This window comes from Microbacterium sp. NPDC058389 (genome assembly GCF_042722305.1).
Taxonomy (GTDB): domain Bacteria; phylum Actinomycetota; class Actinomycetes; order Actinomycetales; family Microbacteriaceae; genus Microbacterium.
In genome coordinates, this window is sequence record NZ_JBHXJQ010000001.1 from 1 (window position 1) to 56,498 (window position 56,498).

The window sequence follows — 56,498 nt, forward strand, 5'->3', positions numbered from 1 at the left end:
TACTGCAGGGGGGACCCTGTGGGAGAGTAGGACACCGCCGGACACCCATTCACGGAATGGCCACCCACACCCTGGGTGGCCATTCCGCGTTAACAACCCACCTCGGACAAGAGCGCTCCACGTCGCTCGGTAGAATCGAACAATGGCGTCGCTCGATCTCACCGTGTCCTCCGTCGAACTCACCCGGAACATCTGCGACATCCCGAGCGTGTCGGGCGACGAGCGCGTGCTGGCAGACGCCATCCATGACGCGATCTCGGCGCTGCCGCACCTCGAGGTCTACCGCGACGGCGACACGATCGTTGCGCGCACGAATCTCGGACGCGCTCAGCGCGTCGTCATCGCCGGCCACATCGACACGGTGCCGATCAACGAGAACCTTCCCACGCGCGACCTCGTGGTCGACGGCGTCCCCGTCATCTGGGGCCGCGGCACGGTCGACATGAAGGGTGGTACCGCGGTGCAGCTGAAGCTCGCGGCCGAGCTCGTCGCCCCCCGCGTCGACATCACGTGGATGTGGTACGACCATGAAGAGGTCGACGCCGACTTGAACGGGCTCACGCGCCTGGCTCGGACCCGCCCCGATCTCTTCCAGGGCGACTTCGCCATCCTGGGCGAACCGTCCAACGGCGCGGTCGAGGGCGGCTGCAACGGCAACCTTCGCGCGATCGTGCGCACGCACGGCGTCCGCGCGCACAGCGCACGCGCATGGGTGGGCGAGAACGCCATCCACAAGGCAGCACCGGTGCTGACGCGGCTGGCCGAGTACGAACCGCGCGAGGTGCCGGTCGAGGGACTCGTGTACCGCGAAGGCCTGAACGCCGTGCGGATCCGCGGCGGTGTCGCGGGCAACGTCATCCCCGACCTGTGCGAGGTCGAGGTCAACTACCGATTCGCGCCGAGCCGCAGCCTCGAGGAGGCCGAGCAGCACGTCCGCGACGTCTTCGCCGGCTTCGATGTGGAGGTCGTCGACGGCGCTGCGGGCGCGCGGCCGGGCCTCGATGCTCCACTTGCGCAGGAGTTCCTCGCCGCGGTCCAGGCCGAGCCGCGGCCGAAGTACGGGTGGACCGATGTCGCGCGGTTCAGCGCGTTGGGCGTCCCCGCCGTGAACTACGGCCCTGGTGACCCGAGCCTGGCTCACCACGACGAGGAGCGGGTGCCGATCGCCCAGATCGAGGCGGTCGAGCAGGGCCTGCGGGCCTGGCTCGCGGGCAGCTGAACGCTCGTGGCTGACGCGTCTCCGGTCGCGCCCGCCCCCGCGGCGCCGGCGCACCCCGCGCGGGCAGCGGTCCGCATCGCCGTCATCTACATCGCCGCGCGGCTGGTGACGACGCTGTTCCTGTTCCTCGCCGCTGAGCTTTCGGGGTTCGGCACCCGCATGGGGCCGGACGCGAATCTCGGCTCGACGGTCGTGGCCTGGGACGGCACCTGGTACTGGCTGATCGGCTACTCCGGGTACCCGTCGACGCTTCCGCTCACCGAGAGCGGGCAGATCGCCGAGAACGCGTGGGCGTTCCTGCCGATCTATCCCTACCTGGCGCAATGGGTGTCGCTCCCGTTCGGGCAATGGGCGGCCGGCGCGCTGATCGTCTCGCTCGTGGCGGGGTATGCGGCATCCCTCGTCCTGTACCGGATGCTGCGTCTGCGACTGGACGAGTCCGCGTCGCTGTGGGCCGTCCTGTTCTTCGCGTGCGGGCCGTTGGCCGCGATGTTCCAGGTGGGCTATGCCGAGACGCTGAACCTCCTGTGGCTGTTCTGCGCCATCTGGTGCGTCATGCGGCGCCGCTACGGTTGGCTCTACCTGCTGATCCCGCTCATGGCGTTCACGCGCCCGGGTGTGCTGGCGTTCTCGCTGTTCCTCGCCCTCTTCGGCATCTGGCGGTGGTGGAACCGCCGCCGCGAGCCGCTGGGCGGTCGCGAGATCGCGCACATCGTCGTACTGGGTCTGCTCGCCGCGGTCGCCGGATTCGCCTGGCAGCTGATCGCGGGGTGGGTGACCGGCGATCCCGGAGCGTATCTGTCCACGGAGCTCGCGTGGCGCCGCAACTGGATCCTGGGGGACGCGAGCTTCGCGCCGTTCGACGGCTTCGCCGCCGGCATCCAGTTCTGGTTCGGCACCATGTGGCAGCTGCCGGCCGTGTGGGGGTACCTCGCCGTGGGGGCGGGGATCGTGGCGATCGCGTGCGCGCTGCTGTGCCTGCCGCAGATCAAGCGGCTCGGCATCGAGATCCGACTGTGGAGCGCCAGCTACCTGTTCTATCTGCTGCTCGTGTTCTTCCCGCAGTCGAGTCTCTTCCGGCTTCTCGTGCCGCTGTCGCCGCTGTGGGGAGCGTTCGCGGTGCCGCGGTCGCGCATGTGGCGGATCGGCGTCCTCGTGGTCTGCCTCGTCGGGCAGTGGTGGTGGATCTACAACATGTACGCGCTCGGGAACACCGTCTGGCAGGTGCCGTGATGTCGAAAACGGATGCCGCTTTCCACAGGCGTGCCCCGGTGTCTGTGCCCTCACGATAAACTTGTCTGGCAGACCATCGATGTAAAGGAGCCGCAATGGCAGCCATGAAGCCGAGAACCGGAGACGGGCCGATGGAGGCCGTGAAGGAGGGCCGACTCATCATCGTGCGCGTGCCGCTCGAGGGTGGGGGCCGTCTGGTCGTCTCCGTGAACGACGCTGAGGCTAAAGAGCTCTACGACGTTCTGGGTGGCGTCGTCAACGCCGCGTAAGTCGCATCGTCCGAAAGGCCGGTCTTCGGACCGGCCTTTCGCGCACCCGCCGGGCACCGCCGGGGCGTGGGCTCGGTCAGGCCGAGGGGACCGTGGTCAGCTGCAACAGCCCCTCGCCGGTGATCGACAGTGCGCCGATGACCGCGGGGGAGGCCTGTGTCTCCTGGATCAGCGAACGGTACGAGGTCGTCACCGCGTCGCGGCGGACGGGGTCGGCTACGGCGCCTCCGGCGAGCACTCGGGGCACCAGGACCGTGCCACCGGCGCGCACGAGGCGCAGCCCGTGCTCCACGTACTCGATGACGCCCTCGGGGTCGGCGTCGACGAGCACGATGTCGTACGACGCCTCGTTCATGCGGGGGAGCACTTCGGATGCCCGCCCGGTGATGAACCGTGCGCGGGCGGCGGGGATCCGGGCGTCCGCGAATGCCTGACGCGCTGCGCCGAGGTGCTCGGGCTCCTTGTCGATCGTCGTGAGCGTCGCGCGCGGCGAGCCGTGCAGCAGCCACAGCCCCGACACTCCTGCGCCGGTGCCGATCTCGACGATGCTGAGCGCCTGCGACGCCGCGGCGATGACGGCGCACTGCGCACCGATCGCCGGGCTCACCGGGGCCGCGCCGAGCTCGAGCGCGTGTGCGCGTGCCGCCGCGATGTGATCGGGCTCACTCGTGGCTTCGTCGACGAACCGCTGGTTCGCGTTCTGCTCTCCCATGCGAATCCTCCGCCCGCCAGCCTACGCGGCTCCGCGGCGCTGGCGGAGCAGGCACGGCGGTAACCTGATGTCATGATCTTCGGCCTCACCATCGAGAAGCTGCTGCTGATCGGTGTCGTCGCGGCGCTCATCCTGGGGCCCGAGCGCCTTCCCCGCTACGCCGAGTCACTGGCGGCGCTCACCAAGCGCGCGCGGGAGTGGGTGTCGACCGCCCGCACGCGGGTCCGCGACGAGATGGGCGAGGACTTCGACGACGTCGACTGGCGCACGCTCGACCCGCGTCAGTACGATCCGCGGCGCATCATCCGCGAGGCGCTGCTGGACGACGCCCCGGTCACCCCGCGCGCCGGGGCCGCCACGACCGCGGCGGCGACGGCGGTCGCGACCGACCCCGGGGCCGCCCCGCGCGACACGTTCCGCGGACCCCTCGACGGCCCGCCGCCGTACGACACCGAGGCCACCTGAACCGCGTCCTCGACGGTCTCCCTCCGCGTCAGCTCGGCCGGAACGGGAGACTGCGTCCGGCCAGGCCCCGCGGGACGCGGGCCAGCGCGTCGGCGACCTGGACGATGGCGCGCGCCGCCGGATCCTCGGGGTGGGCGAGCACGGCCGGGATGCCGGCATCCGCGTCCGTCCTCAACACGGGGCTGAGCGGCACCGACGCGAGCAGGGGCACCTCGTCGCCGGAGCCGGTGAGCGCGGCGGCGACCGCGGCACCGCCGCCGGCGCCGAACAGGTCGAGCGTCGTGCCGTCGGGAAGAGTCATCGCAGCCATGTTCTCGACGACGCCGATGACCTTCTGACCGGTCTGCCGGGCGACCAGTCCGCTGCGCACGGCGACGTCGGAGGCGGCGGTCTGCGGTGTCGTGACGACGAGCACCTCCGCGTTGGGCAGGAGCTGCCCCACCGAGATCGCGACGTCGCCGGTACCCGGCGGCATGTCGAGCAGCAGCACGTCGAGGTCGCCGAAGTAGACGTCGGTGAGGAACTGCTGCACCGTCCGGTGCAGCATCGGGCCGCGCCAGGCGACCGCTCCGAGCGGCGCCGCATCGCCGTCCGCGCGGCGCAGGAACATCCCGATCGAGATGACCTTCACGCCATGGGCGACGGGCGGGAGCATGAGGTCGTCGACCCGGGTCGGCTGGGGCACGCTGCCGTCCGGGCCGACGAGGCCGAGCTGGCCGGGGATCGAGAAGCCGTGCACGTCGGCGTCGACGAGTCCCACGGCGAGGCCGCGTGCCGCCAACGCCGTGGCGAGGTTCGCGGTGACGGTGGACTTGCCGACACCGCCCTTGCCGCTGGTGACGGCGATGACACGGGTGAGGCTGCCGGGGCCGAACGGCATCTCGCGCGCGCGCCCGCCGCGCAGGCGGTCGGTGAGCGCATGCCGCTCCGCGGGCGTCATGACGCCGACGTCGAGCACGACCTCGTCGATGTCCGTGACGGATGCCGCGGCCGCCGTCACGTCGGCGGCGATGCGGTCGGCGGCCGGGCAGCCGACGATCGTGAGCGCGATGGCGACATGTGCGACCGAGCCGTCGACGGAGATGTCGCGCACCATGTCGAGTTCGCTGAGGGGTCGCCGCAGCTCCGGATCGGAGACCGCGCCGACCGCCGCGCGGACGGCGTCCGCACGCGTGCCGCCCGTCATCGTGCGGCGCCGCCCTCGACCTCGGCGGCGTTGTCGAGCTTCTCCAGCAGCGCCCGCAGCTCCGCGCGCAGCACATCCCGCGTCAGCACCTGCTCGGAGAACTCGCTGACCGCCATGCGCAGCGCGACGACCTCCCGGGCCAGGTACTCGGTGTCGGCGAGGTTGCGCTCGGCCCGCTGCCGGTCCTGCTCGATCTGCACGCGGTCGCGGTCGTCCTGCCGGTTCTGCGCCAACAGGATGAGAGGTGCCGCGTACGACGCCTGCAGCGACAGGATCAGGGTCAGCAGCGTGAAGTTGGTCGCCGCGGGGTCGAACTGCAGCTGCGGGGGCATGAAGATGTTCCAGCACAGCCACACCGCGACGAAGATCGTCATCCCGATGAGGAAGCCCGAGGTCCCCATCGCCCGGGCGAACGCCTCGGAGAACCGCCCGAACCGGTCGCTGGACTGCTGCTGGGGTCCGCGCTGCAGCATGCCGGAGCGGCCGCGGGGCGCGTCCAGCGCCGGCTGGCGAGTCGTACGTGCCATCAGCGCCTCCTCGGGATGCTCGCGGTGGTCGTGGGAACGGGGTCGGACGCCGGGCCGTCATCGGCGACATCGTGAGATCGCCAGTCCTCGGGGAGCAGGTAGTCGAGCACGTCGTCGACGCTGACAGCGCCCACGAGCCGGTGCGCGGGATCGACGACGGGCAGCGACACGAGGTTGTACGACGCCAGCAGACGCGCCACCTCGGCGGCCGAGGCCGTCGCCGGCACCGGGTCGAGCGTGTCGTCGATGATCGCCCCGAGGCGTTCGTGCGGCGGATAGCGCAGCATGCGCTGGAAGTGCACCGTTCCGAGCAGGCGGCCCGTCGGCGTCTCGTACGGCGGGAGGGTCACGAACACCGCGGCCGCGAGTGCCGGGTGCAGCTCGTGACGGCGGATGAGCGCGAGCGCCTCGGCGATCGTCGCGTCTGCGGAAAGCACGATCGGCTCGCTCGTCATGAGACCGCCGGCGGTGTCGGGGCCGTACTTCAGGAGGGCGCGGACGTCCTCCGCCTCTTCGGGCTCCATCAGCTCGAGCAGCTCTTCGCGCTGATCCTCGGGGAGCTGCCCGAGGACGTCGGCGGCGTCGTCGGGCTCCATCGCGTCGAGGATGTCGGCGGCGCGCTCGTCGTCGAGCGCCTCGAGGATGTGGACCTGCTCCTCTTCGGGCATCTCTTCGAGGGCGTCCGCGAGCCGGTCATCGGGCAGCTCCTCGACGACCTCGAGCAGGCGCTCCTCGGGCAGGTCGAGCAGGGTGTTCGCGAGGTCGGCGGGACGCAGCTCCGAGTACGTGGCCACGAGCTGCTCGGCGGACTGGGCCTCGCCGGGCACCTGGCGTTCGCGCACGTCGTCCCACGCCGCGAACGTGGTGGGTCCCTTCGCGAACGGCGACGCGCTCGTCTTGGGCTTGCGCAGGAACAGCTGGCCGACGTCCCATTCGCCGAGCCGGTTGCGCTCGATCGCGACGTCCTCGATGACCGCGGTGCCCGAGCCGTCGGCGAGGAAGACCTTGCGACCGACCATCTCGGCCATGACGCGCACCTCGCCGCCGCGCTGCTGGAAGCGGCGCACATTGATCAGGCCGGTCGTGATGACCTGGCCGGTGGCGATCGAGGTGACACGCCCGATGGAGACGAACACGTTGCGCCGGCCGGGGATCTCGACGACCAGGCCGATGACGCGCGGCGGATCGTCTTTTCGATAGATGACGACGACGTCGCGGACCTTGCCGAGACGATCGCCGGCGGGGTCGAAGACCGAGCACCCGGAAAGGCGCGCGACGAAAACCCTCTGCGTGCTCACACGTCCCAGCGTAGTCCGCGTGCCGTGGGAGGATGGGGAGATGACCATGATGGGAGGGCGCTTGCCGCAGGGTTCGGATGCCGTCGGTCAGACGGTGGCGAACTTCCCGACGTACGAGGCCGCGCAGAAGGCGGTGTCGTCGCTCATCGCAGCCGACATCCCGGCGCGCGACATCGCGATCGTCGGTCAGGGGCTCCGCTCGATCGAACGCATCACCGGCCGTCTCGGCTACGCCTCGGCCGCCCGCTCCGGCGCGGTCAACGGCGTCCTGCTCGGCCTGCTGTTCTCGGCGATCCTCGTGATCGGCTCGCCCTCGGTGCCGATCCAGGCATTCGTCGGCGTGCTGTTCGTCGGCATCGCCATCGGCATGCTCATGAGCATCGTGGCGTACTCGTTCGTGCGCCGGCGTCGCGACTACGCGTCGGTCATGCAGGTGCTCGCGGACCACTACGAGGTCACCGTCGCGCAGAACAGCGTGCAGCGCGCGCGTCAGGTGCTCGGCCCGCTGTCGGCGGCGCCGACAGCGGCCCAGCCGACCTCGCCGACCACTCCGGGCCCCGCCCCGGCGGCGCCCCGGCCCGCGGAGCCGCCGAAGTACGGCGAGCGGGTGGCGGCGCCGGCGGCTTCTGCCGCCGACTCCGCCTCGTCGTCCACGGCCGAGACGTCGGACGCGCCCGACGCCGCCGACGTGGACGCCCCTGCCCCCGACGCGGCTCCGGCCCCCGACGCGGCTGCGGCCGACGAGCCTGCGAAGGACGACGGTCCCCGATGACCTGAGCCGTCGCGACGGTCGTCGAGCGCGACGAGTGGCGGTGCGATCCGCCGGAGGGTGACACATGACGCACGAGGCCACGATCGCCGTCGAGCTGCCGTCCGGTGCGGTGGCGGTGTCGGCCGAGTACGAGTCGCCCCCGGAGCCCTGGGCGTTCGCGGCGGTGGCGCACGGCGCCGGCGCGGGGTACCGGCATCCCTTCCTCCTGGGGTTCGCCGGCGGACTCGCGCGCGAGGGGATCGCGACCGTGCGGTTCAACTTCCCGTACGTGGAGCAGGGGCGACGGATGCCGGGGCCCGCGGCGCATGCCGTCGCGACGTGGGCGGCGGTCGAGGCGGACGTGCGCGGTCACGCGGACGGCCTGCCCGTGTTCGCGATGGGCAAGTCTTACGGCGGACGCATGGCGTCGATGGCGGCGGCGGAGGGCGCGATCGCACCGGCGGGGCTCGTGTACCTCGGCTACCCGCTGCACCCGCCGGGACGCCCGGACAGGCCGCGTGTCGATCACCTGCCCGACGTGCCCCAGCCGCAGCTGTTCGTGGAGGGGACGAACGACCCGTTCATCGACCCGCACGAGCAGCTCGTGGCCGCCGTCGCCTCCTGTCGGGCGGCCGAGATCTCGTGGATCGAGGGCGGAGGGCACTCGTTCGAGGTGAAGGGGCGCAAGCGCGCAGCGGCCGACATCGGCGCCGAGCTCGCCGCGGGAGTGGCCGCGTGGATGCGGGGCGTCACCGGCTGACAGGTCAGTCCGCGGCCGCAGGACCCACGTAGCGCCCGCGCGGGCGCAGACGCATCGGCTTCTGGTCGTACTCGTCCCTCGCGTGCGCGATCCATCCGGCGAGACGCCCGATCGCGAACACGACCGCCCCGGCGTCCTCGCCCATGTCGCCCCACAGGGCGAAGGCGGCCAGCGCAAGGTCCAGGTTCGGCCGCGTGTCGGCGTGCCGTGCGACCTCTGCCGCGACGGCGTCGACCAGGTCGACGACCTCGTCGCCACCCGGCGCGGCGTGCAGGAGCTCCCGCAGCACGACGGCGCGCATGTCGCCACCGGCATACAGCGGCTGCCCGAAGCCCGGGATGCCGCGCCCGCTGTCGCGCACCGCGCGGGCGATCGCCGCTGCGGGGCTCTCACCGCCCTGCACGGCACGCAGCATGCGTACGGCATCCCGGCTCGCGTGGCCGTGGAGGGGAGCGTCGAATGCGCCCAGCGCGGCCGTCACGATCGCGTAGGCGGACCCGCGAGCGGATGCCGCCACCCGGGCCGCCAGCGTCGACACCGCGAGATCGTGGTCGACGACGAGCACGAGCGCGGCGTCGATCAGTCGCGCCCCGCCTGCGCGCGGCCGGCCGGCGAGAGCGGTCCACAGCGTCTCGGCGATCGGGGACTCGGCCGGCACAGCCTCCGTGAGCGCGGCGGGCAGGCCGACGAGCAGCCGCGCGCCGATGCGTGCGAGGGCCTCGACCGAGGGGTCGTCGCGCAGCGGATCCGTGCTCGCGAAGGCCGTGACCGCGACGAGCAGCCGGTCCAGGGGAGTAGCGGCTGCGCCGAGCGCGGCCACCGTGCGGCGCGCCAGGGCGAGATCGGCCTCGTCCGGGCCTCGCAGCACCGGAACGTCCCAGAGCCAGCGGACGACCTCGTCGAACGTCGACTCCCGCGCAAGCCGGGCGGCCGAACGCTCGCGGTAGAAGAGCTCGTCGTCCTCCAGGTGCGCGAGTGCAGTGTCCAGCACCATGAGCGGCATGCCCCCGCCCGTGGGTTCCACGGCGCGCGGCGCGACGCGACGTCGGCGGAGGGCGAAGGCCTCGACCTCCAGCGGATCGAAGGAGGAGCCGGAGGCGTCCCGCTCTCGGGAGAGCAGCCCGCGAGAGACGTACGCGTACAACGACTCGGGCTTCACGCCGAGACGCGCGGCCGCCTGTGCCGCGGTGAGACGGGGAAGTTCGCTCATGAGGTTGATCCGATCAAGATTGACGAATTGAGGATCAAGTTCCGACACTGACTGTAGCGCGGCAGACGCGGCGCAGGACGGAGACGGAGATGAACGCGATGATGTCGACGGTCGACGTGCCGTGCGGGCTCGCGGGCGTCGTCGTGGCGGAGACGACGATCGGCGACGTGCGGGGCGACGAGGGCTTCTATCAGTACCGCGACCGTTCGGCCGTCGAGCTCGCAGAGACCGCCACTTTCGAGGCAGCGTGGCAGCTGCTGGTCACGGGCGAGGCGCCGAGCTCCGCCTCGACGGCCGCGTTCCGCGCGCGGGTCGAGGCTGCGCGGACGGGCGCGCGGGCCGACCTCGAAGAGGTCCTCGACGCGGTGGGACCAGTGACGCCCGGCGTCCTCGCCGGGCTTGCGGCGTCCTGGCCGCTGCTGGGCGCGCGGCGCGGCATCCACCCGCTCTACGACCTCGACGCCGACGCGCGGCGGACGGACGCGCTCACCATGGCCGCCGTCACCGCACCGCTCGTCGCGGGACTGTGGCGGCGGTCACGCGGGGAGGACCCGCTGCCGCCTCTCGCCGGCCGGGGAGTCGTGGCGGACTATCTGCACCAGGTGACCGGTGTCGTGCCCGCGGCGGCCGTGGAGCGGGCGCTCACGGCGTATCTCGTGTCGGTGATGGACCACGGGTTCAACGCGTCGACGTTCACCGCCAGGGTCATCGCGTCGACCGGCGCCGACGTCGCGGCGTGCCTGACGGGGGCGCTCGGCGCGCTCACCGGGCCGCTGCACGGCGGTGCGCCGGCCCGAGCGCTCGACGGCCTCGACACCGTCGGCACCTCGGAGCGGATCGAGCAGTGGATCCGCGGGGAGCTGGCGGCCGGGCGCCGGCTCATGGGCTTCGGGCATGCGGTGTACCGCACCGCCGATCCGCGTGCCCAGCTGATGAAGCAGGTCGCGCAGGACCTCGGCGGTGCGCGCGTCGCACTCGCCCTGGAGTTCGAGCAGACGGCCGAGCGCCTGCTCGCGGAGGCCAAGCCCGGCCGCGAGCTTCACGCCAACGTCGAGTTCTGGGCGGCGATCGTGATGGAGGAGTGCGGGCTCCCGCGTGAGATGTTCACGCCCACCTTCGCGATCGCCCGCACGATCGGCTGGACCGCCCACATCCTCGAACAGGCGGACGACCCGAAGATCATCCGCCCATCCGCGCGCTACGTCGGACCGCCGGTGCAGCGGCCCGCGGCCTAGGCGCTGCTCACCGGCCGGCGGCGTAGCCCTGCATGCCGCGGGGGTTGGCGGCGGCCCAGAGCACTCCTTCGGCGCTCCTTCCGGCGGCCGAGACGCGGCCGAGAGCCCAGTCGCCCGCACGCGTGACGACGTGGCCGCGGCGTTCGAGCCCCGTGATCACGTCCTCGCCGAGCCGGTTCTCGACCACCGCGCCGGCGGGGGTCCACGTGCGCGGCCAGAACGACTCGGGCAGCGCGCTGGTGTGCAGCGCCGGCGCGTCGATCGCCTGCTGCGGGGTGTAGCCGCCGACGATGATGCGCAGCAGGGCGAGCAGCTGCCACTGGTCCTGCTGGTCGCCGCCCGGCGAGCCGATGGCGAACGCGGGAACGCCGCCCTGCAGGACGAGCGTCGGAGTGAGGGTCGTGCGCGGCCGCCGGCCCGGCACGAGTGACGAGGCGTGGCCGGGCTCGAGCCACGTCATCTGCAGGCGCGTGCCGAGGCAGAACCCGAGGGCAGGGATCGTGGGCGAGGATTGCAGCCAGCCGCCGGACGGCGTGGCCGACACGATGTTGCCCCACCGGTCGATGACGTCCAGGTGGCACGTGTCGCCGCGCGTCTCTCCGGTCTTCGCGACCGTCGGTTCGCCCGTTCCCACGGCCGGTGCGTCGTACGACGTGCGCAGGGGCGGCCGGAACGGGGTGCGCCCTGCGAGGGACCCCGGCCGGAACTCGGCCGAAGCGATCTCGCCGATGAGCGCACGCCTTTCGGCGAGGTAGCCGTCGTCGAGCAGGGCGTCGAGGTCGACGTCGGCGTCGCCGAACCAGGCGTCGCGATCGGCGTACGCGAGCTTCTGCGCCTCGAGGATCGTGTGCGCGCCTGCTTCCTGCGAGGGGTCGAGCAGATGGTCGTCGAGAGGCTCGAGCATTCCGAGGGTCTGCAGCAGCGCCGGGCCCTGCGTCCACGCGCCCGCCTTGGCGATGGTGTGCCCGCGGAACTCACGCATGACGGGCGCCTCATAGCCCGCCTCGAACGTCGCGAAGTCATCAGGCGTGATGACGGCGGCATGCATCCCGCCCCCGGAATGCCGGTGCGGCCGGGCGAGGAACGTGGATGCCTCGTGCGCGACGATCCCCGTCCGCCACTGCGTGCGCGCGGCGTCGATGCGGGCGGCGCGTCCGACGGGACCGTCGTCGCGGACGGCGCAGGACGCGTGGACGAGCGAGTCCAGCACGTCGGCATACGCGGGGTTGCGCACGATCCGGCCGGCCGTGGGCACCTCGCCATCCGGCATCCACAGCGCCGCCGAGGTCGTCCAGTCGTCGCGGAACAGCTCGGCGACGCGGGCGATCGTGGCCGCGGCGCCGGCCACCAGCGGATGACCGTCGCGGGCGTAGCCGATCGCGTACGCGAGCACATCCGCGAGCTCCCACGTGCCGTGGTCGCGCAGCAGCAGCAGCCACGCGTCGACCGCGCCGGGCACCGCGGCCGCCAGCCCTCCGGCGCCGGGCACGAGCTCGAGGCCCTCGGCGAGGTAGTGCTCGATCGTCGCGCCGGCGGGCGCCGGCCCCTGACCCATGAGGACCGTCGGCGTGGCGGCATCCACCGGCTGGAAGATGCCGACCAGATCCCCGCCGGGCCCGTTGAGGTGAGGTTCGACAACGTGAAGGACGAAGGCCGCCGCGACCGACGCGTCGAACGCGTTGCCGCCGCGCTCGAGCACGGCCTGTGCAGTCGCGGTGGCCAGCCAGTGGGTCGAGGCCGACATGCCGAACGTGCCCGTCAGCGTCGGGCGCGTCGTGAACGACGAGGGCGGCGTGTACGTCACGACCGGGCGCGGGCGATCCAGGCCTCGACCTCATCGGCCGTGCGCGGGATGCCGGCGGACAGGTTGACGGGACCGTCGGCGGTCATCAGGATGTCGTCCTCGATGCGCACGCCGATCCCGCGGTACTCCTCGGGCACGGTCACGTCGTCGATCTGGAAGTACAGGCCGGGCTCGATCGTGAACACCATGCCCGGCTCGAGCGGGCCGTCGTAGTACATGTCGCGGCGCGCCTGTGCGCAGTCGTGCACGTCGATGCCGAGGTGATGGCTCGTGCCGTGCACCATGTAGCGGCGGTGCTGGCCGCCACGGTCCGCGTCGAGGGCCTCTTCGGCCGTGACGGGAAGCAGCCCCCACTCCGCGACGCGCGCCGCGATGACCTGCATGGCGGCCTCGTGCACCGAGCGGAATCTGACGCCCGGCCGGGCGGCGGCGAACGCGGCGTCCGCCGCCTCGCGCACCGTCTCGTAGACCTTGCGCTGGACGTCGCTGAAACGGCCGTTCACGGGGAAGGTGCGCGTGATGTCGGCGGTGTAGAGGCTGTCGACCTCGACGCCGGCGTCGATGAGGATCAGGTCGCCCGGCACCACCGCGCCGTCGTTCCGGGTCCAGTGCAGGTAGCACGCGTGGGGCCCGGAGGCGGCGATCGTGTCGTAGCCGACCGTGTTGCCGTCGCTGCGCGCGCGCTGGTGGAAGACGCCCTCGACGACGCGCTCGCCGCGGGGATGCTCGATGATCGCCGGCAGGTTCGCGACGATGTCGTCGAACCCGCTCGCCGTCACCTGCACCGCCAGCTCCATCTGCGCGATCTCGTAGGAGTCCTTCACGAGGCGCAGTTCCGACACGAAGCGCGTGAGGTCGTCGTCCTCGTCGACGACGACGTCGCCGTCGCGGGACTCGAAGTCGTCGACGTGCGCCGTGGCCACGCCGAGGTCCGCGGCCACACCGGCGAGCGCCGGGCGCGGGCCGATCCAGAACTCGCCGATCGAGGCATCCGAGTAGAACTCGCTCGTGGTGCGGTCGGCGCGCTCACGGAAGTACAGGGTGACCTCGTGGCCGCCCGCGGCGAGCGGCTCGAACACGAGCACGGAGCCGGGCTCGGCATCGGAGGCCCAGCCGGTCAGGTGGGCGAAGGCCGAGTGCGCGCGGAACGGATAGTCGGTGTCGTTGCTGCGCTGCTTGAGCTCGCCCGCCGGCACCACGACGCGCTTGCCGGGGAACGCGGCCGACACGGCTTCGCGTCGCGCGGCGGCGAACGGCGCCTGATCGCGCGCCGGCGGCGCCTGATCGGGGCGCTCGGCCCAGCCGGTCGAGATGGTGTCGAGGAATCCCTGGCCGAACGGCTGACGGCGGTTCGTGCTGGTCGAGGTGTGCGTCTGTGCGGTGCTCGTGGCCCCCGCGGACGTCTCGCTGGCTGCGGTGCTCATGCGTCCAGTCTCGCACGCGCGCCGGACACGCGCGCGGGCCGCCGGGGCGTCAGCCGGCGGGCTCGTACTGGACGATCAGCGGACGGTGGTCCGACCCGGATCCATCGAGCGAGCGGAGCACGATCGAACCCGTCGCGCGCCACTGCTTCGAGGCCATGACGTGGTCGATCGGCGCGCCCAGGATGGCCGGCACGTCGGTGGCCCACGTGCCCAGCGCGCCGTTTCCGGTCTCGACCGCGGCGTCGGTGCAGTGGCCGAGCGTCGCGCCGTCGATCCCGAGACCCGACATGTGGTCGACCGTCGCGTTGAAGTCGCCCGCCATGATGACGTTGCCGTCGCCGCACTGGTCGGCGAGCCACTGCAGGTCGTCGCGCCAGTCGTCCATGTACTCCTCGCGCGGGGCGACGGCGTGCGCGGCGACGACGATCGGACCGTTTCCCGACACGGGCATCGCCACGGCGCTCGGCACGGTCGACGTGTTGCTCGTGCCGTCGCTGGAGGACTCGATGACCGAGTAGTCGCCGAGCTCGGGCGAGATCAGCAGCGTCGTCGAACCCGCATCCCATTCGGTGGAGGGGTCCTCGGCGTGGTGCGCCCACATGCGGTGACCGAGCTCGCGCATGGCGACCGCGACCGCGGCCCCCGTCTCGATCGTCGTCTCGGGGAGGGCGACGATGTCGGCATCCATCGCCACGGCGATCTTCGCGATCGTCTCGGGCGAGGTCGCCGGGCCTGCGGTGTTCCAGGTCATGACGCGGACGCTGGTCTCGGTCTTCGCCGGCAGCGGGTCGGTGCCCAGTCCGCCGCGCGACGCGACGATGGCCCCGTTCGCCACCATGGCCAGGCCGGCCACGATCGAGAGGGCGAACGCCAGCGGGCGGATCGGGCGCACGATCGCGAGGAGCAGTGCGACGACGGCGACGGCCGCGAACGCGAGCACCATGACGCCGCGGAACGACACCAGCTGGGCGAACGGATACATGCGTTCGACGTGGAAGAAGCCCGGCCAGGTCAGCACGGCCGCGGCGACGGCGCACAGCACCGTGACGAGGATCCCGAGCACGCGCAGCACGCCCGCGACTCTATGCGGCCAGGCTGGGAGATCGGTCAGCGCCGCCCCGCGTGGAGCGTGCTATCGCCGCGCTACGCTCGGAGGATGCCGACGACGCAGCGCTTCGAGGGACCGAGCGATCTGCACCTGCACTCGGCCCACTCCGACGGCACCCAGCCTCCCGCCGAGGTCATGGCCTCCGCCCACCGTCACGGGGTGCGCACGGCCGCCCTCACCGACCACGACACGACCTCCGGCTGGGCCGAGGCGGCCGAGGCGGCGGCATCCCTTGCGATGACGTTCCTCCCCGGCATGGAGCTGTCGGCCCGCCACGAATGGCGCAGTGTCCACGTGCTCGCGTACCTCCCGGATCCGGACGACCCGGATCTGCGTGCCGAGACGGCCCGCATCCGGTCGGCACGACTGGATCGCGCACGGATCATGGCCGACCGCATCGCCCGCGACTACGACCTCGTGTGGGACGACATCCTCGCCCAGACCACCGATGGCGCCACCGTGGGCCGCCCGCACATCGCCGACGCCCTCGTCGCGCGCGGATTCGTGCGCGACCGCGCCGAGGCGTTCGCCGGCATCCTGAGCCCTCGCGGTGACTACTACGTGGCGCTCTACGCTCCCGACCCGGTGACGGCCGTCGCCCTCGTGGCCGGTGCCGGGGGAGTGCCCGTCATCGCGCACCCCGCAGGACGCGCGGGCCTGCTGCCGGCCCCGCTGCTGGCGCGGATGCTCGACGCCGGGCTCGCCGGCTTCGAACTCGGCCACCGCGAGAACCGCGAGCCCGGCCTGCAGACGCTGCGGGACCTGTGCCGCGAGCGGGATCTGATCGTGACCGGCTCCAGCGACTACCACGGCCTCGGCAAGCCGAACCAGCCGGGCGAGCACACCACGAGCGACGACATGGTCGCGCGCATCATCGACCGTGCAACCGGAAGCGCCCCCGTCTACCCGTGAGGGCGGACGAGGGCGCTTGCGCGAACGCGGATGCCGCGATTCAGGCGATCAGCGTGATCAGCCGAGCGCCTTGGTCTTGAGCGCGTCGTACTCGGCCTGCGTGATCGTGCCGGCGTCGAGGAGGGCCTTGGCCTTCGCGATCTCGTCAGCGGGGCTGGACGCACTGCCGGCGACCGACTTGATGTAGGCGTCCTGCGCGGTCTGAATCTCGGAGGCCTCCTTCGCGCTGCGCTTGGCCATGCCGTTGCCGCGCGCGATGAGGTAGACGAGCAGGGTCAGGAACGGCACGAAGATCAGGAAGATGATCCACACGGCCTTCCACCAGCCGTTCAGCTTGTGGTCGCGGAACAGGTCGGCGATCACGGCGAACAGCGCGAACAGGTACGCCATGAAGAAGAAGATCCAGAGGAACCACCAGATGATGTCCCAGAACGAGCCCCAGAAGCCCTGGTACTCGTAACTGATGGGCACGGCGTTTTCGATGAATCGCACGTTATGCCTTTCTTAGATGCGAGGTCGCGGCATCCCGCCGCGTGGCCTCACCCTAGCGCTGAAAGAACGCTGAGTGCGGGCGCCGCGACCAGGCATGCCGCACTCAGGCGCCGGCGGGCGCCGGTGCGGCACCCGAGCCGCCGCGGCGACGACGGCGCCGACGCGGCGCCGGTCGGCCGTCGTGGTGCTCCTTGCCGCCGCCGTCGTGCGTCCCGCCGCCGTCGGCGTCACGGTCGCCCTCCGCGGCGGGCGCCTGCTCCCCGGCCGGCTTCGCCGCGCCCTCGGCAGGTTCGAAGCTCGATCCGACGCGCTCGGCCGAGCTGCCCGAACGGCGGCGACGACGACGACGGCTGGGGGCCTGACCATCGGTCTCCGCCTCCGCTGCAGCATCCGCCGCCTTCGCGGGCTGTACGCGGACGGCCTGCGTCTTGGGGGTCGTCGCGATGCGGCCCTTCGTCCCGGCGGGGATGTCGAGGTCCTCATACAGGTGCGGGCTGGACGAGTAGGTCTCGACGGGGTCGGGCTGGCCGAACTCGAGTGCGCGGTTGATGAGGGCCCACTTGTGCAGGTCCTCCCAGTCGACGAAGGTGACCGCGATGCCGGTCTTGCCCGCGCGGCCGGTGCGGCCGGCGCGGTGCAGGTAGGTCTTCTCGTCGTCCGGGATCGTGTGGTTGATGACGTGCGTCACGTCGTCGACGTCGATGCCGCGCGCGGCGACGTCGGTGGCGATGAGCACGTCCTTCTTGCCGGCCTTGAACCCGGCCATCGAGCGCTCGCGCGCCTCCTGGCTCATGTCGCCGTGCACGGCGCCCGCGTTGAAGCCGCGGTCGCTCAGCTCGTCGACCAGTCGCTGCGCGGCGCGCTTGGTGCGCGTGAAGATCACGGTCTTGCCGCGGCCCTCGGCCTGCAGGATGCGGGCGATGACCTCGTCCTTGTCGAGCGAGTGCGCGCGGTAGACGAGGTGGCGGATGTTCGCCTGCGTGAGGCCCTCGTCGGGGTCGGTGGCGCGGATGTGGATCGGGTTCGACATGAACCGGCGCGCGAGGGCGACGATCGGGCCGGGCATGGTCGCCGAGAACAGCTGCGTGTGACGCACGGCGGGAACCTTCGAGAAGATCTTCTCGATGTCGGCGAGGAAGCCCAGGTCGAGCATCTTGTCGGCCTCGTCGAGCACCACCTCGGTCGCGTTCGACAGGTCGAGCAGGCGCTGGTTGTTGAGGTCGATGAGGCGGCCGGGGGTTCCGACCACGATCTGGGCGCCGGCCTTGAGCTGGTCGATCTGGCCTTCGTACGCCTTGCCGCCGTAGATGGCGACGACGCTCGTGGAGCGGTTCGAGGTCAGCATGTCCATGTCCTCGTACACCTGCACCGCGAGCTCGCGGGTCGGGACCACGATGAGCGCCTTGACGCCCGGCGCGGGGTCGAGGCCCAGTCGCTGGACGACGGGGATGCCGAAGCCGAAGGTCTTTCCGGTGCCGGTCTTGGCCTGGCCGATGATGTCCTGGCCCGGGAGGCCGAGCGGGATCGTCTGCTCCTGGATGGGGAACGCGTCGACGATGCCCTTTGCAGCGAGGGCTTCGACGATGTCCTGGTCGACGCCGAGTTCGGCGAAGGTCGTCACGATGTGTGCCTGTCCGGCAGTGGGATGCTGCCTGGGTTCGTGCCCGGGCGCTGGAACCGGCCTGTGAGAGGCCGTCCGCGCGGGCGGAAGTGCGATCCACGCCCTTCTTTCCCACAGGCGCGGGCGCCCCGATCCGACGCCGGGGCCGAGACAACGATACCGGAGGTCGCCCGGACGAGCACTTAGGCTTCGTACATGGTCAAGTGGTTCTGGCAGCGCCGTGGCGCGGAGCGCAAGCTCCAGCTGCGCTCGCGCGACGACCTCGGCGGTGCCGACCGCGTCGACTTCGAGGAGCTCGCGCCCGACATCGACACGTTCCTGGGCCAGGTCGCGTACCTGCAGCTGGGATACTTCGAGACCCTCACCGAGCTCATCCAGTCGCTCCCCGAACTCGCAGAGAAGGAGGCCGTCGCCCGCGCAGCGGGCGCCGCCCTCACCAAGCACGAGGCGCTCGTCGCGCTGATCCGCGAGCGCGGCGACGATCCGACAGAGGTCATGCGCCCGTTCCGCGAGCCGCTGGACGCGTTCCGGGTCGCGACCCACGGGGTGCGGCCGCAGGAGACGATGCTCTCGGTGCACATCACCGCCGGCATGCTCGACGACTTCTACCTCGCGCTCTCGGCCAGCTACGGTGAGACCGGCGACCGCGTGGCGCGCATCCTGCAGGCGGACTCCGACCGGCAGGCGATCGTCGAGATCCTCGCCGACACCATCGCGAGCGACCCGGAATGGAAGTCGCTGCTGGCGATGTGGGGCCGTCGACTTGTGGGGGACACCCTGCTCATCGCGCGCGCAGCGCTGCGGCCCATGAGCCGCGGCTCCGCCGACGAGGAGAAGGTCGAGCCGGTGTTCACCGAGCTGATGGCCGCGCACTCCCGCCGTATGGATGCGATGGGACTCGCCGCCTGAGACGAGAGATCCGGGATGCCTCGTGGCGAGGCATCCCGGATCTCTGTCGTATGCGGGCGAATCAGCCGATGCCGAGGCGCGCCTTCTCGCGGGCGTCGTGGGCCACGCGCGCGCGGGACGTGATGAGGATGACCGGGTAGGTGACCACGGCCGGGACGATGAGCGCCGCGAGCCACGGCCAGGGGGTGTCGATGCCGACGCCGAGCCAGGTGAGCAGCGTCCACGCGGCACCCGCCGAGACGGCGCCGATCATGGGGGCCAGGGCGACGCCGCGCGTCAGCCGCTGGTGCAGCTGGAAGTGGATGCCGATGCCGACGACCGCGCCGACGATGAACGCGATGAGGATCTGCATGTCTGCGGTCTCGGGCTCAGGCGACAAAGCCGACGCGGCGCGACTCTTCGGAGCCGAGCTCGACGTAGGCCAGGCCCGCGGTCGGGACGATGTACGAGTTGCCCTTGGCGTCGGCGAACGTCACGTGCGTGGCGCCGGCATCCAGGGCGGCGGCGATGGACTTCTTGACGTCGGCAGCGGGCTCGTTCGTCTCGAAGTTGAGCTCGCGGCCGGTGTTCGCGATGCCGATGCGGATCTCCACGTGACTGACCTCCTGCGCGGGGCGATGGTTGCTCGGTGCGAGGCTGAGGCTCCCCGGACGCATGGCCACTCTACGACACCCGGAAGGGGCGTCCGCCCGTCGCCCGAACGCTCTGGGCGAACGGCCGATGTCGTCCGCTCGCGCTAGCTTCGAAGGGTGACACCAGGGAGTCCTACCACCGCGCCGTTCGCGCCCGACCTGCAGCAGCGCGCGGTGATCGGACTGCCGGCCGATGCGTCCGGCGTCGTCGTCGGCGCACCGGGGACGGGCAAGACGGCGACCCTCGTCGCACGCGTCGCCGCGCTCGTGGAGGCGGGCGCCGATCCCGACTCCGTGCTCGTGCTGACGCCCTCGCGCCAGACGGCGACGGTGCTGCGCGACCGTCTGGGCCTTGCGGTGCGCGTCGCGACCGCCGGACCCCTCGCGCGGTCGGTGGCGTCCTACGCGTTCCAGCTGGTCCGCGCGCACGCCGTGGCCGCGGACGCCGATCCGCCGCAGCTGCTCACCGGCGGCGACGAGGACCAGATCATCCGCGACCTGCTCGACGGCGATGCGGAGGACGAGGCGGAGGCGCCGTCGCGCTGGCCGGAGTGGCTCGGCCCCGCGATCCGCGCGACCGCGGGCTTCCGCACCGAGGTGCGGACGTTCCTCGCCGAGTGCACGACGCTGGGCATCGAGCCGCAGCGGCTGCGCGAGCTCGGCGAACGTCACAGCCTGCCGGCATGGACGTCGCTCGCCTCGTTCTCGACCGAGTACCTGCAGGTGCGCTCCGCCATGCGCGGCGCGCACCGGGATGCTGCGGGACTGGTGCGCGAGGCGGTCGGTCTGCTGCGCACCGGGCCGGCCGCCGGCATCCCCGCGATCGATCGCGTGCGGTTCGTGCTCGTCGACGACGCGCAGGAGCTGACGCTGGGCGGGGTGGAACTGATCGAGGCGGTCCGCGGCCGCGGAGCCGCGGTGCTCGCGTTCGGCGACCCCGATGTCGGGTCGGGATCGTTCCGCGGCGCGACGCCCGAGAACTTCGCACGGCTGGCCGGGGCGCTCGGCGCGGTGCACGTGCTCGCCGACGGTCATCGGGGCAGCGCGTGGCAGCGGGAGCTGGTCGGCCGGGTCACCCAGCGGATCGGCGCCGTCGGGGTCGTCGCGCACCGTGCCGCGACCACGGGCGCCGAACCCGACGGATCGGTGCGCGTGCTGACGCTGCGCTCGCCGGCCGAAGAGTACGACGCCGTCGCCCGGGTGCTCCGCGAGCGCCACGTGCACGACGGTGTGCCGTGGCACGCATGCGCCGTCATCGCCCACGACACACGGCAGGTCGCGGCGCTGGAGGCGGAGCTGTCGGCGCGCGAGGTGCCCGCGCGGTCGAGCGGCCCGGGGCGCGCCCTCGGCGCACTGCGGCCGGTCGCCGATCTCCTGCGGCTCGTCGAGCTGGCCGCCCGGGAGGACTGGACCTTCGAGGACGTGCAGTCGGCGCTCGTCGGCACGTACGGGAGGCTGGACGTCATCGAGCTGCGCCGGCTGCGCTCCGCGCTGCGCCACGCCGAGCTCCGTCAGGTGCTCGGCGACGGCGCAGACGATGACGCGACGGACGCCGAGGGCGCCGGCGCCCCGGGGCCACACGCGCCGGGCGTCGAGCGCTCCGGTCGCGATCTCGTGCTGTCGGCCATGGCGCAGCCCCTGGAGTTCGACCTCGTCGACACGCGCGAGGCCCGCCGGGCCGCCGCCCTCGCCCGCACCCTCGCGGTGCTGCGCGACGACCTGGGGCGCGGTGCGACGGCGCACGAGCTGCTGTGGACCGCGTGGGATCGCAGCGGGCTCGAACGGGCCTGGTCGGAGCTCGCCCGCGGCAACGGACCCCTCGCCGAGCAGGCGAACCGCGACCTCGATGCCCTCGTGGCGCTCTTCCAGGCAGCGAAGAGGTTCGTCGAGCGCTCCCTCGACGCCGACCCGCGCGTGTTCGTGCGCTCGATCCTCGACAGCGGGGTCGCTGAGGACCGCCTCGACGCCCCCGCACGCGACGACAGCGTGCGGGTCCTCACCCCCGCCGGTGCGCTCGGGCTCGAGTTCGACACCGTGGTGGTCGCCGGCATGCAGGACGCCGTGTGGCCCAACACGCGCCTGCGCGGCAGTCTGCTCGAGACCTGGCGGCTCGCGGATGCCGCCACCCGTGCCGACGGCGAGTCCACGGGTGCCTTCGATCGCCGCCGCGCGGCGATGCACGACGAGCTCCGCCTGCTCGCGCGGGCGCTGTCGCGGGCCACGGTCCGGGTCGTCGTGACCGCTGTGGACGACGACGACACCGGTCCGAGCGTGTTCTTCGAGATGCTGCCCGACCCCGAGCCGTTCGAGCTCGACCACCCGGTCTCGCTGCGCGGTCTGGTGGCGCGCCACCGTCGCACCCTGACCACGACGGCACCGCGGGACGGCGCGCCGGAGCGCACGTCGACGACCGCTGCGCGCGCCGCGGCGCAGCAGCTCGTGCTGCTCGCCGAGGCAGGCGTGCCCGGAGCCGCGCCCGCAGAGTGGTTCGGTGTCGCCGAACCCACCTCGACCGGACCGCTGCGCGATCTCTCCCGAGAGGACGTGCGCGTGTCGCCCTCGCGGCTGCACGCACTGGAGGAGTGCGAGCTCAACTGGGTCATCGGCGACCTGGGCGGCGACCCCGGTGGCACGACCGCCGGCCTCGGGACCATCATCCACGCCGCGCTCGAGCACGCCGCCGGTCATGACGAGGCCGCGCTGTGGGCCGAGGTGGAGTCGCGCTGGGGCGAGCTCACGTTCGAGGCCGAATGGCGCGACCGCGCCGAGCAGACGCGGGCACGGGACCTCGTGCGCCGGCTGCACCTGTATCTGCGGCGCTTCGACGACGCCGGCGGCACGCTCATCGGCGCCGAGCCGCACTTCGAGGTCGGCATCCCCTTGGACGGCCCGTTCGACGGCCCCGAACCCGCGCCTGCGGAGCCCGGGGCATCACCAGACGAGCACCGCGTGATCCTGTCCGGCTACATCGACCGCGTCGAGCTGGCCGCAGACGGCACCGTCGTGATCCTTGACCTGAAGACCGGCAAGCGCGAGCCCCAGACCGACGCGAAGGTGCTCGACAATCCGCAGCTCGCCGCGTACCAGCTCGCGTTCGAGTCGGGTGCGATCCCTGAGGCCGCGGGGCACGCGCCGGGGGGCGCGAAGCTCCTGGTGCTGCGGCCGACCGCCGCGCGGGCGGACTACGCCACGCCGTGGCAGCCGCCGTTCGACGACGAGCGCCGAGACGCCTTCGTCGGCCGCATCCGCACCGCCGTGGCCGTCATGCGCGGCACATCCTTCACCGCACCGTATGAGGAGCACTGCCGTGACGAGCATTCCTACGGCCTCTGCCGCATCCACACGATCGGCGCGGTGAGCGCCTCGTGACGATGCTGCAGAACCTCGCCGGGCCGGTCGCGCTCCCGACGCCCCCGTCGCTGCCGGCGCGGGTCATCGCCGCCGCCCTCGGACAGTTCCCGCCGACGGCCGAGCAGACCGAGGTCATCGAGGCGCCGCTGTCACCCGCGCTCGTCGTCGCCGGCGCGGGCAGCGGGAAGACCGAGACCATGTCGGCGCGGGTCGTGTGGCTCGTCGCGAACGGCATCGTGCGCCGTGACGAGGTGCTCGGCCTCACGTTCACGCGCAAGGCCGCGGGCGAGCTGACCGAACGCATCCAGAAGCGCCTCTCGCGCCTGGCCGAATTCGAGCGACGCGGGCTTCTCCCGGCGCTGCCCGCGCTCGCCGAGGCCGGACGCCTCGACGTCTTCGGCGAGCTGGAGCGATCCGGAGCCGACGGTGCGCGGGCCACCGCCGAACGCCAGCGGCTGCTCGACGCGCTCGCCGCCGAGGTCCGCGCGATCGCGCAGGAATCCTCCGACGACGCCCTGCTGCACCGGCCCACCGTGTCGACGTACAACAGCTTCGCCGACCAGATCGTGCGCGAGCACGCGCTGCGGATCGGGAGGGATGCCGAAGCCGCCGTGCTCTCCGAATCGGCAGCGTGGCTGCTCATGCGCCGGGTCGTGTTCGCCTCCGACGATCCCCGCCTCGAGGTGCGCGGAGAAGCGGTGCGCAGCATCGTGGACGCGGCGCTGCGGATCGCGCGCGACGGCGTCGACAACCTCGTCGACTTCGACGCGCTCGCGGCGTTCCCGGAACGATTCCGCACGGTGCGCGACCTGCCGTCGACGAACCGTCGCACGACGGTCTACGCGGACGTCGCCGACGCGGCCGACAAGGTCGACGCGCTCGCGATGCTCGCGGACCTCGCCCGCGAGTACGACGCCGAGAAGCGCCGGCTCGGCGTCATCGACTTCTCGGACCAGGTGGCGGGGGCGTTCGAGGTCGTGAACGGGCACCGCGCCGTCGCCGAGGAGCTGCGCGACCGCTACCGCGTCGTGCTGCTGGATGAGTACCAGGACACGTCGGTCGTGCAGACCGACCTGCTGGCGACCCTGTTCGCGGGCACCGGCGTCATGGCGGTGGGCGATCCGCACCAGGCGATCTACGGATGGCGCGGTGCGAGCGCAGGCAACCTCGGAGGGTTCGCGGCCGCGTTCTCACCCGAGGGCGATTGCGCGCGTTTCGCGCTGCTCACCAGCTGGCGCAACAGCGCCACGGTCCTGACGGCGGCGAATGCCGTGCTCGCGCCGCTTGCGGCGTCGGCGTCCGTCGCCGTGCAGGAGCTCCGCGCGCGTCCGGGCGCCCCCGAGGGGCTCGTCGAGCTCGGCTTCGACGCCGACCTCGACACCGAGGCCGATCGGGTGGCGGAGTGGTTCGCCCGCGTGCGCACCGATCGCCGCCTCGAGGGGCGCAGCACGACCGGGGCGATCCTGTTCCGCAGCAAGAAGCACATGGTGCGGTTCGGCGATGCGCTCGGACGGCGCGGCATCCCGCACCGCATCCTCGGGCTCGGCGGGCTGCTCTCCACGCCCGAGGTGGTGGACGTGGTGTGCGCGCTGCGGGTGATCAGCGACCCGTCCGCGGGCTCTGCGCTCATCCGCCTGCTGGCGGGTCCGCGCTGGGGAATCGGCCTGCCCGACCTGCGCGAGCTCGCCGCGCTGTCGCGCCGGCTCGCGCGGCACGACTCCTCGCTCCAGCCGCTGGCTCCCGAGGTGGTCGAACGCATCCGCGGCAGCGCGGGCGACGACGACGGCTCGCTCGTCGACGCCCTCGACTTCGTGCTGCGGCAGAAGGTCGACCACGGCTGGCTGGAGGGGTTCACTCCCGCCGCACGCGAGCGCCTCCGTGAGGCGGGCTCCGTGTTCGCGGGGCTGCGTCAGGCGAGCGGGATGCCGATCCCCGAGCTCGTGCGGCTGATCGAGCTGGAGCTGCGACTGGATGTCGAGCTCGCGGCGAACGAGTCCCGCGGCCCGGCGCGAGTGGCCTCGGCGCAGCTGCGCGCGTTCGTGGACGAGGTGCACGCGTTCCTCGCCGCCGACGAGACGGGCTCGCTTTCGAGCCTGCTGGCGTGGCTCGACCACGCCGAGCAGCTCGACGAGTTCGCGCCGCGCACCGAGCCCCCCGAGGACGACGTCGTGCAGCTGCTCACGATCCACGGTTCGAAGGGCCTCGAATGGGATGCCGTCGCGGTGGTCCGTCTCGTCAAGGACGAGCTGCCCAGCGCGCCGCGCGACACGAAGGCGTGGCTCGGCTTCGGAGTGCTGCCGTACGCGTTCCGAGGCGACTCTGCGTGGCTGCCGTTGCTCGCGTGGCAGTCCGCTCAGACGCAGCAGGAGCTGAAGGAGGCGCTCGACGCGTTCGTCGAGGCCAACCGCGCACGGCAGCTCGAAGAGGATCGCCGGCTGGCGTACGTGGCCGTCACGCGCGCCCGTGACCACCTGCTGCTGACTGGCTCGACCTGGTCCGGCACGAAGCGTCCGCGCAGCCGGAGCGTGTTCTACGCCGAGATCGCCGAGGCGCTCGGCGTGCCCGTTCCCGACGACGAGCCGGGCGACGATCCGTACCAGGGCGAGCGACGCGTCCTGCAGTGGCCGATCGACCCGCTGGGATCGCGGCGCGCCGCGGTGGTCCACTCGGCCGGCACGGTCACAGCGGCCTTCGCCGAGCCCCGCGCCGAGCTCGATCCGCAGACCGCGCTGCTGCTCGCAGAGCGCGACGCCCGCCGGGCCCGACCGGCGCACACGGCGCCGACGCGCATCCCGGCGTCGCGGTACAAGGAGTATGCGGCCGACTTGGAGGGCACGCTCGCCCGCATCGCGCGGCCGCTGCCCGAGAAGCCGTTCCGGCAGACACGGCTGGGCACCTTGTTCCACGCATGGGTGGAGCAGCGCTCGGGCCAGGCGGGGCTGGGAGGGTCGCTCGACGACTCGCTGTGGGAGCTCGATGACGACGCCGCCGGCACCGATGCGTCCGTCGAGGATGCCGCGGCACTGGCGGCGCTGCGCGACCGATTCCTGGCCTCGGAGTGGGCGCACCTGCAGCCGATCGAGGTAGAGACCGAGATCGACTTCACGACGACCGGCCCCGACGGCCTGCCGCACATCGTCATCTGCAAGCTCGACGCCGTCTATCGCCGCGAAGACCGCGCAGGGCGCATCGAGATCGTGGACTGGAAGACCGGCGCCGCACCGCGCACGCCCGCAGAGAAGGACGAGCGGATGCTGCAGCTGGAGCTCTACCGGCAGGCGTACCACGCGAAGCACGGGATCCCGCTCGAAGAGATCGACGTCGCGCTGTACTACGTGGCGGCGGACGTCATCCTGCGCAACTGACGCTGCCCGGCCGCCGGAGGATCAGTCGGCCAGCCAGCGGCGCAGCGCGGCCTCGGACGAGCGCTCGGCGTCGGCAGCGGCATCTCCGCCATCCTCGGCCCGTGTGGCCGAGACTCCGGGCAGCGTGATCGGCGCGGTGGAGAGCTCGTCGGCCGGGTGCACGGCGGGCGACCCGGTCGCGCCGTCGCGCCCCGTCGCATCGTCGGGCAGTGATGCTGCCAGCTCGGCGAGGTCCTCGGCGGAGAGCTCCTGCGTGTCGGAGGGATCGAGGCTGTCGGCCTGTGCGCGGGGCGCGGCACCGGTGTCGCCGCGCGCATCCTCCTCGGCGACCCAGCGGGCGAGTTCGTCGGGATCGTACGCGTCGGTCTGCATGGACGTGTCGACGGGCGCGGCGCTCTCGGCCGCGGACCCCGGCATCCGGGCGAGCAGGGCGATGGCGTCGTCGACGTCGAGCGCGTCGTCCGCGACGAGCGCATCGCCCGTGACGCCGGCTGCGAGCGACTCCAGCAGCTCGACGGCGTCGGCCACGATGTCGTCGCGGGCCTCGTCGTGGCCGTGGATGAGCCACTTCGCGAACTCGAGCTCGGCATACAGGCGGGCGCGCTCGCGCACCCGTGCGTCGGGGGCGCGTCCGCTCTCGGCGAGGTACGCGGCGAACACATCGGGCGCGGCGTCGGGCGCGGACGCCAGCCACTGCAGGTCGGTGGCGGGGTCGCCGATCGACAGCCCGTGCCAGTCGAGCAGCCCGGTGACCGTCGGGACCTCGTCGAGGTCCTCGAAGATGAACGCGCCGGTGCCGACGCCGTCGAGCACGACGGCCGACTCGAACCGCCACAGCTCGTCGGCGTCGACGGCATGGCGCCAGCGGTCCTGCAGCGCTCGCGGCAGGCGTCGCGTCGCCGTCGCCCGGTCGATGAGGCGAGACGCGTCGGTTCGCACCTGCTGCGGAGTCCGCGCGGGCAGGCCGTCGGTCTTCACCACCGACTGCGGCAGCGCGTGCACGGCGGCGAGCGCCGCACCGAGCGAGGTCGCTGCGCCGCGCCCCGCGGGCAGGTGGGCGGCATCCACGCGATAGCCGGGAAGGAAGTCCACCACGACGGCACGGTCGTCGCCGATGCCGGCCTCGCCGAGGAGTTCGGGAGCACGGAACGGCAGCAGGCTGCGCACGCCGGGAGTCAGTGCGTGAAGCGCCCGAACCTCTGCGGCGAGGTCGGCCGCGGCATCCTCGTCGGCGGCGACGCGGACCACGACGCGGCGGCCGTCATCGAGATCCGCGACGGCGGAGTCGTAGCGCCCGTTGGCGCCTTCGGTGAGCACGCCGACCCCGACGACCCCTGTCCTCGGGAGAGCCGAGGTGACGGACGCGGCTAGAGTGAGGGGTGAGCGTGCCATGTGCCCAGGGTAGGTCGGGCACGCGCGACAGTCCCCGCGCCACGCCCGGCCCTATCGACGAAGCGGAGCGTCCTCGATGACGGCCACAGGCAGCACCGGAGAATCGCCGCTGGCCCGGGTCGGCTTCGACCGCGCGGCCGAGGAACGCGCCGTCCCGGATGTGCTGAATGCGGCACGGAGGGACCCCTCGACCCGCGTCCTCGTGATCCACGGCGATGCCGCGCCGCTCGCCGACGCGAGCCGCCTGGAGTGGTTCGCCCCCGCCGACGTGCCCGACGGCGCGGAGTGGGCGCTGCTCGGACGCGACGGGACGGGAGCCCGGCTGCTGACGGCGGTCTTCGCCGCGGGGGACGACGCGCCGCTGCCTTCGCCCGCGGGCTGGGCAGGACTGCGCACGATCGGCGGCTCGCTCGAGGCGACCGACGCGGCCGCGTTCGTCGAGGCGCTGAGCCTCGGCCGGTGGCTGCTCGACTCGCGCTACTGTCCGGCGTGCGGCGCGCTGACCGATCTCGGCGACGCAGGATGGTCGCGTCGCTGCCCGTCGTGCGGGCGCCAGCACTTTCCGCGCACCGATCCGGCCGTGATCGTCGCCATCACGAGCGCGACCGACCCCGACGCCCTGCTGCTGGGGTCGAATGCGCTCTGGGGGGCGGACCGGTTCTCGTGCTTCGCCGGGTTCGTCGAGGCGGGGGAGTCGCTCGAGGCCGCCGTCCGGCGCGAGGTCGCCGAGGAGTCGGGCGTCGAGGTCGGCGCCGTCCACTACCGCGGCTCGCAGGCATGGCCCTACCCGCGCTCGCTCATGCTCGGCTTCTTCGCCGAGGCGCTCGACGACCACGCGGCCCGGGCGGACGGTGAAGAGATCGCGGCCGTGCGCTGGTTCACTCGTGATGAGATCGGCCGTGCGCTGGCCGGCGAGTCCGACGTCGTGCTGCCGGGACGGGCGTCGATCGCGCACCGGCTGATCGCCGACTGGCACGAGGCGCGGCCGTGAGCGGCGGCGCTCTGGCCGGGCTCGACGAGCACCAGCTGGAGGCGGTGCGCGCACTTCGCGGGCCGGTCGTCGTGCTCGCGGGGGCCGGGACCGGAAAGACCCGCGTCATCACGCATCGGATCGCGCACGGCGTCGACACGGGCGCGTACTCGCCGGGTCGTGTGATGGCCGTCACCTTCACCGCCAAGGCGGCCGGCGAGATGCGAGGGCGCCTGCGCATGCTGGGCGTCGGAGGCGTCTCGGCGCGGACGTTCCATGCCGCGGCCCTGGCGCAGCTGAACTTCTTCTGGCCGACGCTCGCGGGCGACACGGCGCCGGGGATCGTCGACCACAAGGTCAAGCTCCTCGCTCACGCGGCCGACGGCGTCGGCCTGTCGCCGGACGTCGCGACGCTGCGCGACGTGGCCTCTGAGATCGAGTGGCGCAAGGTGTCGATGCTGAGCATCGAGGAGTACGCCGCGGTCCGTCCGAACGGTGTCGGCCGGCTGGGCACAGACCGGGTCATCGCGCTGCAGCAGGCGTACGAGAAGCTCAAGGACGAGCGCCGCCAGCTCGACTTCGAAGACGTGCTGCTGGCATGCGCCGGCATGCTCGAGGCCGAGCCGCAGGTCGCCAAGGCGGTGCGGGAGCAGTACCGGCACTTCACCGTCGACGAGTTCCAGGACGTCTCGCCGCTGCAGAACCGCCTGCTCGAGCTGTGGCTCGGCGATCGCCGGGACCTGTGCGTGGTGGGCGACGCCAGTCAGACGATCTACTCCTTCGCGGGGGCCGATGCCCGGTTCCTCCTCGACTTCGACAAGCGGTTCGAGGGCGCGCGCATGGTGCGCCTGGAGACGAACTACCGATCGGACTCCGGCGTCCTCGGCGTCGCCAACGAGCTGATGCGCGGGCGCCCGGGCGCCCTGCACCTGTCACCCGCCCCTGCGCGCGAGACCGGCGCGTCCGAAGCGGTGCCGACGGTCACGGCTTTCGAGGACGACCGCGACGAGGCCCGCGCGATCGCGAAGCGCATCACGGCGCAGATCGCCGGCGGGGCCGATCCGCGTCACATCGCCGTGCTCTACCGCGCGCACGCCCAATCCGCGGAGCTCGTCGCGGCACTGTCGGACGCGGGTATCGCCACGTCGGTCCTCGGCGGGCGGCGGTTCTTCGACATGCCCGAGGTTCGACAGGCGGTCATGGAGCTGCGCGCGGCCGCCGTCGCTCCGCTGGAGAGCGGCCTCGTCGACACCGTGCGGGACATCCTCCGATCCCGCGGTCTGACGGATGATCCGCCCGAGGCGGGCGGCGCCCTGCGCGACGCATGGGAGGCGCGAGCGGCATTGCTGCGGCTCGCCGAGGAAGCGCCTGCGGGCACCACCCTCCGCTCGTTCACGGACGAGCTGACCGCGCGCGCGAAGGTGCACGACGAGCCGGCGCTGCGGACCGTCACCCTCGCGACGCTGCACGCGGCGAAGGGCCTGGAATGGGAGCACGTGCATCTCGTCGGCATGGCCGAGGGGCTCCTGCCGATCTCGTACGCGACGACGTTCGAGCAGGTCGACGAGGAGCGCCGACTGGCGTACGTCGGCATCACGCGGGCCGGGCGAACGCTGTCCGTGACGTGGGCCCGAGGTGTACGGGAGCGGCAGCCGTCGCGCTTCCTGCGAGAGATCGGCAACGGCACTCTGCGTGCGGTCGGTGCGTCCGGACGTCCCGGTGCAGCGAACCGGAGCGCAGCGCGACCGACCGCGTCCGCGCGAGACGCCGCCGAGCGCGCTCGTCGATGAGCCGGCCCGCCACCATCCCCGCCTCCCACAGCACCGCCGCCTCGACGTCGACCGCGCGCCCGATGAGCTGAGCGGCGACCGCCGGCCACGACGGGTCCGCGTCGCGGCGGTGCGCCGCGACGCACGCCAGGCACGCGGTGTCGCCCGGCCGCACGTAAGGGCCGATGTCGGCGCCCGGGCCGGTGAGCACGATCGGGAGGTGCGGCAGGTCGGACGCCATGAGCGAGGCCCACGAGCCGGGCGGCACGACTCGCGGCACCACGAAGACGACGGCCGCGGCATCCGGGACAGGCACGTCGATCGGATCGAACGGATGCCGCACCACGGCGTCGAAGCCGGCGGCGGCGAGGCCGCGGGCCACGAGGTCGACCTGCGCGTCCGTCACCGCGGCGTCGCGATGCAGCGACACGACCCGTCGCGCGGCCGGACCCGTCGCGAGGGCGCGGCGCAGGCGGGTCAGCAGCCGCGTCGCTGCGTCGTCGGACGGTGCGCCGAAGGCGCGCGCCATGGCGACGAATGCGGCATCGGGGATGCCGCGTTCGAGCTCGCGCACCATGCGAAGCTGCCACGGCTGCGGCTCGTCGAGCAGTGCGACCGGGTCGGCGCCGAACTGCAGCGCCATGGCGGATCGCCACACCGGCGGGTACGAGGGATCCAGGCTCAGCATGTCCCGATCCTGCCCGAGCGCCCACCCGTGCAGGGGGTTATCCACAAAGCGCCGGCCAGGCGAAGCCGGCCGGCGCACTGTGGAGGAGGGGACGCCCGATCAGACCGGCCGGTGGTCGTCGGGTGCGCCGCTCTCGTCTTCCCCGGCCCCGTCGGCGGGGCCCTGCTCGTCCTCAACCGGACCGCCGGACGTCTCGGCGGACTCGGCGCCCGCCTCGGGGAACTCTCCGGCGAGCAGGCGTGCCAGGGCGTCGTCCAGCTCGTCGGGCGCGGGCGCCTCGCCCCGGGCGCGCGCCTCCAGGCGGGCGACGAGCGCGGCCGGGTCGTCGATGTCGGACGCGGCCGGCATGAGGTCGGGGTAGTCCCACAGGGCGTCACGGGCGGCGGGGCCGACGGCATCCGTCACGGCACGCCACATCGCGGCGGCCTCTCGCATGCGGCGCGGACGGATCTCCAGGCCCACGAGCGACGCGAGCGCGCGCTCGGCCGGTCCGCCGACGGCGCGGCGCCGGCGCACGGCCTCCGCGATGCGCGGCGCGGAGGGGAGACGCGAGGTGGCGTCTTCGGTGACCACCTCGACCCAGCCCTCGATCGTCGCGAGCAGGTTCTCGAGGCGTGCGAGCGCGGCGTCCTGCGCCTCGGACCGCGGCGGCAGGAGGGCGCCGCTCTCCAGCGCCGCGCGCAGCTCCTCGGGCTGAGAAGGGTCGAAGCGCGACGCCATGTCTTCGAGCATCTCGGTGTCGACGTGCACGCCGCGTGCGAAGTCGGTGACCTGCGAGATGACGTGCAGTCGCAGCCAGCGCGCGTGCCGGAAGAGGCGCGCGTGTGCGAGCTCGCGAGTGGCGATGTACAGCGCCAGCTGGTCCTCGGGCACCTCGAGGTCGCGACCGAAGTCGGCGAAGTTCTGCGGCAGGATCGCAGCCTGCCCGTCGGGCATGAGGGGGATGCCGACGTCGCCGCCGCTCACGACCTCCTTGGAGAGGCTGCCGATCACCTGGCCGAGCTGTGTCGCGAACAGCGACCCTCCGATCGTGCGCATGAGACGGCCGGCGCCCTGCACCAGCTCCTGCATGTCTTCGGGGGACTGCTCGCTGAGCGCCGTGGTGAGCGCGTCGGCGATGCTGGTCGCGACGGGCTCGGCGAGCTCCTGCCACACCGGCAGGGTCGCCTCGACCCACGCGCCGCGCGTGATCGTGGTCGGCGGGGCGGAGAGGTCCGAGATGCCGGTCGCCTCGCTCAGCCACAGCGTCGCGAGCGCGAACGCCTGGTCGAGGTCGGTGCGCTGGCCGGCGGTGACGCCCAGCCCCTCCTGATTGGCGATGTGCAGCGCCTGGCGCTTGGCCATGTCCCACGACACGCCGCTCTCGCCGGCGTTCGCGAACACGCCCTGCAGCTGCCGCATGATCTGCTGCATCATCGCGGGGTCGATGTCCATGCCCGACATCCGCGAGAGCTGCTCGGGGTCGATGCCGCCCGCGCCGCCGCCGAAGAGCTGCCGCATGAGCTCCTGGAAGTCGTCCTCTGGACTGCGGTCGTCGTCTGCCACTTCAGCCGCCTTTCAGCCGGTCGATGACGTTGCGCTCTACGCTAGTCGCAGCATCCGTCGCACTCCCCGGCCGGGACCTCGAACCCTTACGCCGGTCGCGAACGACCAGGCACCCGAACACCCCCGGCACGGAAGAGAGGTCCCGCGTGGCCCTGTTCGACGAGAACACCACCATCGAGCCCGCGCCGCGGCAGCGCATGTCGCGCCGAGCCGTGGCGGGAGTGTGGGCGCTCGCCGTGGCGATGGTGATGCTGCTCGTCATCACGTTCCTGCCGACGTCGTATGTGATCCAGCAGCCCGGGCCGGTGTACAACACGCTCGGAACGGCGATGAACGCCGACGGCGATGAGGTGCCGCTGATCTCGGTGGACGGCGCGAAGACCTACCCGACGGACGGTTCGCTCGACCTCCTCACCGTGCAGGTGCAGGGCAACCGCGAGCACACCCCGTCGTGGTTCGAGCTGGCGATGGCGTGGTTCGACCCGAGCAAGGCCGTGCTGCCGATCGACGCGGTGTTCCCGGCCGGGCAGACGACCGAGCAGCGCAACGAGGAGAGCGCCGCGATGATGGTCGACTCGCAGCAGGAGGCGACGGCCGCCGCGCTCAGCGACCTCGGCTACGACGTGGGCGCCCAGCTGTCGGTGCACTCGGTCATCGAGGGGGCGGCCGCCGAAGGCGTCCTCGAGGAGGGCGACCTGATCCTGTCGGCGGACGGCCAGACCGTCACCGACGCGACGGCGCTGCGCAAGGTGATCAACGACGGCGGCGGCGACCCCGTCGAGCTCGTGATCGAGCGTGACGGCGAGCAGCAGACGGTGTCGGTCACGCCCAAGGAGTCGACGGCCGACGGCGAGACCGTGTGGCTCATCGGCGTGACGCTCATCACCGACTACGACTTCCCGATCGACGTGACGATCCAGCTGAACAACGTCGGCGGCCCGAGCGCCGGCATGATGTTCGCGCTCGGCATCATCGACACGCTGACCCCGGGCGAGCTCAACGGCGGCGAGCAGGTCGCAGGCACCGGCACGATCACCGCCGACGGCACCGTGGGTCCGATCGGCGGCATCCGTCAGAAGATGTGGGGAGCGGTGGATGCCGGAGCCGAGTGGTTCCTCGCGCCCGACTCGAACTGCGACGAGGTCGTCGGCCACATCCCCGGCGATCTGCGGGTGTTCTCCGTCAAGACGCTCGACGATTCGCTGAAGGTGCTGGAGACGATCAGCGACGGCGGAGACCTCGACGAGCTGCCGACCTGCAAGGCCGGCTGAACCGCCGCACGGCGCGGAATTCTGGGGGTTCGCCCAGGGAGGACAAAGCATCCGCCGTGAGCCGCGCACCTAGGATGGGACGGTGACCACGACCTCGCCGCCGACCCCGGCCACACCGTCCCGCACCCGACGCGTCATCGCCATCACCCTTGTGGTCATCGCCGCGCTCGTGGTGGCCTTCTTCGTGTTCGCGAGCCTGTACGCCGACTGGCTCTGGTTCGATCAGCTCGGCTTCCAGTCCGTGCTGACGACGCAGTGGATCGCACGGGTCGTGATGTTCCTGGTGGGCTTCCTCGGCATGGCGGTGCCCGTGTGGCTCTCGATCCAGCTCGCGTACCGGCTGCGTCCGGTGTACGCGCGGCTGAGCTCGCAGCTCGACCGCTACCAGGAGGTCGTCGAGCCGCTGCGCCGCCTGGCGATGTGGGGCATCCCCGTGTTCTTCGGGTTCTTCGCCGGATTCGCGACGTCGGCGCAGTGGGAGACCACGTGGCTGTGGTTCAACGGCGTCAAGACCGACACGACCGACCCGCAGTTCCACCTCGACACCGGGTTCTACATGTTCGCGCTGCCGTTCTGGAGCTCGCTGGTCGGCTTCCTCTCGGCCGTGCTGCTGGTCTGCCTGCTGGTGACCGCCCTCGTGTCGTACCTGTACGGCTCCGTGCGGATCGGCCAGCGCGAGCTGCGGATCTCGAAGTCGGCCCGCATCCAGCTCGCCGTCATCGCCGGCCTCTACCTGCTCGTCCAGGGCGCGAGCCTGTGGCTCGACCGCTACAAGACGCTCAGCGAGCCGGGCGACCGCATCACAGGTCCCGGCTACACCGGTGTCAACGCGATCATCCCCGGCCAGACGATCCTCGCCTTCGCCGCCGTGATCGTCGCGATCCTGTTCTTCATCACGGCGATCATCGGTCGCTGGCGCTACCCGCTCGTGGCCACCGCGCTCCTCGTCGTCTCGGCGATCGTGCTCGGCGTCGGCTACCCGTGGGTCGTCACCACCTTCCAGGTGCAGCCGAACCGGCTGACGCTGGAGGAGCAGTACTACCAGCGCAACGTCGACATGACGAAGACCGCGTACGGCATCGACGGACTCGACAAGCAGGACTTCACGGCCGTCGTCGACGTCGAGGCGGGTCAGCTGCGCGAGGACGCCGGCACGACCGCGCAGATCCGCGTGATGGACCCCGCGATCGTGTCGCCGACCGTGCGCCAGCTCGAGCAGTACCGGTCGTACTACCAGTTCGCCGACCCGCTCGACGTCGACCGCTACGACATCGACGGCACGTCGCAGGACACGGTGGTGTCCGTCCGCGAGCTCAACCTCGAGCAGTTGGGCGTCGCGAACGACTGGCAGAACAGCGCCGTCGTCTACACGCACGGCTACGGCATCGTCGCGGCCAAGGGCAACGACCGCACGGTCGACGGCAACCCGGTGTTCCTCGAGCGCGGCATCCCTGCGACGGGCTTCCTGTCGGACGAGGAGAACTTCCAGCCCCGCGTCTACTTCGGCGAGTACTCGCCGACGTACTCCATCGTCGGCGGCCCGAAGGGCTCCGACCCGATCGAGCTCGACTACCCGTCGGGTCAGGACGACTCGTCCAACGAGACCAAGACGACCTTCGAGGGCAACGGCGGACCGAGCCTGGGCAACGTGTTCAACCGTCTGATCTACGCGCTGAAGTTCCAGGCCGAGCAGATCCTGTTCTCGGACTACGTCAATGAGGACTCGCAGATCCTCTACGACCGCAGCCCGCTGGAGCGCGTGCAGAAGGTGGCGCCGTACCTGACGCTCGACAACGACCCGTACCCGTCGGTGGTCGACGGGCGCATCGTCTGGATCGTCGACGGCTACACGCTGAGCGCGAACTACCCGTACTCGTCGACGGTGAGCCTCACGTCGGCGATCTCGGACTCCAGCAACCCCGCGCCCCGGTTCGCGCTGGACGACATCAACTACATCCGCAACTCGGTCAAGGCCACGGTCGACGCCTACGACGGCAAGGTCACGCTGTACGCCTGGGACGACAAGGACCCGGTGCTGAAGTCGTGGCAGAAGGTGTACCCGTCGACGGTCAAGCCGATCAGCGAGATGTCGGCCGAGCTCATGAGCCACGTACGGTACCCGACCGACCTCTTCAAGGTGCAGCGCACCATCCTCGGCGTCTACCACGTCGACGACGCGCGCTCGTTCTACCAGAGCGACAACCGGTGGAAGACGCCGAACGACCCGCAGGCCGACACGCAGCTGCAGCCGCCGTACTACCTGACGATGCAGATGCCCGGCCAGGACGCCCCGACGTACTCGATGTTCACGTCGTTCATCCCGTCCGGTGAGGGCAGGAACGTGCTGATGGGCTATCTGGCCGTCGACTCGAACGCCGGAAGCGAGGCGGGCAAGAAGAGCTCCGACTACGGCAAGCTCAGGATGCTGGAGATCAGCGCCGACACGACGGTTCCCGGTCCCGGACAGGTGCAGAACAACTTCGACGCGCAACCCGAGGTGTCGTCGTTCGTGAACCTGCTCAAACAGGGAGACTCGGACGTCCTGAAGGGCAACCTGCTGACTCTGCCTGTGGGTGGCGGTCTCCTGTACGTGCAGCCGGTGTTCGTGCAGTCGTCCGGTGCGACGAGCTTCCCGTCGCTGCAGAAGGTGCTGGTCTCGTTCGGCAACGAGGTCGCGTTCGAAGACACGCTGAACGAGGCGCTCGACGTGCTGTTCGGCGGCGATTCGGGGGCGGACGCCGGTGACACCGACGTGCCCACGGATCCGAACGCGCCCACGCCCGAGCCGACGCCGGAGCCGACGCCCGCGCCGACGACGCCGAGCGAGCCGACCGACGCGTACCAGCAGGCCCTGCAGGACGCGCAGCAGGCGATGCTCGACCGCCAGGCGGCGCTGGAGAAGGGCGACTGGGCCGCGTACGGCGAAGCCGACGACCGCCTCACGGCGGCCGTGCAGAAGCTCATCGAGCTGGGCGAGCAGTAAGAGCGCCACGATGCCAGGAAGGGCCGCTCGTCTTCGGACGGGCGGCCCTTCATCGTCCGGGAGTGGCGCCGATCATGACGTGAGTGCCGCGTACCAGATGAGCAGCAGGGTGACGGCGAACCCGGTGAACTGGTTGAGCCACAGGAAACGGCCCCAGCCCGCGGTCGCGGCCGAGGCGTCGGCATCCGCGATCCCGCGATACGGCCACACGGTGACGAGGTAGGGCACGGCGAGGAGGGCGGCGAGCGGTCCCGGCCACGACGTGGCGAACATCGCGGCTCCGGCGGCCGCGTAGCAGCACAGCGCGAAGCGGACGGTCCAGCGCGCACCGCGGACGGTCGCGATCGAGGCGATGCCGGCCTCGCGGTCGGCGACGACGTCCTGCACGGCTCCGAATGCGTGCGACGCGATGCCCCACAGCGCGAAGGCGGCGAGGAGGGCCGCGAGCTGCCACGTCCAGGCCGCACCCGCGAGCACCAGGCCGTACACGGCCGGGGAGAAGAAGTGGATGCTGCTGGTCAGCGAATCCAGGAACGGCCGCTCCTTCAGCCGCAGCGGCGGCGCGCTGTAGAACACGACGAAGAACAGGCTCCCCGCCAGCACCGCCCACGATGCGGGAGAACCCACGACGACGAGGAAGACGACGAACGGCAGGCACGCCAGACCCGACGCGATGAGGGTGACCCGATGCAGGCGCCGGTCGAGCACGGCGCCGTGGGCGCCGCCCTTGCGCGGATTGCGCAGGTCCGACTCGTAGTCGAAGACGTCGTTGATCCCGTACATCGCGAGGTTGTAGGGAATCAGGAAGAACAGGGTGCCGACGATCAGCACGATGTCGACCTGCCGCGTCGTCATCAGGTACGCGGCGGCGAACGGATAGGCCGTGTTGATCCAGCTCACCGGTCGTGACGACACGAGCAGCCGGCGTGCGACGGCGCCTGCGCGCAGCGGCTCGGCGACGGTCATCGGCTCGCCTCCGCGGCATCGCGGCGGACCGGCGTGAGCAGCGTGAACACCGCCGGCACCAGGAACGCCGCGCAGAGCGGGTACGCGAAGTCCTCGACAGGCGCGAGACCGATGCGCAGCCCCGAGATGAGCCCGTCGGGATAGGTGAACAGTCCGACGGCGATCATGACGTTGTCGAAGACGGCCGTGAGGAGGATGAGGATGCCGGCAGCCACGCCCGACGCCGCCATCCGGTGTCCGAAGCGGGCGCGGCGCACCGTGAGCGCCACCGCGAGGGCGGTGGCCGCGAGGAACGGGGCGAGAACGAGGGCGTAGGTCATCTGCGCGCCTCCTGCCGGGGCGTGACGGCACCCCTCCGCCGCGCGAGCGCCCGCAGCGCGCCCGCCCACGTCACGAGAGCGAGGTAGCAGAGGAAGGCCAGGAACACGGGCTCCTCGACGGGCAGGTGGGGCGCTAGGTCGAAGCCCAGCAGCAGCGGGCTCCCGCCCTTCACGAAGACGCCCGCGGCGATGCCGGCCAGGTCGCACAGGAGGAAGAAGACGGTGCCGATGCCCACGGCGGCGGCCGTGCGGCCCGGGGCGGCCCAGGCTGCGAGGCGCCACCGCCGGTCGAGGAGCGCCACCCCGGCGGCGCTCACGAGGATCGCGAGCAGGTACACGCCGGGCACGTCACACCCGCGCGTTCTCGGCGAGCGGGCCGGGGGAGCGGTCGCCACGCAGCCGCTTGAGCACGAGTTCCGCCGAGATGAGGCACATCGGCAGCCCGATTCCGGGAAGCGTCGAGGCGCCGACGTAGGCGAGGCCCTCCACTCGGCGCGACACGTTGCGCGGACGGAACATCGCGCTCTGCCGCAGGGTGTGCGCGAGGCCGAGGGCGTTGCCGCGCCATGCGCCGAGGTCGGCGGCGAAGTCGCCCGGGGCGACGGTGCGGCGCACGACGATGCGCTCGGCGAGGTCGGGGATGCCGCACCACTCCGACAGCTGCGCGATCACGCGATCGGCGGCCGCCTCGACGGAGGCGTCGCCCGCGCCGTCGACGCCGCCACGGCCGAGGCCGGGGTCGGCAGGCACCGGCACGAGGACGAACAGGTTCTCATGGCCGGGCGGCGCGACGCCTGGGTCGGTGGCGCTCGGCCGGCACACATACAGCGACGCCGGATCGGGGATGCGAGGACGGGGCCCGAAGATGTCGCGGAAGTTCGCGCGCCACTCCTCCGCGAACAGCAGCGTGTGGTGGGCGAGCTGAGGGAGGGCGCCTTCGACGCCGAGCATCAGCAGGAGCGCGCCCGGGCTCGGCGTCCGCGTGCGCCACCACTCCTCGGGGTAGGTCTGCAGTTCGCGCGGGAGCAGCGTCGTCTCGGTGGCGTGCAGGTCCGCTGCCGACACGACGAGGTCGGCGGCCAGGCGGCGGCCTCCGGCCAGCTCGACGCCGGCGACCCGGCCGGCTTCGGCGAGGATCGCGGTCACACGCGCGCCGGTCTCGATGCGGACCCCGGATGCCTCGGCCAGGCGTGCCACGGCGCGGATGACCTCGATGAACCCGCCGCGCGGATACAGCACGTGCTCGTCCAGGTCGAGGTGGCTCATGAGGTGGTACAGGCTCGGGACGCCGTACGGCGAGCCGCCGAGGAACACGGCGGGGTACTCGAGGATCTGTCGCAGACGCGGATCGGCGAACCTGGTCTCGACATGGCGCGCGAGGCTCCGCGTGAGCAGCGGCGCGAGGCGCGGCGTCCGCCGCAGGAGCGCGGGATCGCGCAGCCCCGCCGTCGTCTCGTACGTGTCGTAGAGGAACCGTGTGACGGCCAGGTCGTAGGCGTCGGCCGCGGAGTCGAGGTAGTCGTCCAGGCGCGCGCCCGCGCCCGGCTCGACGCCCTCGAACAGGGCGGTGGCGTTCCTCCGGCCCGAGCGCACGTCGAGCGGCGACAAACCGGTCGAGGGGTCGGAGTACACGCGGTACGCGGGGTCGAGGGGCACGAGGTCCAGCTCGGCCTGCGCGGAGGTCCCGAGGAGGCCGAAGAAGTGGTCGAACACCTCGGGCATGAGGTACCAGCTCGGCCCGGTGTCGAAGCGGAAGCCGTCGTGCTCCCACGTCCCCGCCCGGCCGCCCAGCTCGTCGCGGGCCTCCAGCACCGTGACGTCCCAGTCGTCGCGCGCGAGGAGGGCCGCTGTGGCGAGGCCGGCGATCCCGCCTCCGATGACGACCGCCCGGCGGGTTCCACCGCCCGCGCTCACGCGTGGGCTCCACGGGGCGCGAAGCCCAGCATCGCCCGCATCGCCAGGCGCGCCTTCACGGCGTCGGGGACGCGCACGCGCGTCTCGTCGTGCGGCGTCGCCCGCAGCCGCGCGGCCAGCTCGGCGAACAGGTCGTGCGCGGCGGTGACGGCCCGGCGGCAGTCGGCGGGCAGGTCGGGGATCACCCGCGCGGCGGCGGCCAGGTCGCGGTCGATGCGGTCGAGCACCGCCGCCCGATCCCCGGGCGACGCGAGATCCAGGTAGTCGCGACCGAGGCGCGCGCGGTCGTCCTGCAGATCGCGCAGGAAGTTGACCTCCTGGAACGCCGCGCCCAGTCGCCGGGCGCCGTCGGCGAGCTCCGGCGAGGGAGTGACGGGATGCCGCGCCCCGGCGTTCACGAAGACCTGCAGGCACATCAGCCCGATCACCTCGGCTGAGCCGTAGACGTACGTGTCGTGCGATGCCGTGTCGTGCCGGCTCACCTGCAGGTCGACGCGCATCGACGCGAAGAAGGGGCCGACGAGGTCGGGCCCGATCCCGCACTCCCTCGCCGTGCGGGCGAACGCGTGCAGGACGAGATTGCCGCTGAACCCCTGGTCGATGGCCGCGAGGCACTCCTCCTCCAGTCGGTCGAGCACCCCCGCAGCCTGTTCGGCCGAGAGCCCGGCCTCCCAGGCGGGGCCGTCGACGATCTCGTCGGCGACGCGTGCCAGCGCGTACACGTTGCGCACGTGCGGCCGCGGCCGCGGGCCGAGCAGCCGGCACGCCAGGCCGAACGAGGTCGAGTACCGCGCGATGACAGCGGCCGCGGCATCCATCGCCGTCCTGTCGTAGAGGGCGAGGCCGGTGGCGATCTGCGAGGCGGGAGTGTTCACGGGATCCTTCGATCGATCTCGTCGGCGAGGCCGCGCAGCAGGTCGCCGGCCGGGGACGGCAGGGTCTGGTCGCGCGACCCGGCCCGAACCCCGTCGAGGGTCTCGGCGATCAGGCCCGCCAGCCGGGCGCGCGCGCCGCTTCCGGCGAGGATGAGCTGCGCCTCCCGGACTGCCACGGGTCCCGTGGCGGCCAGCGCCAGCGCGGCGTCGACGCTCGGCGCGGCACCCGACTCGTGGGCGAGCGCGATGAGGGGGGTCCGCTTGGCCTCGCGCAGGTCAGGTCCGCTGTCGCGTCCGGTCTGTGCGGTGCTGCCGAACGCGCCGATGAGGTCGTCCACCAGCTGGAAGGCGAGTCCCAGCCGCCCGCCGAGGTCGCCGAGCACGCGGAGCGCCGGTGCGTCGGCGCCGGCCAGCAGCGCTCCCGCCTGCAGCGGCGCCCGGAACGAGTAGACCGCGGTCTTGCGGAACGCGGTGCTGAGGGTCGCGTCACGGGTGGGGGAGGACGCCGACACGGCGTTCTCGACGTCGGCGAGCTCGCCGGCGGCCGATACCACGATGGCATCGTCCAGCAGCCCGAGCAGGCGGTCCTTGGTCGCGGCGTCGGTGGGGGCCATGGCGACCAGGCGGAACGCCTCGTGCAGGAGGAGGTCGCCGGCGAGGATTCCGGCCGCGTCCCCGAGCACCGCCGCTCCGGCCGCGTCGGCGCCGGCCTCGATTCCTCGGGCACGGAACTCCCCGCCGATGTTCGGCACCCCGCGTCGCTCGATGTCGTGGTCGATGACGTCGTCGTGCACGACGAAAGCCGTGTGCAGCAGCTCGAATGCGGCGGCGACCGAGAGCACGGACGGTCGCTGGGACTCGTGGCCGTCGAACGCCGTGAACGCGGCCGTGACGAGGGCGGGCCGGAATCGCTTGCCGCCGTGGGCCGCGCGGCCGATGGCGGCGGCGAGTGCGACGAAGCCGTCACCCAGTCCTTCTGCGCGTTCGCGCACGCGGGCGAGCGAGCCGTCGATCGCCGTCGCGACGGCGGGATCCGCCGCGATCACGACGCCCACCGCCGGGGTTCGGCCCCGTCGAACAGGTGCAGGTGCTCGGCCTGCAGCACGAGCCAGGGGGAGAACGCCCACGGCGTCGCCACCAGGGATGCGGCCAGGTCTTCGGGGTCGACCCAGCGGGCGTCCATGACCTCGCGGGGGTTCAGTCGCGGCTCTTCGTCGGTGTACGCCGTGTAGACGGGGCAGACCTCGTGCTCGACGATGCCGGCGCTGTCGGTCGCGCGGTAGCGGAACAGCGGCAGGGCGAGCTCCAGGTCGGACAGCACGAGGCCGAGCTCAGAGTCGGCGTGGCGGTGCACCGCGGTGGCCACCGGCTCTGCGGGGCGCGGGTGCCCGCAGAACGAGTTGGTCCAGACGCCGGGCCAGGTCCGCTTCGCGAGCGCCCGTCGGGTGACGAGCACCTGACCGTCACGGTTCAGCACGTGGCAGGAGAACGCGAGGTGCAGAGCTGTGTCGGCGCCGTGCACGGTGGACTTGGGGGCGGTTCCGATCGGGTTCCCGGCATCGTCCAGCAGCACCACGTGATCGGTGTCGGTCATCTCTGCATCTCCTCCCAATCGCTAGTTTAGCTAGCGATCTCATGTGTGCGATGCTACAACGGTTGGGAGGGAACGTCCACGATGTCCGAACGCTGGTTGCCGCAGACGGAGCACGATCACGCTGTGATGCGCGTGCTCACGTCGATCCGCGCCATGAGCGATGCCATGGAGCGCATGCACAGCGGCATGAAGGGCGACATGGACATGAACGCGACGGACGTCGCCGCGCTGCGCCTGCTGATCATCCGCGAGCAGAAGGGCCTGTCCGTCAGCCCCCGCGACATCGCTCAGCACCTGCGGATCTCCACGGCGTCGACCACGAAGCTGCTCGATCGACTGGAGGAGTCGGGGCACGTCATGCGGCGCGCGCATCCGAGCGATCGGCGGGGACGGGTGGTGGTGCTCACCGACGAGGCGCGCCTGGCGTTCTTCCGCATCTTCGGGGAACGGCTCCGCGCGATGCGGGACATGACGCTGCGCTACGACGAGGACGCGTTGGCGATCATCTCCCGATTCCTCGACGATCTCGCCGCGACGATGGATCCCGCCGTCTGACCTGCTCCCCGTGGGCGGTCATCCGACCGGTGCGAGAATGGCGGGGCGGCGGGCGGATGTGAAAGGCCCCTTGATCAGATTTCCCTGATCAAGGGGCCTTCTTTGTTGCGGGGACAGGATTTGAACCTGCGACCTCTGGGTTATGAGCCCAGCGAGCTACCGAGCTGCTCCACCCCGCGGCACAAGGAATAGCCTAGCACGCGTTTTGAGTGCCTCGAACCACGGGGCCGGATGGGTTGCCCCGCGCGCGCGGTCCGCGTCAGGATGAACGCATGCCGGAGGACCCCCGCCACAATCCCGAAGACGACCGCGTCGACGGTCGCGACGAGAGCCCGGCGGAGCGTGCCGATCGCAACTGGAGCGAGGTGCTGCAGGAGCTGCGCGTGCTGCAGACCGGCACGCAGATCCTCACCGGCTTCCTGCTCGCCCTGGCCTTCCAGCCCGCCTTCTCGCAGCTGTCCGATCCGCAGCGGACGGCCTACCTGGCACTCGTCGTGCTCGCGGCGCTCAGCTCGATCGTGGCGCTCGCGCCGGTCGCGCTGCACCGCGCGGTCTTCCAGCACGGCGTGAAGCCCGCCGTCGTCCGCTACGGCCACCTGGCGCTCGTGATCGCGCTCATCACGGTCGCCGTGCTCATCGTGGGCGTCGTCGCGTTCGTGTTCGACGTCGTCGTCGGCGGATCGACCTTCTGGTGGTCGATCCTGCTGCTCGCGGCGATCATCGTCACGCTGTGGGTGGTGGTCCCGGGGATCATCCGCGTCCGGGCGCGCGAGATCGGAGAGCGGCGATGACCGACACGTTCGCGATCGCGGTGGCGCAGTTCGCGCCGACGGCCGACGCCGCCGCCAACCTCGACGCCGTCGCGCAGCTCGTGGCGACGGCATCCATTCGCGGAGCGCGGCTGGTCGTGCTGCCCGAGTACTCCAGCTACTTCGTGGACCCGTTCGACCAGAGCCTGGCCGAGAACGCGCAGGAGCTGGACGGGCCGTTCGTGCAGCGGCTGACCGAGATCGCCCGCGAGCACGATGTCGTCGTCGTCGCGGGACTGCTGGAGCGGGCAGGTGACGGACGCCGGGTGCGCAACACCGTCGTCGCCGTCGACGGTGAGGGACTGCGAGCCCACTACCGCAAGCTGCACCTGTACGACGCGTTCGGCCAGCGCGAGTCCGACTGGGTCGAGGCGGGGGAGCCGGACGCACCCCTCACCTTCGACGCGGGCGGCCTGCGCTTCGGGCTCATGACGTGCTACGACCTGCGATTCCCCGAGGTGGGCCGACAGCTCGTCGACGCTGGTGCCGACGTGCTGCTGGTGCCCGCCGAATGGGTGCGCGGGCCGCTCAAGGAGCACCACTGGCGCACGCTGCTGCACGCGCGGGCCATCGAGAACACCGTGTTCGTCGCCGCGGCGGACCACCCGCCGCCCCTCGGGGTCGGCAACTCGCTCGTGGTCGATCCGCAGGGGGTGGAGCTCGCCGCGGTCGGCACGGCCACGGACGTCGCCGTCGCGTATGTCGACGTCGGCGCCATCGCCCGCGTGCGGCGGGTCAATCCCGCGCTGGCGCTGCGTCGCTTCCGCGTCGAACCGCGCTGAGGCCGCGGCTCAGTCCATCCGCGAGAGCCGGGATGCCGCCTCCTCGAGCACCTCGACGCGCTTGCACGCCGCGAACCGCACCAGGGTCGCGTAGTCGTCGCGGCGAGCCGGCGTCACGAAGGCGGTGAGCGGGATCGCAACGACCCCCGCACGCTCGGGCAGTGCGCGGCAGAAGGCCGCGGCATCCACCGCTCCGAGCGCACGCGCATCGGCGACCGTGAAGTACGAGCCCGCGGGGGTCGACACGTCGAAGCCCGCGCTGCGCAGGCCGGCCCCCAGCAGGTCGCGCTTGGCGCGCAGCGTCGCGGCGATGCCGGCGAAGAACGTGTCGGGGAGGCGCAGTCCTGTCGCGATCGCGGGCTGGAACGGGCTGCCGTTCACGTACGTGAGGAACTGCTTGACGGCGAGCACGGCGTCCACGAGGTCGGCGGGTCCGCTGATCCAGCCGATCTTCCAGCCTGTCGTCGAGAACGTCTTGCCGCCGGAGGAGATGGTGAGCGTGCGCTCCCACGCACCGGGGAGCGTGGCGATCGGCACGTGCGGCGTGTCGAACACGAGATGCTCGTACACCTCGTCGGTGAGGATCACGGCGTCGTGCCGTTCGGCCAGCCGCACCACCTCGTCGCGCACGTCGGCCGAGAACACGGCCCCGGTGGGGTTGTGGGGGTCGTTCACGAGGATCACGCGCGTGCGGTCGGTCACCGCCGCGCGGAGGTCGTCGAGGTCGGGCTGGAAGTCGGGCCACCGCAGCGGCACCGTGACCAGCCGCGCACCGGAGAGGGCCACCACGGCCGCGTAGGAGTCGTAGAACGGCTCGAACACGACGACCTCGTCGTCGGGGCCGTCGACGAGTGCCAGCAGCGCCGCCGCGAGCGCCTCGGTCGCCCCGGCGGTGACGATCACGTCCCGCGCGGGATCGAGACGCAGCCCGTAGAAGCGCTCCTGGTGCTCGGCGATCGCCGCCAGCAGATCCGGGATGCCGCGACCCGGCGGGTACTGGTTGACGCCGTTCGCGATGGCCGCACGGGCTGCTTCCAGCACCTCGGCGGGGCCGTCCTCGTCGGGGAAGCCCTGGCCGAGATTGATCGCGCCGGTGCGTGCCGCGAGCGCCGACATCTCGGCGAAGATGGTGGGGCGGATCGCGCCGTCGGCACCGACGAGTCCGGCACCGGCTGCGGTGCGGTGCCACGCTCCGGGGATCTGTCGCATCGCTTCACCGTACCGGGCGTGCTCATCCCCGTTGCATAGGCGAGTCCCACTCTCGACATAAGAAACACACAGCATCGGTGGGCACAGTGGTGAGTGCTTGGCAGAAGGAGCAACCATGAGCGACATCCAGGGCGACCGCCCGGAAGACCAGACCCCCGCCGTCCCGCCGGTTCCTGCGGCTGAGCCCGCCTCGCCGTCGGCGCCGTCGCAGCCCGCCGCGGAGGCCGCGGCTTCGCAGGACGCACCGGCGCCCGCCGCCGCACAGCCCGCCGCTGCCCCCGCCGCGCCGGTGCAGCCCGCCGCAGCCCAGCCGGCCCCGACCGCGCAGCCCGCCGCGCCGGTGCAGCCGGTCGCGCCCGCCGCGCAGGCACCGCAGGCTGCCGCCCCGACGCAGCCGGTCGCGCCTGCCGCGCCCGCGCAGTTCACGCCGCCGGTGCAGCCGGCAGCGCCCGCGCAGCACACGCCGCCCGCGCAGCCCCTGCCGCCCGCCGGCTACCCGGCCGGCGCTCACGCCTACGCACGTCCGCAGGGGTACGCCGGCCAGCCGGCCCCCTACCCCCAGTCCTACGCGGGACAGCCCGCCCCGGGCACGCCCGGCGCGTCGTTCGGCGCCGCGGCGGCCGACGCGCAGCCGACGCTGCCCATCGGCGGTCCGACCGGCGCCGTCCCGACCACGACCGCACCCCCGGCGACCAAGAAGTCCTCGGGTGCCGGCAAGGTCGTCGGCCTCATCGTGGCCGCGGCGATCGTCGGCGGCGCAGCCGGTCTCGGCGGCGCGTACGCGGGCGTCAACTGGTTCGCCCCCGCCACGTCGTCGACGGCCGATGCGAGCCCGCAGACGGTCGTCGTCAACGACTCCGGCCGCGTCAACCAGACCACGGGCATCGCCGCGAAGGTCGTCCCGAGCGTCGTGACGATCGAGGCGAGCAGCTCGTCGGCGGCCGGGACCGGCTCGGGCGTCGTGCTCACCGCCGACGGCTACATCGCCACCAACACGCACGTGGTGACGCTCGACGGCGCGACCGGCGACGCGACGATCCGCGTGACGACCTCCGACGGCAAGGTGTACGACGCCGAGGTGGTCGGCACCGACCCCACGTACGACCTCGCGGTCATCAAGCTGAAGGATGCCTCGGGCCTCACCCCGATCGAGTTCGGCGACTCCAGCAAGCTGAACGTCGGCGACACCACGGTCGCCGTCGGCGCCCCGCTGGGGCTGGCGAACTCCGTCACCGAGGGAATCGTGAGCGCGCTGAACCGCTCGATCTCGATCGCGTCGTCGGCAGCGCCCGACAGCGGCGACCAGGACCAGTCGCAGCAGGACCAGAACGGCCAGGAGGCGCCGTTCCAGTTCGACTTCGGCCAGGGCCAGAACCAGCAGCAGTCCGCGACCGACACGATCTCGATCGCGGTGATCCAGACCGACGCCGCGATCAACCCGGGCAACTCGGGCGGCGCGCTGGTCGACGCCGACGGCAAGCTCATCGGCGTCAACGTCGCGATCGCGACCGCCGGCGGATCCTCGTCCGACGGTTCGGGCTCGATCGGCGTCGGCTTCTCGATCCCGTCCGACATCGTCAAGCGCATCACGGACGAGATCATCGACAACGGCGAGGCCACGCACGGCCTGCTGGGCGCGAGCGTCCGGGCCGCGGCATCCGTCGAGGGCGCCACGATCACGGGCGCCTACATCGCCGAGGTCACCGACGGCGGCGCTGCCGCTGCGGCGGGCCTGCAGGAGGGCGACATCGTCACGGCCTTCAACGGCGTGCCCGTCACCGACGCGACCGACCTCACGGCGCAGGTTCGCGCCGCGGCGGCCGGCAGCACGGCGAAGGTCACGTACGTGCGCGACGGCAAGGCGCAGACGGTCGAGGTCACGCTCGGGACGCTGGAGCAGTAGTCATCCACACCCCTCGGGACGCCATCGTGCGAGCAGGATAGGCTCGCACGATGGCGTCCTTCTCGTTCGGCGCGGGGAACGCCCGAAAGCTCGCGACGATCCCGCTGTACGCCGCAGGCCGCCTCCTCACCCTCGTCGTCCCACGCTCGCGCGACGAATGGGTGTTCGGATGCGCCGTCGGCATCGGCGACGGCGCGCTCGCACTGTGGGACGCCATGGCGGCAGATGCTCCTCCGGCCGTCTGGCTGGTCGCCTCCGACCGCGAGGCGCGGGATGCCGCCGCCCGCGGCATCCCGACGGTCCGCAAGAACTCGTGGCGCGGGCTGTGGCGCACCGCACGGGCGCGCGTGATCGTCGTCACCCACGGCTTCGGCGACGTCAACCGGTACGCGGTGACGGGGGCCTTCGTCGTGCAGCTGTGGCACGGCATCCCGCTCAAGCGGATCGGGCTCGACTCGCCCGAGACGCTGCGCGTGCCGGGCGTCGTCGCCGGTACCCCGCTGGCGCCGGTGCTGCGCGGGCTGCTGCGCACCATGTACCGGGCCGCCGCACGCCGCATCCGGGTGCTGCCGGCGGCATCCCATCTCGTCCGCGGACGGCTGGAGTCCGCATTCGCCCTGCCCGACACCGCCGTGCCGGTCACCGGCGACCCCCGCGTGGACGTGCTGTCGCAGGGCGCCGCCGCCGACCGCCGCGTCACGGCGCGCGCTGCGATCGGTCACGCCGTGCCACGACTCGACCCGGCGAGCCGCCTGGTGCTGTACGCGCCGACCTGGCGCGACGGCGCGGCCGACCCCGCCGTGCCCACGGCCGACGAGTGGACACGCATCGTCGACGTGCTCACGCGGCACGACGCGACGCTGCTGGTGCGCTCGCATCCGCTGGGGGCGGGGGAGTACACGCCCCCGTTCGCGACGGACCGCGTGCAGTCCCTCGGCAGCGACCTCGTCTCGGACGTGACGCCGTTGCTGCCGGGCATGGACGCCCTGGTCACCGACTACTCGTCGCTCGCCTTCGACGCGGCGCTCTTGCCGCTCCCGACGCTCTTCCTCGCGCCCGACGTCGAAGAGTACGCGCGACGCCGCGGCTTCTACGGCGCCTATCGCGACGTCGCGGGCGACGACTGGAGCCAGGACTGGACCGGGGCAGTCGCCCAGCTCGACGCGCTCCTGGCCGACGAGGCCGAGCGGGAGCGGCGCACCGCCCGCTCCCGCGAGCTCAGTGCGCGTGTCCACGCGCACCGCGACGGCCGCAACGCCGAGAGGGTGTACCTTGCCATTCTGGCTGGGACGGCCCACGCCCGCCCGAGGGAAGGAACCCGATGACCGAGGCGCGCTTCACGACCGACGAGGGCCCCGCGCTGGTGCTCTCGGGCGAGGGGGAGCGGCCGGCCTCGGTCGACCTCGTCGGTGCTCGCGCGCGGGTGTCGGCCCGCATCACCGGTCGTGGCAAGACCTGGCGTGCGGTGCTTCCGCTGCGCGCCGCGCGCTGGGGCGGACCGCAGCTGCCGCTGCCCTCGGGGGCGTACGAGCTGCGGATCGTGGATGCCGGAGGCCGCGGCATCCCCGTGTCCGAGACGGTGCCGCTGACGCAGCTGGGGACGCTGCGGGCCGCGCTCGACGGCGGCCGGCTCGAGGTCGGACCCCCGATCGACCCCGCCTACGACTCCGGCGAGGGGCAGGACGCCCTCGAGCGCCGCTACGCCACCCGCCCCGCCTCGGGGTTCGAGAACGCGGTGTTCTTCGAGAGCTTCTACGGCCGCAACGCGAGCTGCAACCCGCTCGCGATCGACCGCGAGCTCGCGCGGCGTGCCCCGCAGGTCACCCGCTACTGGAGCGTCGTCGACCTGTCGGTCGCGGTGCCCGACGGGGCGGTCGCGGTCGTCGAGGGCAGCCCGGAGTGGTGGCGCGCCCGTGGCGCGGCCCGCCTGCTCGTCGTGAACGACTGGCTCCGGCGGCGGTTCGCGCGCCGGCGCGGGCAGATCGTGCTGCAGACGTGGCACGGCACGCCGCTCAAGCGCCTCGCCCTGCACCGGCCCGGATTCGACCCTCGGCGCATGGCCGCCGTCGTGCGCGAATCGCGACGGTGGAACGTGCTGCTCGCACAGAACCCGTACGCGGCGCGCATCCTCGGCAAGGCCTACGCGTTCCTCACGCGACCGGTGTGGGTCGAGGGGTACCCCCGCAACGACATCCTGACGACCGGCGACGGCGCGGCGACGCGGGCGGCGCTCGGCATCCGCGCCGACGAACGCGTGCTGCTGTACGCGCCGACGTGGCGCGACGACCGGGACCAGATCGTCGACTTCGTCGACCCGGCCGCGCTCGCGGCCGCCACCGATGCGGTCGTGCTGGTGCGCGGCCACTCCCGGACGCTCCTGCCCGGACGCGACGCCGAGGGCCCGCGCGTCGTCGACGTCACCGGGTTCCCCGACACGTCGCTGCTGCTGCTGGCGGCAGACGCGCTCATCACCGACTACTCGTCGGTCATGTTCGACTTCTCGGTGACCGGCAAGCCGATGTACTTCCTCGTGCCCGACATGGAGCACTACCGCGGCGAACTGCGCGGCTTCTACTTCGACCTCGCCGCGCACGCGCCCGGCGCGATGGTGCGCTCGCAGGAGGAGCTCGTCGCTGCGCTCGCCGCGGACGACGCGGCGGCGCACGCCGAGCGCTACCGCGAGTGGCAGGCGAAGTTCAACGCGCGCGACGACGGCCATGCCGCAGAGCGGGTGGTCGCCCGCATCCTCGACCAGGGGTTCATCCGCGCCTGACGCCTGGGGTGTGCCCGCCGCGACCGGTCAGGGCAGCGGTGTGTTGCGGCTGCCGAGGCGCGACGTGTCGACCGTGTCTCGGGCGCCCCCGATCACCCCGCCCAGGAAGCCCCAGCCCCACGACAGGTGCATCGAGGGCAGCACGGCTGCTGACCACAGCTTGTCGCGCCAGCCGTGACCGCCGCCCGAACCGAGCGCCACCGCGAGGATCAGGACCGCGTAGGCGGCGACCGGCAGGTACACGAGGGATGCCGCGACCGACCACCAGCCGGTCAGCGCCCCCGTCAGCTGCAAAACCGCGACGACGAGCGCCAGCAGGATCGTGAGCACGAGCGCCGGCGGTGCGAAGAACCGCAGCGAGTTGCCGCGCCCGAACCGGCGCACGAGCTCGCCGCGCCACCGCCCCGTCGCCGCGAACTGGCGCACGAGGCGTGCCCAGCTCTCGCGCGGCCAGTACGTGACCGACAGGGACGGATCGAACCACACGCGGTACCCGGCGCGGCGGATCCGCAGGTTCAGCTCCCAGTCCTCGCCGCGGCGGATGCTCTCGTCGAACAGACCGACCTCTTCGAGCACGTCGCGGCGCATCACGCCGAGGTAGGCGGACTCGGCCTCGCCCTCGTGCGTCCCACCGTGGTATGCGCCGCCGCCCAGTCCGATGGGCGAGTTGTACGCGCGCGCCACCGCTCGCTGGAACGGCGTCCGGCCGTCGGCGTGCATGACGCCGCCGACGTTCGCCGCGCGCACGCGGGCGAGGGTCTCCAGCGCGCTCCGCGCGTACGACGGATCGAGCTCGGAGTGCGCGTCGACGCGGATGACGGTCGGGTACCGGCCGGTCCGGATGGCCAGATTGAGCCCGACCGGGATGTCGGCCGCCGGGTTGTCGACGAGCACGATGCGGGCGTCGCCGCGCGCCAGCTCGTGGGCGAGCTCGGTCGTACCGTCGCCCGACGGACCGAGAGCGAGGATCAGCTCGGTCGGCGCGTCGATGTCCTGCGCCAGCACGGTCTCGACGGCGCGGCGCAGATAGGCGCGCTCGTTGAGCACCGGCATCACGAAGCTCACGCCGGCGCCGGGAGGGGGGATCGGAGCGTCCCTGCGTCCGTGTTGCTCGTCCTGCACTGGTCGATCATGTCATGCGCGCCGGTCGATAGGCTGGACGCGTGGGTCTGGTCTCGGATGTGAAGAAGGCGATCGCGCTCGTGCGCAAGGCCGTGCGCAATCGCTCGGCTGTCATCGACGTCCGCCGGACGCTGGCGTCGGGGCCGCAGCATCCCCCGTTCCACTACCGGGTGGCCGTGTACTTCGCCGACGGCGCGGTCAACATGTACCAGATGCGGCAGTGGTACAAGCCGCTCGCGGGTCTCGCGAAGAAGTGGCCGGTCGTCGTGCTGAGCCGCGCGGCGACGGGTGCCGAGGCGCTCCTGGCCGACGGCGCGCTGCCCGTGGCATTCGTGCCCACCGTGCGGGACCTGGAGCGGTTCATCGCCAAGCAGGACATCCGCCTGGTGCTGTACGTCAACCAGAACACCCGCAACTTCCAGATGTTCCGCTACGGCCGTCGCTGGCACGTGTTCATCAACCACGGCGAGTCCGACAAGATGTACATGACCACGAACCAGTACAAGGCGTACGACTACGCGATGATCGCGGGGGATGCCGCCCGCGAGCGTCTCGAGCGCGTGCTGTGGGACTACGACATCGACCGCCGCACGATCGACATCGGTCGCCCGCAGGCCGACCACTACTCAGGCACGCTGCCGTACACGCCCGATGAGCGGACCGTGGTGCTGTACGCCCCGACGTGGGAGGGCGACCGCCCCTCGGCGCACTACGGCTCGATCGTCACGCACGGTGAAGCGCTGGTGTCGGCGCTGCTCGCGACGGGTCAGCACCGCGTGGTCTACCGGCCGCACCCGCGATCGGGTGTCGTCAATCCGGAGTACGGCGCCGCGAACAAGCGCATCATCGCCGCCATCGCTGCGGCGAACGCCGCCGATCCTGCGGCGCGGCACGTGTTCGACAACGGACCCGATCTCGGCTGGCAGCTGGCCGCCGCCGACGTCGCCATCGTCGACATCTCGGCCATGGTCTACGACCGCCTCGCCGCCGACCGGCCACTGCTCATCACCCGTCCCGTGGATCCGGCGGCGGCGATCGACACGCACGGCTACCTGTCTGCGTGCGAATGGCTGGATGCCGCCTCCGCGCCCGAGATCGTCGCGGAGACCGAGCGCGTGCTCGGCGATCCTGACGCGGTGGCACGGCTGGAGCGGTGGGTGACCCACTACTTCGGAGACACCGCCCCGGGAGCGGCCACCGCCCGCTTCGAGACCGCCGTGCAGCGCCTCATGGACGACTGGGAGCGCTGGTACGCCCGCTCGGTCGCCGACGAGGAGGACGACGAGCCCGACGACGAGGCCGACCTCGACGACGAGGCGTGAGCCGACGCGGCTCCGTCAGCCGACCGGTGCAGGCCGTTCGACCAGCCGCGCCACGGCACTGAGGGGGATCGCGACCCACGTGGGCCGGTTGCGCGCCTCGTAGATCGCCTCGTACACCGCCTTGTCGAGTTCGAGCGCGGCGAGGAGGGGATGCCGCGGGTCGAGGTCTGTGCCCGCCGTGGCCCCGTAGCCGTCGACGAACGCCGCGCGTGCGGCCCCCGCCCAGTCCCGGACGGCCTCGGGGGAGCGGTCGGGCTCGTCGAGCCGCAGGGACCCGGCGACATAGTCGAACGACCGGAGCATGCCCGCGACGTCGCGCAGCGCGAGATCGGGTTGCACCCGCTCTCCCATGGGCCGCAGCGGCTCGCCCTCGAAGTCGACGAGGACCCAGCCGCGGCCCGGTGCGTGGAGGACCTGTCCGAGGTGGTAGTCGCCGTGGATGCGCTGCAGCGGAGGCCACGGCACATCCATCGCCCGGCGATACACCGTCTCGATCGCGTCGCGCTGCGCCGCGAGGTCGGGGACCTCGGCGATGGCGATCGCCAGGCGGCGCTCCCAGGCCGCCGCCGTGGCGTCGCGGTCCGCGGCGGTGGCGGCGTGCGTCGGGAAGCAGCCGGCGAGGCCGCGGTGCACATCGGCGGTGGCGGCGCCGAGTGCGTAGGCCTGGGCGCGGAAGTCCTTGCCGCGCGCGGCCGCAAGGAGGGCCACTCGCCACGCGTCCTCGACGCCGGGGAGGAACTCCTGTGCGAACGCGAGCGAGCCGTGCACCGCGCCGTGTGCGGTCGACAGGTCGGGCCACGAGCCCTCGATCCACCCGATCGGCGTCGGGACGCGGGCCGACCCGGTGGCCGCGAGGGCCTCCTGCAGCTCGATGTCGGGGTTCAGGCCGGCGTGCAGCTGACGGTAGACCTTGCAGATGACCGGGATGCCGTCGCCCTCGTAGATCAGTGAGGTGTTGGACTGCTCGCCGCTGACCACGCGGGCGACGCGCAGCCGCCCGGCGGGGCCGGCTGCCGGGGCGGGGTGTCCAGTGGCGGTGGTCTGCGGTCCGTCTGCGACCCCGCCGCGTTCGACGAGGGACAGCAGCGCCTGGGCGTACGCATCGTCGAAGGGACCGTCGATGAAGGTGCTGCCCGGCTCGGGGCTGCCGATGATGTGCTCGGGGGCGGTGTCGACGGTCTCGGTCGCCCGCTCGACGACGGGGATCTGGTACAGCACGGCCGGGAGCGCGCCCTCGTCGGCGACGAGGAATGTCCGCACGCGTGCACCGTCGTGCCCGCCGGTCCGGTCAGGCACGAGGTCCCACCACGACACCAGTCGCAGGCTCGGCGGACGCCCTTTCGCGGCGTACCACCGCTGCCGCGGCATCCATGCCGCGAGGCAGGCCAGGGTGCTGTCCATACGTGTGAGCGTATGCCCCACGCCCCGACCTGTCGAGGAAGGCCATGCAAGCGCTTGCAGCGGTTCGTGCCGCAAGGGAGTGCGAAGGCGATGTCGAAGGACGGGCGAGGACTAGTCGTCCTCGCCGGTCTCGTGCGACTGCGCGATCTCGACCACGGGCTTCACCGGGATGACGATCGATTCGACGGTGCCCGAGACAGCGGGATCGCCGAAGCCGAGACTGCCGAGATCCGCGGACGGGGCCGTCGTGAGGCGTTCGGCCTCGGTCTCCGTGCGGGCGGGCTCGGAGGGCAGTCCCGCCCACTCGACGGGTTCCTCCGGAAGCTTGCTGAACAGACCCATGACGGTATTCTCGCCCCGACCGGCGGACGACGGGTCTCACATCACGAACTTCCACAGATACGGGCTGGGAGGAGGCTCAGTCCTCGGCAGGGGCTTCCAGCGCCGGCCTGCGGCGGCGCACCACGCCCGCCACGGCCGCAGAACCACGGGTGACACCGCCGACCACGGCCTCGCCCGCCCGGCGGATGCCGCGCCCGGCGATGCGTTCGAGACGATCCGCACCGGGACGAGGCTCCAGATCCGCCGGCAGGTCGATCGGCGGCATCCCGAACGCCTTCCTCGACCCGAGGAGCACGCGGCGCCCCAGGATGTTGTTGCCCGCACCTCCCACGGCGGCGCCGATGCCGAAGGGGAGGGCCTTGCCGATCCACGAGGCACCGCCGCGTGCGGCGAACTGGCGGATGAACGTCGACTTGAGCCGGTCGACCATCGGCCCGACGGCAGCGCGGGGGAGCGTCTTCGTGATGAGCTCGCCCCAGTAGGTGGATCGATTCGGTCCGCGTCCGGCCGCCTGCCCCGCGAGCTGGGCGACGAGGTCGACGCCCTCCTTGCCGAGCATCAGCATGAGGACGAGCGCACGCGCGCGATCCGGGTCCGCGACAGGGATTCCGTGCACCTCCGCGACGGACTGCGCGAAGAGGGTGGTGGCCTCGAGGAAGGCGACGGTCTCGACACCGCTCAGCGCGAGCGTGACGCCTGTGCCGATGCCCGGTACGACGGCGGTCGCGCCGACGGCGGCACCGCCGGTGGTGACGGCGGCGAGGTAGCGGCGCTCGAGGATGCGCACGATCTCGGCCGGTGTGGCGTGCGGATGGCGCAGCCGGATGCTGCGCAGATGAGCGAGCACGGCGGGGCGCTGAATCGCCAGCACACGATCGAGCGCCCGGATCGTGAGCGGATGCTCGGGCGACCCCGTGGGCGGCAGACCGCCCTGCCAGGGCGCGCCGTCGGGCAGGGAATGGATGCGGTGAACCTTCTCGGCCATCGGCGTCAGCCTAAGACGAACCGCTGGGCGAATGCCGCGAACGGCATCCGGCCAGCGGCCCGGGTGTGTCGGATCAGACGAAGAGGTTCGCGCGCTCGAGATCTTCGGCGAAGTCGACCTCGACGGCGTACAGGTCCGAGATGTCGAGCGGCTCGAGCAGCACGCCGTCCTCGGCGATGGCGAGCTCGAGGCCGCGCTCGAAGTAGTCCTGGTCGTCGACGCGGGTCAGATGACGCATGAACGACTTCTTGTCGGCGCTGGAGATGTAGTTGATGCCCACGGCCTCGCCGATGCCGCCCTTGACGGTCTTCGACAGCTCCTTGATGAAGCCCTCCGGCGTGACGGTGTACTTGACCTCTTCGTCGCTCACCTTGGAGGTGTTGACGGTGACGAAGGACTGGTCGCGCTCGATGAGCTCGATCGCACGGCCGAGCACGCGCGGATCGAAGACGACGTCGCCGTTCATCCAGAGGACGCCGCTGCGGCCCGTCTTCGCGAGCGCGCGCAGCAGGCTCTTGGACGTGT

49 protein-coding genes and 1 tRNA gene (1 of these 50 running past the window's edge) are annotated in these 56,498 nt (G+C 72.1%); 22 read left to right on the forward strand and 28 right to left on the reverse strand.

What is annotated here, in order from left to right; translation table 11 throughout:
• Positions 1-142 precede the first annotated feature (142 nt).
• The 3 genes from dapE (at position 143) to ACFWJ8_RS00015 (ending at position 2,721) form a co-directional block, all read left to right on the forward strand.
• Positions 143-1,219, forward strand: coding sequence for a succinyl-diaminopimelate desuccinylase (gene dapE / locus ACFWJ8_RS00005; RefSeq protein ID WP_378807556.1), 1,077 nt, complete (start codon positions 143-145; stop codon positions 1,217-1,219).
• Positions 1,220-1,225: 6 nt separating this feature from the next.
• Positions 1,226-2,452, forward strand: a complete 1,227-nt coding sequence (locus tag ACFWJ8_RS00010) for a hypothetical protein (protein WP_378807557.1) — start codon at positions 1,226-1,228, stop codon at positions 2,450-2,452.
• A gap of 95 nt (positions 2,453-2,547) precedes the next feature.
• Positions 2,548-2,721, forward strand: coding sequence for a DUF3117 domain-containing protein (locus ACFWJ8_RS00015; RefSeq protein ID WP_019179788.1), 174 nt, complete (start codon positions 2,548-2,550; stop codon positions 2,719-2,721).
• 76 nt (positions 2,722-2,797) lie between these two features.
• On the opposite strand, the gene ACFWJ8_RS00020 is transcribed toward ACFWJ8_RS00015, so the two are convergent.
• On the reverse strand, positions 2,798-3,433 hold the full coding sequence (locus ACFWJ8_RS00020; RefSeq protein ID WP_378807558.1) for an O-methyltransferase: 636 nt from the start codon (positions 3,431-3,433) through the stop codon (positions 2,798-2,800).
• A gap of 72 nt (positions 3,434-3,505) precedes the next feature.
• Between ACFWJ8_RS00020 and ACFWJ8_RS00025 the strand changes: the two genes are divergently transcribed.
• Positions 3,506-3,898, forward strand: a complete 393-nt coding sequence (locus tag ACFWJ8_RS00025; protein ID WP_378807559.1) for a Sec-independent protein translocase TatB — start codon at positions 3,506-3,508, stop codon at positions 3,896-3,898.
• A gap of 28 nt (positions 3,899-3,926) precedes the next feature.
• On the opposite strand, the gene ACFWJ8_RS00030 is transcribed toward ACFWJ8_RS00025, so the two are convergent.
• From ACFWJ8_RS00030 to ACFWJ8_RS00040, 3 genes are read right to left on the reverse strand one after another with little or no spacing between them, the layout of a single operon-like run.
• On the reverse strand, positions 3,927-5,084 hold the full coding sequence (locus tag ACFWJ8_RS00030; RefSeq protein ID WP_378807561.1) for a P-loop NTPase: 1,158 nt from the start codon (positions 5,082-5,084) through the stop codon (positions 3,927-3,929).
• Positions 5,081-5,611: a DUF1003 domain-containing protein gene (locus ACFWJ8_RS00035; protein WP_378807562.1), complete on the reverse strand. Its 531-nt coding sequence runs from the start codon at positions 5,609-5,611 to the stop codon at positions 5,081-5,083. Before ACFWJ8_RS00035 ends, ACFWJ8_RS00030 begins: the two co-directional genes overlap by 4 nt.
• Positions 5,611-6,909, reverse strand: a complete 1,299-nt coding sequence (locus ACFWJ8_RS00040; protein WP_378807563.1) for a magnesium transporter MgtE N-terminal domain-containing protein — start codon at positions 6,907-6,909, stop codon at positions 5,611-5,613. Before ACFWJ8_RS00040 ends, ACFWJ8_RS00035 begins: the two co-directional genes overlap by 1 nt.
• A gap of 40 nt (positions 6,910-6,949) precedes the next feature.
• Between ACFWJ8_RS00040 and ACFWJ8_RS00045 the strand changes: the two genes are divergently transcribed.
• Together ACFWJ8_RS00045 and ACFWJ8_RS00050 are read left to right on the forward strand one after the other, a co-directional pair.
• The gene (locus ACFWJ8_RS00045) at positions 6,950-7,681 is read left to right on the forward strand and encodes a general stress protein (RefSeq protein ID WP_378807565.1); all 732 of its coding nucleotides are present in this window, start codon (positions 6,950-6,952) and stop codon (positions 7,679-7,681) included.
• Positions 7,682-7,745: 64 nt separating this feature from the next.
• Positions 7,746-8,420: an alpha/beta family hydrolase gene (locus tag ACFWJ8_RS00050; protein WP_378807566.1), complete on the forward strand. Its 675-nt coding sequence runs from the start codon at positions 7,746-7,748 to the stop codon at positions 8,418-8,420.
• 4 nt (positions 8,421-8,424) lie between these two features.
• On the opposite strand, the gene ACFWJ8_RS00055 is transcribed toward ACFWJ8_RS00050, so the two are convergent.
• Complete coding sequence (locus tag ACFWJ8_RS00055) at positions 8,425-9,630, reverse strand: citrate/2-methylcitrate synthase (protein ID WP_378807567.1); 1,206 nt, start codon at positions 9,628-9,630, stop codon at positions 8,425-8,427.
• An 89-nt stretch (positions 9,631-9,719) separates the two neighbouring features.
• On the opposite strand from ACFWJ8_RS00055, the gene ACFWJ8_RS00060 reads away from it, so the two are divergent.
• Positions 9,720-10,865 carry a citrate synthase gene (locus ACFWJ8_RS00060; RefSeq protein ID WP_378807568.1) on the forward strand — a complete coding sequence of 382 codons (1,146 nt, stop codon included), beginning with the start codon at positions 9,720-9,722 and terminating at the stop codon, positions 10,863-10,865.
• Positions 10,866-10,872: 7 nt separating this feature from the next.
• Here ACFWJ8_RS00060 and ACFWJ8_RS00065 read toward each other — a convergent pair whose 3' ends face one another.
• The 3 genes from ACFWJ8_RS00065 to ACFWJ8_RS00075 are packed head-to-tail and all read right to left on the reverse strand — an operon-like array spanning position 10,873 to position 15,165.
• On the reverse strand, positions 10,873-12,669 hold the full coding sequence (locus tag ACFWJ8_RS00065) for a gamma-glutamyltransferase family protein (RefSeq protein WP_378807569.1): 1,797 nt from the start codon (positions 12,667-12,669) through the stop codon (positions 10,873-10,875).
• Positions 12,666-14,093, reverse strand: coding sequence for an aminopeptidase P family protein (locus ACFWJ8_RS00070; protein WP_378807572.1), 1,428 nt, complete (start codon positions 14,091-14,093; stop codon positions 12,666-12,668). The genes ACFWJ8_RS00065 and ACFWJ8_RS00070 overlap by 4 nt, the downstream gene beginning before the upstream one ends.
• Positions 14,094-14,142: 49 nt before the next feature.
• On the reverse strand, positions 14,143-15,165 hold the full coding sequence (locus ACFWJ8_RS00075) for an endonuclease/exonuclease/phosphatase family protein (RefSeq protein ID WP_378807574.1): 1,023 nt from the start codon (positions 15,163-15,165) through the stop codon (positions 14,143-14,145).
• An 84-nt stretch (positions 15,166-15,249) separates the two neighbouring features.
• On the opposite strand from ACFWJ8_RS00075, the gene ACFWJ8_RS00080 reads away from it, so the two are divergent.
• Positions 15,250-16,113, forward strand: coding sequence for a PHP domain-containing protein (locus ACFWJ8_RS00080; RefSeq protein ID WP_378807575.1), 864 nt, complete (start codon positions 15,250-15,252; stop codon positions 16,111-16,113).
• 57 nt (positions 16,114-16,170) lie between these two features.
• On the opposite strand, the gene ACFWJ8_RS00085 is transcribed toward ACFWJ8_RS00080, so the two are convergent.
• Together ACFWJ8_RS00085 and ACFWJ8_RS00090 are read right to left on the reverse strand one after the other, a co-directional pair.
• A complete protein-coding gene (locus ACFWJ8_RS00085) occupies positions 16,171-16,605 on the reverse strand; it encodes an SHOCT domain-containing protein (protein ID WP_378807576.1) in 435 nt (144 codons plus the stop codon).
• A gap of 103 nt (positions 16,606-16,708) precedes the next feature.
• The gene (locus tag ACFWJ8_RS00090) at positions 16,709-18,226 is read right to left on the reverse strand and encodes a DEAD/DEAH box helicase (RefSeq protein ID WP_378807578.1); all 1,518 of its coding nucleotides are present in this window, start codon (positions 18,224-18,226) and stop codon (positions 16,709-16,711) included.
• 195 nt (positions 18,227-18,421) lie between these two features.
• Between ACFWJ8_RS00090 and ACFWJ8_RS00095 the strand changes: the two genes are divergently transcribed.
• Positions 18,422-19,135, forward strand: a complete 714-nt coding sequence (locus ACFWJ8_RS00095; RefSeq protein ID WP_378807580.1) for a ferritin-like fold-containing protein — start codon at positions 18,422-18,424, stop codon at positions 19,133-19,135.
• Between the two features lie 61 nt (positions 19,136-19,196).
• On the opposite strand, the gene ACFWJ8_RS00100 is transcribed toward ACFWJ8_RS00095, so the two are convergent.
• Positions 19,197-19,487 carry a hypothetical protein gene (locus ACFWJ8_RS00100; protein ID WP_378807583.1) on the reverse strand — a complete coding sequence of 97 codons (291 nt, stop codon included), beginning with the start codon at positions 19,485-19,487 and terminating at the stop codon, positions 19,197-19,199.
• Positions 19,488-19,503: 16 nt separating this feature from the next.
• Positions 19,504-19,728 (reverse strand): DUF3107 domain-containing protein, encoded by a 225-nt coding sequence (locus ACFWJ8_RS00105; RefSeq protein WP_018171265.1) that lies wholly within the window; start codon positions 19,726-19,728, stop codon positions 19,504-19,506.
• A 156-nt stretch (positions 19,729-19,884) separates the two neighbouring features.
• Here ACFWJ8_RS00105 and ACFWJ8_RS00110 point away from each other — a divergent pair, with 156 nt between their 5' ends.
• Positions 19,885-23,136, forward strand: coding sequence for a PD-(D/E)XK nuclease family protein (locus ACFWJ8_RS00110; RefSeq protein ID WP_378807585.1), 3,252 nt, complete (start codon positions 19,885-19,887; stop codon positions 23,134-23,136).
• 2 nt (positions 23,137-23,138) lie between these two features.
• Complete coding sequence (locus tag ACFWJ8_RS00115) at positions 23,139-26,483, forward strand: ATP-dependent DNA helicase (protein WP_378808633.1); 3,345 nt, start codon at positions 23,139-23,141, stop codon at positions 26,481-26,483.
• Between the two features lie 21 nt (positions 26,484-26,504).
• On the opposite strand, the gene ACFWJ8_RS00120 is transcribed toward ACFWJ8_RS00115, so the two are convergent.
• On the reverse strand, positions 26,505-27,875 hold the full coding sequence (locus tag ACFWJ8_RS00120; protein ID WP_378807586.1) for a phosphotransferase: 1,371 nt from the start codon (positions 27,873-27,875) through the stop codon (positions 26,505-26,507).
• Positions 27,876-27,951: 76 nt separating this feature from the next.
• Here ACFWJ8_RS00120 and nudC point away from each other — a divergent pair, with 76 nt between their 5' ends.
• The gene (gene nudC, locus ACFWJ8_RS00125) at positions 27,952-28,866 is read left to right on the forward strand and encodes an NAD(+) diphosphatase (protein ID WP_378807587.1); all 915 of its coding nucleotides are present in this window, start codon (positions 27,952-27,954) and stop codon (positions 28,864-28,866) included.
• Entirely contained in the window at positions 28,863-30,635 is a 1,773-nt protein-coding gene (locus ACFWJ8_RS00130; protein WP_378807588.1) for an ATP-dependent helicase, read from the forward strand. The genes nudC and ACFWJ8_RS00130 overlap by 4 nt, the downstream gene beginning before the upstream one ends.
• Before the next feature lie 766 nt (positions 30,636-31,401).
• Here the strand turns inward: ACFWJ8_RS00130 and ACFWJ8_RS00135 are convergent.
• A complete protein-coding gene (locus ACFWJ8_RS00135) occupies positions 31,402-32,847 on the reverse strand; it encodes a zinc-dependent metalloprotease (RefSeq protein WP_378807590.1) in 1,446 nt (481 codons plus the stop codon).
• A gap of 146 nt (positions 32,848-32,993) precedes the next feature.
• Between ACFWJ8_RS00135 and ACFWJ8_RS00140 the strand changes: the two genes are divergently transcribed.
• Together ACFWJ8_RS00140 and ACFWJ8_RS00145 are read left to right on the forward strand one after the other, a co-directional pair.
• Positions 32,994-34,118: a PDZ domain-containing protein gene (locus ACFWJ8_RS00140; RefSeq protein ID WP_378807591.1), complete on the forward strand. Its 1,125-nt coding sequence runs from the start codon at positions 32,994-32,996 to the stop codon at positions 34,116-34,118.
• Between the two features lie 82 nt (positions 34,119-34,200).
• Positions 34,201-37,101: a UPF0182 family protein gene (locus ACFWJ8_RS00145; RefSeq protein WP_378807592.1), complete on the forward strand. Its 2,901-nt coding sequence runs from the start codon at positions 34,201-34,203 to the stop codon at positions 37,099-37,101.
• Positions 37,102-37,173: 72 nt separating this feature from the next.
• Here the strand turns inward: ACFWJ8_RS00145 and ACFWJ8_RS00150 are convergent, their stop codons facing one another.
• From ACFWJ8_RS00150 to idi, 7 genes are read right to left on the reverse strand one after another with little or no spacing between them, the layout of a single operon-like run.
• Positions 37,174-38,067, reverse strand: a complete 894-nt coding sequence (locus ACFWJ8_RS00150) for a prenyltransferase (protein ID WP_378807593.1) — start codon at positions 38,065-38,067, stop codon at positions 37,174-37,176.
• Positions 38,064-38,387 (reverse strand): lycopene cyclase domain-containing protein, encoded by a 324-nt coding sequence (locus ACFWJ8_RS00155; protein WP_378807594.1) that lies wholly within the window; start codon positions 38,385-38,387, stop codon positions 38,064-38,066. The genes ACFWJ8_RS00150 and ACFWJ8_RS00155 overlap by 4 nt, the downstream gene beginning before the upstream one ends.
• Positions 38,384-38,734 carry a lycopene cyclase domain-containing protein gene (locus tag ACFWJ8_RS00160; RefSeq protein ID WP_378807595.1) on the reverse strand — a complete coding sequence of 117 codons (351 nt, stop codon included), beginning with the start codon at positions 38,732-38,734 and terminating at the stop codon, positions 38,384-38,386. The genes ACFWJ8_RS00155 and ACFWJ8_RS00160 overlap by 4 nt, the downstream gene beginning before the upstream one ends.
• Position 38,735: 1 nt before the next feature.
• Positions 38,736-40,301, reverse strand: coding sequence for a phytoene desaturase family protein (gene crtI / locus ACFWJ8_RS00165; protein ID WP_378807596.1), 1,566 nt, complete (start codon positions 40,299-40,301; stop codon positions 38,736-38,738).
• Entirely contained in the window at positions 40,298-41,176 is an 879-nt protein-coding gene (locus ACFWJ8_RS00170; protein ID WP_378807597.1) for a phytoene/squalene synthase family protein, read from the reverse strand. Before ACFWJ8_RS00170 ends, crtI begins: the two co-directional genes overlap by 4 nt.
• The gene (locus ACFWJ8_RS00175) at positions 41,173-42,231 is read right to left on the reverse strand and encodes a polyprenyl synthetase family protein (RefSeq protein WP_378807598.1); all 1,059 of its coding nucleotides are present in this window, start codon (positions 42,229-42,231) and stop codon (positions 41,173-41,175) included. The genes ACFWJ8_RS00170 and ACFWJ8_RS00175 overlap by 4 nt, the downstream gene beginning before the upstream one ends.
• Positions 42,219-42,770: an isopentenyl-diphosphate Delta-isomerase gene (idi, locus tag ACFWJ8_RS00180; protein ID WP_378807599.1), complete on the reverse strand. Its 552-nt coding sequence runs from the start codon at positions 42,768-42,770 to the stop codon at positions 42,219-42,221. The genes ACFWJ8_RS00175 and idi overlap by 13 nt, the downstream gene beginning before the upstream one ends.
• 126 nt (positions 42,771-42,896) lie before the next feature.
• On the opposite strand from idi, the gene ACFWJ8_RS00185 reads away from it, so the two are divergent.
• A complete protein-coding gene (locus ACFWJ8_RS00185; RefSeq protein WP_378808634.1) occupies positions 42,897-43,325 on the forward strand; it encodes a MarR family winged helix-turn-helix transcriptional regulator in 429 nt (142 codons plus the stop codon).
• Between the two features lie 105 nt (positions 43,326-43,430).
• Here the strand turns inward: ACFWJ8_RS00185 and ACFWJ8_RS00190 are convergent.
• Positions 43,431-43,504, reverse strand: a tRNA-Met gene (locus ACFWJ8_RS00190).
• A 93-nt stretch (positions 43,505-43,597) separates the two neighbouring features.
• On the opposite strand from ACFWJ8_RS00190, the gene ACFWJ8_RS00195 reads away from it, so the two are divergent.
• Both ACFWJ8_RS00195 and ACFWJ8_RS00200 read left to right on the forward strand, forming a co-directional pair.
• Entirely contained in the window at positions 43,598-44,116 is a 519-nt protein-coding gene (locus ACFWJ8_RS00195) for a DUF6328 family protein (protein WP_378807601.1), read from the forward strand.
• Positions 44,113-44,916, forward strand: a complete 804-nt coding sequence (locus tag ACFWJ8_RS00200; RefSeq protein ID WP_378807602.1) for a carbon-nitrogen hydrolase family protein — start codon at positions 44,113-44,115, stop codon at positions 44,914-44,916. Before ACFWJ8_RS00195 ends, ACFWJ8_RS00200 begins: the two co-directional genes overlap by 4 nt.
• 9 nt (positions 44,917-44,925) lie before the next feature.
• Here ACFWJ8_RS00200 and ACFWJ8_RS00205 read toward each other — a convergent pair whose 3' ends face one another.
• Positions 44,926-46,125: an aminotransferase class I/II-fold pyridoxal phosphate-dependent enzyme gene (locus ACFWJ8_RS00205; protein WP_378807604.1), complete on the reverse strand. Its 1,200-nt coding sequence runs from the start codon at positions 46,123-46,125 to the stop codon at positions 44,926-44,928.
• A gap of 115 nt (positions 46,126-46,240) precedes the next feature.
• On the opposite strand from ACFWJ8_RS00205, the gene ACFWJ8_RS00210 reads away from it, so the two are divergent.
• The 3 genes from ACFWJ8_RS00210 to ACFWJ8_RS00220 are packed head-to-tail and all read left to right on the forward strand — an operon-like array spanning position 46,241 to position 50,801.
• Positions 46,241-48,028: a trypsin-like peptidase domain-containing protein gene (locus ACFWJ8_RS00210; protein WP_378807605.1), complete on the forward strand. Its 1,788-nt coding sequence runs from the start codon at positions 46,241-46,243 to the stop codon at positions 48,026-48,028.
• A gap of 50 nt (positions 48,029-48,078) precedes the next feature.
• Complete coding sequence (locus ACFWJ8_RS00215) at positions 48,079-49,353, forward strand: CDP-glycerol glycerophosphotransferase family protein (RefSeq protein WP_378807607.1); 1,275 nt, start codon at positions 48,079-48,081, stop codon at positions 49,351-49,353.
• On the forward strand, positions 49,350-50,801 hold the full coding sequence (locus ACFWJ8_RS00220) for a CDP-glycerol glycerophosphotransferase family protein (protein WP_378807608.1): 1,452 nt from the start codon (positions 49,350-49,352) through the stop codon (positions 50,799-50,801). The genes ACFWJ8_RS00215 and ACFWJ8_RS00220 overlap by 4 nt, the downstream gene beginning before the upstream one ends.
• A gap of 27 nt (positions 50,802-50,828) precedes the next feature.
• Here the strand turns inward: ACFWJ8_RS00220 and ACFWJ8_RS00225 are convergent, their stop codons facing one another.
• Entirely contained in the window at positions 50,829-51,866 is a 1,038-nt protein-coding gene (locus ACFWJ8_RS00225; protein WP_378807610.1) for a glycosyltransferase family 2 protein, read from the reverse strand.
• A 98-nt stretch (positions 51,867-51,964) separates the two neighbouring features.
• Between ACFWJ8_RS00225 and ACFWJ8_RS00230 the strand changes: the two genes are divergently transcribed.
• A complete protein-coding gene (locus ACFWJ8_RS00230; protein ID WP_378807613.1) occupies positions 51,965-53,245 on the forward strand; it encodes a CDP-glycerol glycerophosphotransferase family protein in 1,281 nt (426 codons plus the stop codon).
• 15 nt (positions 53,246-53,260) lie between these two features.
• Here the strand turns inward: ACFWJ8_RS00230 and ACFWJ8_RS00235 are convergent, their stop codons facing one another.
• The 4 genes from ACFWJ8_RS00235 to ACFWJ8_RS00250 all read right to left on the reverse strand — a co-directional run.
• On the reverse strand, positions 53,261-54,646 hold the full coding sequence (locus ACFWJ8_RS00235; protein WP_378807614.1) for a phosphotransferase: 1,386 nt from the start codon (positions 54,644-54,646) through the stop codon (positions 53,261-53,263).
• Positions 54,647-54,757: 111 nt separating this feature from the next.
• Positions 54,758-54,988: a hypothetical protein gene (locus ACFWJ8_RS00240; RefSeq protein ID WP_378807616.1), complete on the reverse strand. Its 231-nt coding sequence runs from the start codon at positions 54,986-54,988 to the stop codon at positions 54,758-54,760.
• A 76-nt stretch (positions 54,989-55,064) separates the two neighbouring features.
• A complete protein-coding gene (locus ACFWJ8_RS00245) occupies positions 55,065-55,973 on the reverse strand; it encodes a hypothetical protein (RefSeq protein ID WP_378807618.1) in 909 nt (302 codons plus the stop codon).
• 73 nt (positions 55,974-56,046) lie between these two features.
• A protein-coding gene (locus ACFWJ8_RS00250) for an NTP transferase domain-containing protein (RefSeq protein WP_378807621.1) crosses the window boundary here: on the reverse strand, positions 56,047-56,498 show its 3' portion. Its footprint extends 241 nt past the window's final position; 452 of the gene's 693 nt are visible here — the last part of the coding sequence; the start codon falls outside the window, past its right edge; its stop codon occupies positions 56,047-56,049.

Bases quoted from the DNA above. Each gene is read 5' to 3' on its own strand.
- ACFWJ8_RS00015 (WP_019179788.1), top strand. From the start codon at position 2,548: ATGGCAGCCATGAAGCCGAGAACCGGAGACGGGCCGATGGAGGCCGTG.
- ACFWJ8_RS00210 (WP_378807605.1), top strand. From the start codon at position 46,241: ATGAGCGACATCCAGGGCGACCGCCCGGAAGACCAGACCCCCGCCGTC.
- ACFWJ8_RS00240 (WP_378807616.1), bottom strand. From the start codon at position 54,988: ATGGGTCTGTTCAGCAAGCTTCCGGAGGAACCCGTCGAGTGGGCGGGA.
- ACFWJ8_RS00030 (WP_378807561.1), bottom strand. From the start codon at position 5,084: ATGACGGGCGGCACGCGTGCGGACGCCGTCCGCGCGGCGGTCGGCGCG.
- ACFWJ8_RS00100 (WP_378807583.1), bottom strand. From the start codon at position 19,487: ATGCAGATCCTCATCGCGTTCATCGTCGGCGCGGTCGTCGGCATCGGC.
- ACFWJ8_RS00245 (WP_378807618.1), bottom strand. From the start codon at position 55,973: ATGGCCGAGAAGGTTCACCGCATCCATTCCCTGCCCGACGGCGCGCCC.
- ACFWJ8_RS00200 (WP_378807602.1), top strand. From the start codon at position 44,113: ATGACCGACACGTTCGCGATCGCGGTGGCGCAGTTCGCGCCGACGGCC.
- ACFWJ8_RS00035 (WP_378807562.1), bottom strand. From the start codon at position 5,611: ATGGCACGTACGACTCGCCAGCCGGCGCTGGACGCGCCCCGCGGCCGC.
- idi (WP_378807599.1), bottom strand. From the start codon at position 42,770: ATGACCGACACCGATCACGTGGTGCTGCTGGACGATGCCGGGAACCCG.
- ACFWJ8_RS00070 (WP_378807572.1), bottom strand. From the start codon at position 14,093: ATGAGCACCGCAGCCAGCGAGACGTCCGCGGGGGCCACGAGCACCGCA.
- ACFWJ8_RS00235 (WP_378807614.1), bottom strand. From the start codon at position 54,646: ATGGACAGCACCCTGGCCTGCCTCGCGGCATGGATGCCGCGGCAGCGG.
- ACFWJ8_RS00215 (WP_378807607.1), top strand. From the start codon at position 48,079: ATGGCGTCCTTCTCGTTCGGCGCGGGGAACGCCCGAAAGCTCGCGACG.
- ACFWJ8_RS00080 (WP_378807575.1), top strand. From the start codon at position 15,250: ATGCCGACGACGCAGCGCTTCGAGGGACCGAGCGATCTGCACCTGCAC.
- ACFWJ8_RS00095 (WP_378807580.1), top strand. From the start codon at position 18,422: ATGGTCAAGTGGTTCTGGCAGCGCCGTGGCGCGGAGCGCAAGCTCCAG.
- ACFWJ8_RS00220 (WP_378807608.1), top strand. From the start codon at position 49,350: ATGACCGAGGCGCGCTTCACGACCGACGAGGGCCCCGCGCTGGTGCTC.
- ACFWJ8_RS00050 (WP_378807566.1), top strand. From the start codon at position 7,746: ATGACGCACGAGGCCACGATCGCCGTCGAGCTGCCGTCCGGTGCGGTG.
- ACFWJ8_RS00115 (WP_378808633.1), top strand. From the start codon at position 23,139: ATGCTGCAGAACCTCGCCGGGCCGGTCGCGCTCCCGACGCCCCCGTCG.
- ACFWJ8_RS00025 (WP_378807559.1), top strand. From the start codon at position 3,506: ATGATCTTCGGCCTCACCATCGAGAAGCTGCTGCTGATCGGTGTCGTC.
- ACFWJ8_RS00150 (WP_378807593.1), bottom strand. From the start codon at position 38,067: ATGACCGTCGCCGAGCCGCTGCGCGCAGGCGCCGTCGCACGCCGGCTG.
- nudC (WP_378807587.1), top strand. From the start codon at position 27,952: ATGACGGCCACAGGCAGCACCGGAGAATCGCCGCTGGCCCGGGTCGGC.
- dapE (WP_378807556.1), top strand. From the start codon at position 143: ATGGCGTCGCTCGATCTCACCGTGTCCTCCGTCGAACTCACCCGGAAC.
- ACFWJ8_RS00060 (WP_378807568.1), top strand. From the start codon at position 9,720: ATGAACGCGATGATGTCGACGGTCGACGTGCCGTGCGGGCTCGCGGGC.
- ACFWJ8_RS00205 (WP_378807604.1), bottom strand. From the start codon at position 46,125: ATGCGACAGATCCCCGGAGCGTGGCACCGCACCGCAGCCGGTGCCGGA.
- ACFWJ8_RS00020 (WP_378807558.1), bottom strand. From the start codon at position 3,433: ATGGGAGAGCAGAACGCGAACCAGCGGTTCGTCGACGAAGCCACGAGT.
- ACFWJ8_RS00045 (WP_378807565.1), top strand. From the start codon at position 6,950: ATGACCATGATGGGAGGGCGCTTGCCGCAGGGTTCGGATGCCGTCGGT.
- ACFWJ8_RS00120 (WP_378807586.1), bottom strand. From the start codon at position 27,875: ATGGCACGCTCACCCCTCACTCTAGCCGCGTCCGTCACCTCGGCTCTC.
- ACFWJ8_RS00195 (WP_378807601.1), top strand. From the start codon at position 43,598: ATGCCGGAGGACCCCCGCCACAATCCCGAAGACGACCGCGTCGACGGT.
- ACFWJ8_RS00055 (WP_378807567.1), bottom strand. From the start codon at position 9,630: ATGAGCGAACTTCCCCGTCTCACCGCGGCACAGGCGGCCGCGCGTCTC.
- ACFWJ8_RS00155 (WP_378807594.1), bottom strand. From the start codon at position 38,387: ATGACCTACGCCCTCGTTCTCGCCCCGTTCCTCGCGGCCACCGCCCTC.
- ACFWJ8_RS00185 (WP_378808634.1), top strand. From the start codon at position 42,897: ATGCGCGTGCTCACGTCGATCCGCGCCATGAGCGATGCCATGGAGCGC.